This is a genomic window from Bacillus sp. FCW2, assembly GCF_021228595.1.
Taxonomy (GTDB): domain Bacteria; phylum Bacillota; class Bacilli; order Bacillales; family Bacillaceae; genus Bacillus; species Bacillus velezensis.
The window spans coordinates 566868-624538 of sequence record NZ_CP089436.1 but is presented as its reverse complement, the minus strand read 5'-3'; the positions used below and the strand labels follow the sequence as shown (position 1 = coordinate 624538).

General features: G+C 43.9%; 32 protein-coding genes and 2 pseudogenes (1 of these 34 only partly in view). 9 read left to right on the top strand and 25 right to left on the bottom strand.

All coding sequences use genetic code 11. The features are described from left to right. Window positions 1–1128: 1128 nt before the first annotated feature. The 3 genes and pseudogenes from K3G25_RS03145 to K3G25_RS03135 all read right to left on the bottom strand — a co-directional run. Complete coding sequence (locus K3G25_RS03145; RefSeq protein ID WP_014305653.1) at window positions 1129–1548, bottom strand: hypothetical protein; 420 nt, start codon at window positions 1546–1548, stop codon at window positions 1129–1131. Window positions 1549–1566: 18 nt separating this feature from the next. Next, a complete protein-coding gene (locus K3G25_RS03140; protein WP_232489584.1) occupies window positions 1567–2070 on the bottom strand; it encodes a hypothetical protein in 504 nt (167 codons plus the stop codon). 717 nt (window positions 2071–2787) lie between these two features. Further along, window positions 2788–3075 (bottom strand): annotated as a pseudogene (locus K3G25_RS03135) (glutaminase); the annotation flags it as partial. A 103-nt stretch (window positions 3076–3178) separates the two neighbouring features. On the opposite strand from K3G25_RS03135, the gene K3G25_RS03130 reads away from it, so the two are divergent. After that, window positions 3179–3655 (top strand): hypothetical protein, encoded by a 477-nt coding sequence (locus K3G25_RS03130; RefSeq protein WP_007409680.1) that lies wholly within the window; start codon window positions 3179–3181, stop codon window positions 3653–3655. Here K3G25_RS03130 and K3G25_RS03125 read toward each other — a convergent pair. Further along, window positions 3650–4978: a PhoH family protein gene (locus tag K3G25_RS03125; RefSeq protein ID WP_014417660.1), complete on the bottom strand. Its 1329-nt coding sequence runs from the start codon at window positions 4976–4978 to the stop codon at window positions 3650–3652. The genes K3G25_RS03130 and K3G25_RS03125 overlap by 6 nt on opposite strands. A gap of 154 nt (window positions 4979–5132) precedes the next feature. Here K3G25_RS03125 and K3G25_RS03120 point away from each other — a divergent pair, with 154 nt between their 5' ends. Together K3G25_RS03120 and K3G25_RS03115 are read left to right on the top strand one after the other, a co-directional pair. After that, the gene (locus tag K3G25_RS03120; RefSeq protein WP_012117484.1) at window positions 5133–5756 is read left to right on the top strand and encodes a YhcN/YlaJ family sporulation lipoprotein; all 624 of its coding nucleotides are present in this window, start codon (window positions 5133–5135) and stop codon (window positions 5754–5756) included. Window positions 5757–5858: 102 nt separating this feature from the next. Further along, window positions 5859–6068: a YlaI family protein gene (locus K3G25_RS03115; RefSeq protein ID WP_007409677.1), complete on the top strand. Its 210-nt coding sequence runs from the start codon at window positions 5859–5861 to the stop codon at window positions 6066–6068. A gap of 41 nt (window positions 6069–6109) precedes the next feature. Here the strand turns inward: K3G25_RS03115 and K3G25_RS03110 are convergent, their stop codons facing one another. Further along, a complete protein-coding gene (locus K3G25_RS03110) occupies window positions 6110–6430 on the bottom strand; it encodes a YlaH-like family protein (protein ID WP_022553389.1) in 321 nt (106 codons plus the stop codon). Between the two features lie 56 nt (window positions 6431–6486). After that, window positions 6487–8325, bottom strand: a complete 1839-nt coding sequence (gene typA, locus K3G25_RS03105; RefSeq protein WP_014417657.1) for a translational GTPase TypA — start codon at window positions 8323–8325, stop codon at window positions 6487–6489. 111 nt (window positions 8326–8436) lie between these two features. Between typA and K3G25_RS03100 the strand changes: the two genes are divergently transcribed. Together K3G25_RS03100 and K3G25_RS03095 are read left to right on the top strand one after the other, a co-directional pair. After that, window positions 8437–8625: a YlaF family protein gene (locus K3G25_RS03100; protein ID WP_003154504.1), complete on the top strand. Its 189-nt coding sequence runs from the start codon at window positions 8437–8439 to the stop codon at window positions 8623–8625. Between the two features lie 311 nt (window positions 8626–8936). Continuing rightward, the gene (locus K3G25_RS03095; protein WP_029973701.1) at window positions 8937–9554 is read left to right on the top strand and encodes a hypothetical protein; all 618 of its coding nucleotides are present in this window, start codon (window positions 8937–8939) and stop codon (window positions 9552–9554) included. A 38-nt stretch (window positions 9555–9592) separates the two neighbouring features. Here K3G25_RS03095 and K3G25_RS03090 read toward each other — a convergent pair whose 3' ends face one another. Both K3G25_RS03090 and K3G25_RS03085 read right to left on the bottom strand, forming a co-directional pair. Beyond that, on the bottom strand, window positions 9593–9886 hold the full coding sequence (locus K3G25_RS03090; RefSeq protein ID WP_029973700.1) for a zf-HC2 domain-containing protein: 294 nt from the start codon (window positions 9884–9886) through the stop codon (window positions 9593–9595). Further along, window positions 9883–10017 (bottom strand): annotated as a pseudogene (locus tag K3G25_RS03085) (RNA polymerase sigma factor); the annotation flags it as partial. The gene K3G25_RS03090 and the pseudogene K3G25_RS03085, both read right to left, overlap by 4 nt. Before the next feature lie 366 nt (window positions 10018–10383). On the opposite strand from K3G25_RS03085, the gene K3G25_RS03080 reads away from it, so the two are divergent. Beyond that, on the top strand, window positions 10384–11949 hold the full coding sequence (locus K3G25_RS03080; RefSeq protein ID WP_017417711.1) for a M4 family metallopeptidase: 1566 nt from the start codon (window positions 10384–10386) through the stop codon (window positions 11947–11949). A gap of 50 nt (window positions 11950–11999) precedes the next feature. Here K3G25_RS03080 and K3G25_RS03075 read toward each other — a convergent pair whose 3' ends face one another. The 3 genes from K3G25_RS03075 to K3G25_RS03065 form a co-directional block, all read right to left on the bottom strand. After that, window positions 12000–12452, bottom strand: coding sequence for a GNAT family N-acetyltransferase (locus K3G25_RS03075; RefSeq protein ID WP_014417654.1), 453 nt, complete (start codon window positions 12450–12452; stop codon window positions 12000–12002). Continuing rightward, entirely contained in the window at window positions 12439–13236 is a 798-nt protein-coding gene (gene suhB / locus K3G25_RS03070) for an inositol-1-monophosphatase (protein ID WP_017417710.1), read from the bottom strand. Before suhB ends, K3G25_RS03075 begins: the two co-directional genes overlap by 14 nt. Before the next feature lie 133 nt (window positions 13237–13369). After that, window positions 13370–13558, bottom strand: coding sequence for a hypothetical protein (locus tag K3G25_RS03065; RefSeq protein WP_003154513.1), 189 nt, complete (start codon window positions 13556–13558; stop codon window positions 13370–13372). Between the two features lie 236 nt (window positions 13559–13794). Between K3G25_RS03065 and K3G25_RS03060 the strand changes: the two genes are divergently transcribed. After that, complete coding sequence (locus K3G25_RS03060) at window positions 13795–14427, top strand: DUF1054 domain-containing protein (protein WP_007409668.1); 633 nt, start codon at window positions 13795–13797, stop codon at window positions 14425–14427. A 34-nt stretch (window positions 14428–14461) separates the two neighbouring features. On the opposite strand, the gene K3G25_RS03055 is transcribed toward K3G25_RS03060, so the two are convergent. After that, window positions 14462–14728: a UPF0223 family protein gene (locus K3G25_RS03055; protein ID WP_007409667.1), complete on the bottom strand. Its 267-nt coding sequence runs from the start codon at window positions 14726–14728 to the stop codon at window positions 14462–14464. 179 nt (window positions 14729–14907) lie between these two features. Here K3G25_RS03055 and K3G25_RS03050 point away from each other — a divergent pair, with 179 nt between their 5' ends. After that, window positions 14908–16380 (top strand): aminotransferase class I/II-fold pyridoxal phosphate-dependent enzyme, encoded by a 1473-nt coding sequence (locus K3G25_RS03050; RefSeq protein ID WP_232489583.1) that lies wholly within the window; start codon window positions 14908–14910, stop codon window positions 16378–16380. A 47-nt stretch (window positions 16381–16427) separates the two neighbouring features. Here K3G25_RS03050 and K3G25_RS03045 read toward each other — a convergent pair whose 3' ends face one another. Both K3G25_RS03045 and K3G25_RS03040 read right to left on the bottom strand, forming a co-directional pair. Continuing rightward, entirely contained in the window at window positions 16428–16547 is a 120-nt protein-coding gene (locus K3G25_RS03045) for a GapA-binding peptide SR1P (protein WP_003154518.1), read from the bottom strand. A 113-nt stretch (window positions 16548–16660) separates the two neighbouring features. After that, on the bottom strand, window positions 16661–17461 hold the full coding sequence (locus tag K3G25_RS03040) for a polysaccharide deacetylase family protein (RefSeq protein ID WP_129092120.1): 801 nt from the start codon (window positions 17459–17461) through the stop codon (window positions 16661–16663). Between the two features lie 248 nt (window positions 17462–17709). Between K3G25_RS03040 and K3G25_RS03035 the strand changes: the two genes are divergently transcribed. Continuing rightward, a complete protein-coding gene (locus tag K3G25_RS03035; RefSeq protein ID WP_007409664.1) occupies window positions 17710–18084 on the top strand; it encodes a hypothetical protein in 375 nt (124 codons plus the stop codon). Between the two features lie 47 nt (window positions 18085–18131). On the opposite strand, the gene lpdA is transcribed toward K3G25_RS03035, so the two are convergent. The 11 genes from lpdA to K3G25_RS02980 form a co-directional block, all read right to left on the bottom strand. Next, the gene (gene lpdA, locus K3G25_RS03030; RefSeq protein WP_007409663.1) at window positions 18132–19544 is read right to left on the bottom strand and encodes a dihydrolipoyl dehydrogenase; all 1413 of its coding nucleotides are present in this window, start codon (window positions 19542–19544) and stop codon (window positions 18132–18134) included. A gap of 4 nt (window positions 19545–19548) precedes the next feature. Then, entirely contained in the window at window positions 19549–20877 is a 1329-nt protein-coding gene (gene pdhC / locus K3G25_RS03025; protein WP_014417649.1) for a pyruvate dehydrogenase complex dihydrolipoyllysine-residue acetyltransferase, read from the bottom strand. Window positions 20878–21000: 123 nt separating this feature from the next. Then, a complete protein-coding gene (gene pdhB / locus K3G25_RS03020; protein ID WP_003154528.1) occupies window positions 21001–21978 on the bottom strand; it encodes a pyruvate dehydrogenase complex E1 component subunit beta in 978 nt (325 codons plus the stop codon). Between the two features lie 3 nt (window positions 21979–21981). After that, window positions 21982–23097 (bottom strand): pyruvate dehydrogenase (acetyl-transferring) E1 component subunit alpha, encoded by a 1116-nt coding sequence (pdhA, locus tag K3G25_RS03015; RefSeq protein ID WP_007611171.1) that lies wholly within the window; start codon window positions 23095–23097, stop codon window positions 21982–21984. Window positions 23098–23565: 468 nt separating this feature from the next. Beyond that, window positions 23566–24657 carry a serine hydrolase domain-containing protein gene (locus tag K3G25_RS03010; RefSeq protein WP_014417648.1) on the bottom strand — a complete coding sequence of 364 codons (1092 nt, stop codon included), beginning with the start codon at window positions 24655–24657 and terminating at the stop codon, window positions 23566–23568. Window positions 24658–24689: 32 nt separating this feature from the next. Then, entirely contained in the window at window positions 24690–28538 is a 3849-nt protein-coding gene (locus K3G25_RS03005) for an alpha/beta fold hydrolase (protein WP_232489582.1), read from the bottom strand. A gap of 50 nt (window positions 28539–28588) precedes the next feature. After that, on the bottom strand, window positions 28589–35971 hold the full coding sequence (locus tag K3G25_RS03000) for an SDR family NAD(P)-dependent oxidoreductase (RefSeq protein ID WP_232489732.1): 7383 nt from the start codon (window positions 35969–35971) through the stop codon (window positions 28589–28591). Continuing rightward, window positions 35971–41682 (bottom strand): type I polyketide synthase, encoded by a 5712-nt coding sequence (locus K3G25_RS02995; protein WP_104678969.1) that lies wholly within the window; start codon window positions 41680–41682, stop codon window positions 35971–35973. The genes K3G25_RS03000 and K3G25_RS02995 overlap by 1 nt, the downstream gene beginning before the upstream one ends. A 23-nt stretch (window positions 41683–41705) precedes the next feature. Then, a complete protein-coding gene (locus K3G25_RS02990) occupies window positions 41706–48710 on the bottom strand; it encodes an SDR family NAD(P)-dependent oxidoreductase (RefSeq protein WP_232489581.1) in 7005 nt (2334 codons plus the stop codon). Then, complete coding sequence (locus K3G25_RS02985; RefSeq protein ID WP_232489580.1) at window positions 48703–57414, bottom strand: type I polyketide synthase; 8712 nt, start codon at window positions 57412–57414, stop codon at window positions 48703–48705. Before K3G25_RS02985 ends, K3G25_RS02990 begins: the two co-directional genes overlap by 8 nt. Window positions 57415–57461: 47 nt before the next feature. Further along, window positions 57462–57671, bottom strand: the 3' portion of a protein-coding gene (locus K3G25_RS02980; RefSeq protein ID WP_232489579.1) for a type I polyketide synthase. It continues 4563 nt past the right edge of the window; the window shows 210 of its 4773 coding nt (coding positions 4564–4773); its start codon lies beyond the right edge, outside the window — the gene reads right to left on this strand; the stop codon is at window positions 57462–57464.

The following is a 57671-nucleotide window of genomic DNA, read 5'->3' as shown; positions in this document are numbered from 1 at the left end:
TTCTGTAAGAGTGAGTATGTCGATATCTTCACGGTGTGGAAAGCGGAAGATTAAGCGGAGTTAGATTGAATAGACAGTGAGGACAGGGAGCGGTATCCTTGTCCTTTTTGCTAATAGGCACTATATCGTAAGTGAAACAAAAACAAATAGGTACAATACGTAAAAAGAAGAAAAGTCTAGACTACCTGTATTTATTAACCTATGTTAATATAAACTTATAAGTTTCCTATTTTCTTAGGCTTGCTCACCTATAATATTAATTATGAGGTGATACCATTTGTCTATGTCGATTTATGAATCTTTGATGGTAACAATTAACTTGTGTGCGTTGATGTTAAATTTATTTGTGGTGATCGAAAGCAAAAAATAGACCTCCCTTGAGCTTGAGAACCTGAAGGGTAAGGTCTACGTAGAAAACACATCGAGCAAGCCTATGATGGACAACTTTTAAGAAACCAGGGTGTTGCAGCACCTTGGTTTTTTGTGTTCCACCAACTAGAATCTACTAGAATCTAGTGAAATCTCCTTGTATTGATTATAACATATTGCCAATGAAATGCATTACAAATATATATTCAATATATAATTATTTGAATCATTTATCTAAGTTCTTAATGTTTTTGTTCACGCATCTAAACATTATCTTCTATAACCTTTTCCCTGCTGCTTCTCTGTTTAAATGAATTGCTCATTTTATTGCGATTAGAGCGGCGATAAGAAAACAATACACATTTGTATGCATGATGGCTTAAAACCGCTCCTGTGCCCCAAATCCAGCTAAATACACCCTCTTCAGTGCAAATGTTAAGCTCAATGGTTTTGAGTTGCTTTAACTGACTGCACAATCCACAGTGTCGCAATTGCGACGGCATCCCGTTCCGTTACTCCATCATTGCTCATGGCATATCTGACTGGGCAAAACACCCACCCTGCTTCTAACTGATCGATTCGTGCCCCCAGCTTCTGACGTCGTGAAATGCGACTCCAACCAATGTTTAGCGCTACGTCAATTTGAATCCTCGCCTGCACTAACTATTAGTTCGTTCAGGTGATCGGAACATTATTTCTGTCAGGCCTGGTAAACAGTTAACACACAAAAAAGACCCCCATTTAAAGGGAGTCTAGTTCTTAGTAAATCTCATCTAAAAGTTTCTCACTTAAATCCTTAAATTTCCCTTCATCTTTCAGAGCATTAAGGAGCGCAATCACTTTCTTTTCTTTAATTCCAAGAACTTTAGATAAGATATCACGCACTTCTGCAAAATCAGGAACTTTCTCATTATGCAATTCCTGACTTGAAATGCCTTCAACCTCTTTTCGATATTGTTCTGGTGGCTGAGGACTATTTAGAATACGATCATTTAAGACTGATAAAACATATTCCAATTCTCTTCTTTTCTCACTATAAATATTATGTTGAATTAACCAATTGGAATAAGGGTATCTTGGATCATCCAGTTTTGCATGACTGAGTTTTAGGATTTGCCATTTAAGCTCTTCAATTTCTTGTTCAAGAAGCTCAACTTTTTCTTCTAATGGATTAGTCATTTATAGCCCTCCTGTGAATTATAGAAGTATCCAAAGTACCCCTTCAACAGCTTCAGCTATCACTAACGCATCTCCTGAATCTAATTCTAAATCATTTACGAGATAGTTATAGAGTTTCTTTCTTACAGTATCAACAGCTAAATCAGGTATTTTCGCAATGTAATCAAGCTCGTCCGCAATATCATCGGCATGCTTTCTAAATGCTTTTGCTGCACCTTCATCTAACCAACCAATAATCTTTGAAACTACCCATGAACCACCACGAATTCCTTTAGCTAAGCCTCTTACTGCCGCAGAAACAATTTTACCTTTAATACCTTGAGTAGTGTATTCTCCACTAACCTCTTGATTTTTCACCTTAACACTTTCTTGTAGTGGAGTTGTGTGAGCGTATGTATTAGCAATAGTTACATTTTGCTTCACTGACTCTTCTTTTTTAATTTCTTTTGCGCTCGCAAATGGTGCAAAAAGTGAAACTGAAAGGGCTACTGAGGATAAAGCCAATATACTTTTTTTGAACATACTTCACAATCCTTCTTTCTCTTTATTTTTTTGAAACTATTATCAATATTATCAAAAATTTGTAAAATTAAGGATAGTGTTTTTCTCACCTTTTTGTTCCCCTCATTTATGCCCATGTTCTTTGTCAGGTCGTTGTTACCCAGCCAACGAGGTCTTTAAAGGTTGTTTAAGGGTTATTCTCCACTTCTGGGGAAACAATGGTTCAGGCTTAACTTCCTGTCCGTTCGCAACATCTTGAGAAACATTTCTAAATCCTCGTGCTCCTTCTTGGTTACAGTCACTTTCAATCGCTGCTTTACATAAAATCCACATTGAATATTTAGTACAATAAACAGTTGGAAAAAATAAAAGACATGAATTAATCACGTCTTTTTAATGCTCGATCATAGAATGTTGTTTCACTGATATTTCGAAGATCAAGAAACTCAAGAAAAGAACAAAGGTTTGTGTCATACGCATCGAATACTTTTTCAAATTTTGCTTTACTCGGCATTCTTGTCCCATTTAAGTAAAGATAGACCTCCGACACACTCATTCCTGTTTTTCTGTGGAGATCCATTCCACTAATTTTTTTACCTTCCAATTGATAAATCCATTTGGAGAACCCCTCTTTAATCCTTTTATTAACGCTATGCTTCCATTTTTCCAAATCAAAAGTGAAAACGGTCGGCAATGTGGCCTCAATGCTATTATTTATGTTATGTTCTACACCCTTAACGGGTCGCCGGTCGGCTCCTGACCCACGCAGCTGAACACCTTTTCCTTTCCGTAATCCATCAGTACGAGCGCCAGAGAAAGCACTTTCGAAATGCTCTGCAGCGTAAATGTCCGGTCGGCGTCTCCTGCCGACAGACATGTATTTTCCGCATGATAAATCGTGACCGAAAGGCTGTCTTGTTCAGATTCAGCCAGAGCTGGAATATAGTCTGCCACTTTGCCTTCTTCGGTTCTTTTTTTCGCTTCCTGAACTAATGCGTCCAGCTCTTGGTAATGCCGGCATACCATGTCGATCATCCTCACTTCGCTGCCGTTGTATACATCTAATTTGCGACGCAAAGTGACAATTCATGCGAAAACTTTTATACTTTAAGTAAAGGGGGGCTTCACCATGAGCGTTATTCAAGTAAAAGGCAATGTTACATACCCGATTACAATTGATCCGAGTGTCTGGATTTTCGATGACCGCAAGTTTCCGTTTGAAAAAAATCAGCCCGTTCATCCGGACGGCTCTGCAGAAACCCAGGAGCATACGCTTGATCCGGAACGGGTGATCAGAGAAGGGCGCATTTCGCCGCCGACTTTAAAAAGCGAAAAACGTTATGAAAAAGAAAGACTGATGAACGGCAGCTTCGCCATGAAGCTCGGCGCTGTTTTAGCAAATGCCGAGCCGAAAGAAAGCGCTGTCCTGTGCGCATTTATTTCAAAATCAGAAAGAACCGAAGTGCCGCTCGAAAAGGCGATGGACGCAATCGCGCATTTCAGCGATGCGGGGAAACCCCTTCAAGACGGCGGCCCGGTCCATTTTTACGTGGACGGAGACTTTGAAAAACCAATAACGGGCGTCACAGAAATCGAAGTTTTATAACAAATCGGCGGCAAGCTGTGCAAGGCCGGATCTCTCACCTTTCACAAGCTTCACGCTGCCGGAGACGGTTTGTTCTTTAAACCGTTCTACAACATAAGCAAGTCCGTTGTTTAAACTGTCTAAGTATGGGTGATCTATTTGCTCCGGATCGCCCATCAGGACAATTTTGCTGCCCTCTCCCACCCGAGTCAAAAGCGTTTTGACCTCGTGCCTCGTCAGATTCTGAGCCTCATCAATAATAATAAATTGATCCGGAATGCTTCTTCCCCGAATGTATGTCAGCGCCTCCACCTGAATCGATCCGATTCCTGCCAAAATCGCTTCAAGTTCACCCGGCTTTTTCGCATTGAATAAAAATTCAAGATTATCAAAGATCGGCTGCATCCACGGCTTGAGCTTTTCCTCTTTTTCGCCCGGCAAATATCCGATATCCTTTCCCACCGGGACGATGGGACGCGCGACGATCAGTTTTTTATAAATACCGAGATCCTCCGTCTGCAGAAGCCCTGCCGCGAGAGCAAGCAAGGTTTTTCCCGTTCCCGCTTTTCCGATCAGGGTGACAAGCGGGATATCTTCCCTCAGCAGGAGTTCAAGCGCCATTGTCTGCTGGACGTTCTTCGGCCTGATACCCCATACGTGCTCATCATCGAAAACGAGTCTTTTTACGGTCTCGCCTTTCTTATCTGCCATGCCGACCGCAGACGAAGATCCTCCTAATTCATCTTTCATCAGCACAAATTGATTCGGATAAACCTGATGCTGCTGAAGCTCCTTGACTGAAATTTGTTTGTTTTTATAAAACGAGGCAAACCGCTCTTTATTCATAAATATATCTTTGTACCCGCTATATATTTCATCATGGTCAACGACTCTGTCGTTTAAAAAGTCCTCCGCCAAAAGCCCGATGGCATCCGCCTTTACCCTGACAAGCACATCTTTGCTGACCAGGATGACGAGGCGGCCGTTTTCTTTCGTTTCCTCCTCAAGGCTTAAATTTTTTGCCACCGCCAAAATGCGGTTATCATTCGTTTTTTCGATAAAAATTTCTTGGAGCTGGTGAAATGACCGGTGGTTCAGTTCAATTCTGAGCGTTCCTCCGCTTTCAAGCGGAACTTTCTCGTGCAGCCTTCCTTTCTCCCTGAGCCCGTCTATCAGCTTAGATACGTGCCTCGCATTTCTCCCGACCTCGTCCATATACCGCTTTTTTGAATCGACCTCTTCCAGCACGACGGCGGGGATGACAACTTCGTTTTCTTCAAAGGAAAAAATGGCGTTAGGATCCTGCAAAAGTACATTCGTATCTAACACATAAATTTTACTCAAGTCTCAGCCTCCTGAAATAAGGATCAAAGCCCATCGTGTGCTTCTCTTTCCGCGAAAAACGGGGATGCCTGCTAAAATATATGATTTGGTGAATAAAGATAGAAGGTTAATTCAACAATAAAATAAATGAAAGCATTCAAGGAGGAAATCTGACGTGCGAATTCTTTTCATTATCATACAAGCCTTATTTATCCTTACCGGCTGCACTGCTGTACAGGACGGCCGCGGCCGCAATATTCAGAACGAATCAGCCGATCAGCGCGATGCAAAACCGATCCATGTGAAAAATACAGCTCCTGAGACAGCTGAAAATCCCGGCCGGACAGACATCGCTAAGCATCTCGTCGAGGTAACCGAAAAAATCCCCGGCATTTCAGATGCCACCGCGGTTGTACTCGGAAGATACTCCGTTGTCGGTATCGATGTGGATGACAATTTAGAAAGAAGCAAAGTGGAGAGCATTAAATACACGGTTGCCCAGGCGTTAAAAAACGATCCTTACGGTGCCAATGCCGTTGTCGTGGCTGATCCTGATACGGTTTCCCGTCTGAGAGGCATGGGCAGCGACATTAAGGCCGGCCGCCCTGTTTCAGGCATTTTGGACGAACTTGCCGCCATCGTCGGCCGCGTCATGCCGGAAGTCCCGAATGATGTGACCGACAATGAAAAAGAATCACCGACTCAATCGAATGATGATCAGCTGAACCAAAGAGACCAGAACAAGCTGCAGAACGAACAGAACGATCAATCGGATCATCATATGAAAAACCGCCGGTAAAAAGCAGCGCCCGCTCCAAAGGAAGGGCGCTGCTTTCTTTCCCTTTGGCAGGAGGGGCATCCATGATATAATGCTTGTCATAGTGAAAGAGGTGAAAAATCAATGAGAGTAAAATGTTCCATTTGCGACAAAATCGAACAAATTGATGATGAAACACTAACAGCCAAACGCCTCCGCAATCGTCCGATTCATACATATATGTGCCGGGAATGCCATGACCGAATCAAAGTCAAAACGGAGGCGCGGCTGAATACCGGACACTTTTCCTTTCATCCCGGACAAAAAGCGAAAAAAGATAAACTGAAAAAATAAACCGAATAAAAAATGACCCGCCGGAAGGCAAGGTCATTTTTTTATTGCGGTTTAGCTGACTGGCTTTTTTTGGACTGGTGCAGACGGATTTTGTAAACGATCAAAATCAAGGCGGCGACAACAAGCCCTTCTCCGACCGGCAGAAACACACCGAAAAAAGTCAGCACGGTGCAGCCGAGCACGAGAAAGAGATAAACTGCCACAGCCTTCAACACCGGCAGCCGTTTGGCAAAGCCGAGTTTAAATACAATCACCGAAAGCACGACGATCGTTCCGTATAACAGCCACATTCCCGTCAGCGGATGCTCATCCACTTGGTAAAGAGCCGCAAAGAACGACAGCCGTTCACTTACTTCATTCAAAAAGATCCCCCTCCCCTTTTCCGTTCGGGTTCTACCTTTTCAAATTCTGCAAGTGATTAAGACATTCCTGCTGTTTTTTTCTTTTTCGCCGCTTTTTCACGTTCGTTTTTATTCAGGATTTTCTTTCTTAAACGGATGGATTCCGGCGTTACTTCACAGTATTCATCCTCGTTTAAGTACTCGAGTGATTCTTCAAGCGACATAATGCGCGCTTTCTTAATCGTAGTCGTTTGATCCTTCGTAGCGGAACGGACGTTTGTCTGCTGTTTCATTTTGCTGACATTGACGACAAGGTCATTGTCACGGTTATGTTCACCGACAATCATGCCTTCATATACTTCTGTTCCAGGCTCAACGAAGATGACGCCGCGGTCTTCAATACCTTGAATTCCGTAAGATGTCGCTTTTCCGTTTTCCATGGAAACGAGCACACCCTGACGGCGGCCTCCGACTTGGCCTTTTTGCATCGGCTGATAGCTGTCAAACGTGTGGTTCAGGATACCGAAACCGCGTGTCAGTGACAGAAACTCAGTAGAATAGCCGATGAGTCCGCGTGAAGGTACGGTAAAGATCAGGCGGACCTGGCCGTTTCCGTTATTAATCATATCAAGCATTTCGCCTTTTCTCGCACCCATTGATTCCATAACAGAACCGGTATGCTCTTCAGGCACGTCAATCTGCACGCGCTCAACAGGCTCGCAGCTTACGCCGTCGATTTCCTTAATGATAACTTCAGGCTTAGACACTTGAAGCTCATAGCCTTCACGGCGCATGTTTTCAATTAAAATCGACAGGTGAAGCTCACCGCGTCCTGAAACAACCCATGCGTCAGGTGATGCCGTCGGTTCGACACGGAGACTGACATCTGTTTGAAGCTGCGCGTTCAGACGCTCTTCAATTTTACGGGATGTGACATATTTGCCTTCACGACCTGCAAACGGGCTGTTGTTTACGACAAATGTCATTTGGAGCGTAGGCTCATCAATGCGCAGAACCGGCAGCGGCTCATGGTGTTCAGCCGGACAAACCGTTTCACCGACGTTGATGTCTTCCATGCCCGAAACGGCAACGAGGTCTCCCGCTCTCGCTTCTTCAATTTCCACGCGTTTCAATCCTTGGAAACCGAAGATTTTCGTCACGCGGAATGATTTTACCGTTCCGTCAAGTTTCATCAATGAAACCTGCTGACCCACTTTCATCGTGCCGCGGAAAACGCGTCCGATACCGATACGGCCGACATAATCATTGTAATCAAGCAGCGCCACTTGGAATTGAAGAGGCTCTTCGGCGTTATCAACCGGGGCAGGGACATGTTCAAGAATCGTTTCATACAGTGATTCCATATTTTCGTCCTGCTTTTTCGGATCCAGACTTGCCGTTCCGTTAATCGCAGAAGCGTAGACGACAGGGAACTCAAGCTGTTCTTCGTTTGCGTCAAGCTCGATGAACAAATCAAGCACTTCATCAATGACTTCTTCCGGGCGGGCGAAATCACGGTCGATTTTGTTTACGACAACAACCGGATTTAAGTTCTGCTCAAGGGCTTTTTTCAGTACGAAACGGGTTTGCGGCATGCAGCCTTCATATGCGTCAACGACTAACAGAACGCCGTCAACCATTTTCATAATCCGTTCTACCTCTCCGCCGAAGTCGGCGTGTCCCGGAGTGTCCAAAATATTAATGCGTGTATCTTTATAGTTAATCGCAGTATTTTTCGCAAGAATTGTAATACCGCGTTCACGTTCAAGATCGTTTGAATCCATTGCGCGCTCGGCAATATTTTCGTTGGCACGGAATGTTCCGGCTTGGTGAAGCAATTGGTCTACCAAAGTCGTTTTCCCATGGTCAACGTGGGCAATAATCGCGATGTTGCGAAGATCGTTTCGAAGTTTCACATTTTCATCTCCTAAAAAAATTAGATAACTTTCATATTATACCACACATCCTCTTTAAAAGCGTTACGTTTTTCTGTAAACTGAAAGTATGACGTTAAAGGGGATGGAAATATGAAAAAATTGAATTGGCTCTTATTATTATTTGCATTCGCAGCAGTCTTCAGCATGATGCTGATCGGCGTATCAATCGCTGAGAAAAGCGCATGGGGCATCATCGGAAGCATTGTTCTCGTTATCGCCATGATGGGAAGCGGTTTCACCGTAAAGAAAAAAATGCGCGAACAGGGACTGCTTGATTAAAAGCATGACCCTTTGCAAAATTCCGTAAACATGAAAAGCACAATATCTAATAAAGCCTGAATCAAAGATTCAGGCTTTTTTACATCCTCAAAACAGGCTTTAGATGTAAGGCTTATCTCCCCCACCGCCTAGTCAGGAAGCCGGAAATGACGGCCCCCACTCTAGTTACATCAGCAGATTCCCTCAGAAAATGAAGTCTGAAATAGTCCGGCATCGTTATGCAGAAAATACCATACCTCCTATATCAATTCCATCATTGTCTTTTTATACTTGTGGCTGTAAGCAAATACACATGACAAGGAGAGAACGAAATGAAAACATCTTTTTTGAAGAAAACCGCTGTAACTGCCGCCGCAACCGCCTCAGCCGCCTTGCTTGCATTCAGTCCGCTTGATTCTGCCGGCGCAAAAACGATCCAGGCAAATGAACCGCATATCCTGCAGGCTTCCGCAGAGAAAACACCGGAAGACGCGGCAAAACTCATTGATATCATCAGCCAATCGATTTACGAAAAAGACGGTGTCTATTATTTTGACGGCGAAAAAGCGGTGGAATTGGGATTAGATCAAGAACAAGCCCAGATCATTCAAAAGCTGTGGGACAGTTCAACCGAATTTTTAACCGTTCTTTCCCAATGTATTGAGAAAACGGACGGCGAATATACATTTAATAAAGAAAAAGCGGTGGAGCTCGGCTTTACGGAAAAAGAGGCCCTTATCGTTGATCAGCTGTTCACCGCTTTTTCCCAAAGTCTTCATATCCTTCAATCTGCGCTGATTGAAGAAGACGGTGTGTATACGTTTGATCAGGACCTTGCTGAAAAAGCAGGAGCAGGAAAAAAAGAAGCAAAGCTGTGTGCCGGATTCTTTAATTCACTGCCCCAGGAATTGCTTGAAGGCATTTATACAGCCTTTCATCCGGCTGAGTAAACGGATTAAAACGCCCGGTCATTCAGCCGGGCGTTTTTTTAAATCAGCAGTTTAAGGATCAGCATGATAAAGAAAACAGCGCCGAACAAACAGGCTGCTTTTATCAGCAGCTTCCCGTAATACCGTTCCTTAAACCGCCTTTCTTCTTCTGCATAACAGGCTGGCGCCTTCATCTCAGGGCTGCCGAGGTCAAGCGGCTCCTTCATCATATGATATAAATTCCCGCACTTACCGCATGATTCAAGATGGCGGGAAATAAACCGCTCCGTTTCTGTTTCACAATCGCCTTCAATATATAAAGGGAGTAAATCTCTCACTAAATAGCAAGTCATATCTGTCCGTCCTTCCTTTTTTCCGCCAAGTGCTGTTTCAGCTGCATTCTCGCCCTGTACAGGGTGCTCTTCACCTTCGAAAGACTCCAGTCCAAAACATCAGCAATCTCTTCGTAAGACAGCTCTTGAAATATCTGTCGAAATGCTGAATAAAATGACTGAAAATCTCTGACATCTGAAACAATCCTTTTCGTTTATTAAGGCCTCACCCGTTTAGACAAACGGCTATAAAAAAAGTTTTACAAATCGGAACATTTTTCCCCTATCATTTTTCCCGACTTCATTTGTCATTTTTTTCAGAATAAATCGCATCATTCGACTCATGTCTGATTCAACACGTGCCTCTCGGCTTATCCCCCGATGCTGGCCGCCGGAAGCCTTTCCGGGACGATTCTATCAATTCATCAGCGGAGTCTAGTTTTATATTGCAGAATGAGAGAATGCTGGTTTATTATAACAATATAAGTTTTCATTATTTTCAAAAAGGGGGATTTATTGTGGGTTTAGGTAAGAAATTGTCTGTTGCTGTCGCCGCTTCCTTTATGAGTTTAACCATCAGTCTTCCGGGTGTTCAGGCCGCTGAGAATCCTCAGCTTAAAGAAAACCTGACGAACTTTGTGCCGAAGCATTCTTTGGTGCAATCTGAATTGCCTTCAGTCAGTGACAAAGCAATCAAGCAATACTTGAAACAAAACGGCAAAGTCTTCAAAGGCAACCCTTCTGAGAGACTGAAGCTGATTGACCACACGACCGATGATCTCGGCTACAAGCACTTCCGTTATGTGCCTGTCGTTAACGGTGTGCCTGTGAAAGACTCGCAAGTCATTATTCACGTCGATAAATCCAACAATGTCTATGCGATTAACGGTGAATTAAACAACGATGCTTCTGCCAAAACGGCAAACAGCAAAAAATTATCTGCAAATCAGGCGCTGGATCATGCTTTTAAAGCAATCGGCAAATCACCTGAAGCCGTCTCTAACGGCAACGTTGCAAACAAAAACAAAGCCGAGCTGAAAGCAGCGGCCACAAAAGACGGTAAATACCGCCTCGCCTATGATGTAACCATCCGCTACATCGAACCGGAACCAGCTAACTGGGAAGTAACCGTTGATGCGGAAACAGGGAAAGTCCTGAAAAAGCAAAACAAAGTGGAGCATGCCGCTGCAACCGGAACAGGTACGACTCTTAAAGGAAAAACGGTCTCATTAAATATTTCTTCTGAAAGCGGCAAATATGTAATGCGTGATCTTTCTAAACCTACCGGAACGCAAATTATTACGTACGATCTGCAAAACCGACAATATAACCTGCCGGGCACGCTCGTATCAAGCACTACAAACCAGTTCACAACTTCTTCTCAGCGCGCTGCCGTTGATGCGCATTACAATCTCGGCAAAGTGTACGATTATTTCTATCAGACGTTTAAACGCAACAGCTACGACAATAAAGGCGGCAAAATCGTATCTTCCGTTCATTACGGCAGCAAATACAATAACGCGGCCTGGATCGGCGACCAAATGATTTACGGTGACGGTGACGGCTCATTCTTCTCGCCTCTTTCCGGTTCAATGGACGTAACGGCCCATGAAATGACACACGGTGTTACACAGGAAACAGCCAACCTGAACTATGAAAATCAGCCGGGCGCTTTAAACGAATCCTTCTCTGATGTATTCGGATACTTCAATGATACTGAGGACTGGGATATCGGTGAAGATATTACGGTCAGCCAGCCGGCTCTCCGCAGTTTATCCAATCCGACAAAATACGGACAGCCCGACCATTACAAAAATTATCGAAACCTTCCGAACACTGATGCCGGCGACTACGGCGGCGTGCATACAAACAGCGGAATTCCGAACAAAGCCGCTTACAACACGATTACAAAAATCGGCGTGAAAAAAGCGGAGCAGATTTACTACCGTGCACTGACGGTATATCTCACTCCGTCATCAAGCTTTAAAGATGCAAAAGCAGCTTTGATTCAATCAGCGCGGGACCTTTACGGCTCTCAAGACGCTGCAAGCGTAGAAGCGGCCTGGAATGCGGTCGGCTTGTAACAAGAAAAGAGACCGGATTTCTCCGGTCTCTTTTTTATATCTGAAACATTTCACAATGGCTTCACCATGATCATATATGTTTTTTCCCGATCGTCTTTTTCAAGCTTAAGCTGTTCAAAGCCGCATTGGCTTAAAAACAAAACCCATTCCTGCCTGTCCAGGGGAACGGCTGAAAACATCGCTTTATGCTCCCCTCTCAGCCGGCCCGCAATCTCTTCAATGACCGCGCGTCCGATTCCTTTCTCTTTTGCCTCCGGAGCGACGGCCACGGTTCCGAGCCACGGTTTTCCGTTTGAAGGCGCCCATTCCAAATGAAAACTGACGGCGGCAGGAGCGCCGTCAATCTCCCATACGAGCCACGTTCCATTGTACATGGAGTATGCAAGCATAAACTCCGCCGCATTTTTTGTTCCGAACTCTTCGCTTTTCCACACCGGGTGTGATGCCGCCAGCTGCTCCAGAAACCCGAGATCTTCTTCTTCAAAATCTCTACCTGTCAGCATGTAAATAGTCGTCAAAGATAATTTTATGTATTGCCGGATTGCCCGCAAGCACGCTGTGGTTGTCTAAAAACGTAAACGGTTCGCCGTCTGTGGTCGTGTAAATACCCCCGACTTCGTTCAGCAGCACGCAGCCGGCAGCGTAATCCCACGGCGCGAGCCTCATCGTAATGTATGCGTCAATGCGGCCGGCCGCAACACTGGCCAGCTCAAGTGCCGCCGAACCGTAGGAACGCGTTCCTCTGACCCGTTTTACGAGCGGCGCCAAAATACTCGGGTCAATCCTTCTGTTTTCCGTCACCCATGTGGCATTGATTGCAATAATGGCTTCTTCAATGGAAGCTTCTTTTAAAGGAGCAAGCGGCGTATTGTTCAGATAAGCCCCTTTTCCGCTGAATGCGTGATACAGTTCGTCCTGCATCACATCATAAATTAAGCCGATTTTGCCTTTTCCGTCTTCAAAGATGCCGATGGAAATCGCGAAATGCCGCTTTTGATGGACAAAATTCATCGTTCCGTCAATCGGATCAATGATCCAGACAATTCCGTCAAGGGAGCGGAGTTTATCCCCCTGCCCTTCTTCTCCGAGAATCCGGTGTCCGGGAAAAGTTCCTTGTATACGGTCAATGAAAAAGCGTTCCGTCTCTTTATCAATATTTGTGACTAAATCATTCGGATTTGATTTTGTTTCAATCGTCAAGCTTTCCTGCATGGATTGTCTGATTCTCGTTCCGGCTTCTTTTACCCATTTTTTTGCGATATCATCAATTTCCGTCCAATTTGTCATACCGTGTACCTCTTTTCTATGTATAGCTTATTCTATAGCATACTGATAAAGGCGATGAAAAAGCAAGGAAAATGAAAAAAATGCCTTCTCACGTAAAAACGAACCATTTCCTGCGGTTCGTTTTTACTATTCTTTATCCGTTAAGCCGAATCCATTCTTTTCTGAGACGTTCCAGTTTTCTTTTGCTGAGATCGATTTGATCTTCATTCTCTTTTTGCATGGCCTCATACAGGGTTGCCAATTCATAATCAACCTCTAGTCTCCAGACAGCTACACGGTTATTTTTTTCCTCCCTGAATCCTTCCTTCACCACTTGCCTCATTGTCTTTCGCCCCTTCCAGAGATCATTTGTTAAAAAAGCATCCCATTTTTCCAATTTATTAATGATACTTCTTATATCGTATGGAAACTTATATTCGGCTGTAACAACATTCTTAAATTTGTGTGTTTACCTATTCGTTTTTTACCACCAATCCTCTCGGCTCAAACGTTCTCAATGTTTTTGCGGCCGGCGGCGGCTGTGGTAAAATATGAATACTTACGATAAGGAGGAAAAAGATGACTCAGATGCGTTTTACAAAAGAAGACTTCGATACATTTACAATAGAAGGTTTAGATCCGCGCATGGAGGTGTTAAAAGAACAAGTCCGTCCGAAGCTGACCTTGTTAGGAGAGCATTTCGCACCGACATTGTCAGCATTGACAGGCGATGAAATGTTCCCGCATGTCGCCAAGCACGCGAGAAGATCTGTCAACCCGCCGGCTGACAGCTGGGTTGCCTTTGCCAACAGCAAACGCGGGTATAAGAAACTCCCTCACTTCCAGATCGGTTTATGGGACACCCATATGTTTGTATGGTTTGCCATCATTTATGAATCTCCGATAAAAGAGGAATACGGCAGATTGCTGGAAGCGAAGCAGGAGGACATCACAAAACAGATTCCCGGTCATTTTGTATGGTCGCCGGATCATACGAAGCCAGGTGCGTACAAGCAGTCCGACATGGATCAGGAGCAGCTGAAAACATTATTTGAACGCCTGCAGACAGTGAAAAAAGCAGAGCTTTTGTGCGGCATTCAGCTGCAAAAAGAAGACGTGATCAACATGAACAACAATGAATTCCTGCAAACCATTGAAGACGCTTTTAGGAAGCTTTCCTTTTTATACACACTGACTCAGAAAGTCTCATAACATAAAAAGCGGGCCGATTGCCGGCTCGCTTTGTCTACATTTTGATAATCGCTTGATCTGATTGTTTTGCCTGTTTCACAGTCCGATACGGGGAATAGGTGCTGTCAGCTTCAAATTGGCTGCAGATTTTCTTTTCTTCCGCTTTCCCGGGAACGATTTCTTTAAAGCGGCGGTACGCATTCAGAAGTCTGTCTCGGTCAGCTCCTTTTTCATAGGCGTTTTCCACCTGCTGAAAAAAAGCAATGACATCCACGGCCTCCTCTGTCGTCCAGTCCTCATTCATCGGATATTGATATTCCAAATGTCTTCACTCCTTTATCATCATGCTCAAAATAAGCATCTTCCATAGATCATAAATTGTTCTTTACTTTCTTTCAAGTTCATAATATAATTCATTTGTTTTACGTTTAAAAAACGGGTAATAAAACTGAATGTAATACAAACTAATCCGTAGGTATTATGATAAAGGTGGGAAAACAATTGCCGCAACATGAAACACCCCTGTACAGCGGACTGAAAAAGCACGCGGACAGACAGCCTGTCCAATTCCACATTCCGGGCCATAAAAAAGGCGCGGGAATGGACCCGGAATTCAGACAATTTATCGGAGAAAACGCGTTAAGCATAGATTTAATTAATATCGAACCTCTGGATGATTTACATGCGCCAAAGGGCATCATTAAAGAAGCCCAGGATCTGGCCGCTCGAGCATTCGGCGCAGACCATACCTTCTTTTCCGTACAAGGGACGAGCGGCGCCATTATGACGATGGTCATGGCCGTATGCGGACCCGGAGATAAAATCATCATCCCGAGAAACGTTCATAAATCCATTATGTCGGCCATTGTATTTTCCGGAGCGGTGCCGATTTTTATACACCCGGAAATTGACGATGAGCTCGGAATTTCTCACGGCATTACGCTTGAGTCCGCCGAGCGGGCTTTGACGGAGCACCCTGACGCAAAAGGCCTGCTTGTCATAAATCCGACGTACTTCGGTGTGGCAGCTGACTTGAGCAGCATTGTAAAGCTCGCGCATTCTTTCAATGTGCCTGTGCTTGTCGATGAAGCGCACGGCGTGCATATTCATTTTCATGATAAGCTTCCTCTGTCCGCCATGCAGGCGGGCGCTGATATGGCAGCCACAAGCGTGCACAAATTGGGAGGCTCCCTGACGCAGAGCTCCATTTTAAATGTGAGAGAAGGCCTTGTTTCCAAAGAAAGAGTACAGTCGATTTTAAGCATGCTGACGACAACGTCAACATCCTATCTGCTTCTCGCTTCACTGGATGTCGCAAGAAAACGCCTCGCTACAGAAGGCCGCGATCTTCTTGAAGATACGATTCTGCTGGCGGATCAGACACGGGAACGCCTCAATCAAATTGAAGGCATCCGCTGTGTCGGCGAAGAAATCACAGGGTCTAAAGCTGCCTTCAGTTTTGATCCGACTAAATTAATCATTTCGGTCAAAAACCTCGGCCTGACGGGTCATGACGTTGAAAAATGGCTCCGCGAATCATATAATATCGAAGTCGAGCTGTCCGATTTGTATAATATTTTATGTATTTTCACCCCCGGAGACAGAGCAGGAGATGCCGACCGTCTTGTAAGCGCGCTTACAGACATTTCAAAGCAGGCTTCCGCCAATGACTATGCTCATCAGCAAACCGAAGTTCTGCTTCCTGAAATTCCTCTGTTAGCGATGACGCCAAGAGACGCGTTTTACGCAAATACGGAAGTCATTCCGTTAAAAGAATCCGCGGGACGGATCATCGCAGAGTTTGTCATGGTGTACCCGCCGGGAATTCCGATCTTTATTCCGGGTGAGATCATTACTGAAGAAAATATCAGCTACATTTTTAAAAACTTGGACGCCGGCCTTCCTGTGCAGGGTCCCGAAGATGCAACGCTTGAAATGATCAGAGTCATCAAAGAGCAAAAAGCCATCCAATAAATATAAAGAAGCCCGAAACGAAATCGTTTCGGGCCTTTTTACGCTTTTTACTCTTCTTCAAGATGACACTGGCATTGTCCGCAGCATGTTCCGTATAACGTCGTGACCTTCTCATCCTCAAAGTAATGAATCGCTTCGTTACAGTCTTGGCAAACAATTGTACCCATCTGTCATTCCCCATTTCTCAGAATTTGAAAACGCTTAATTTTTACTTGTTGTTATTATATTATTATGTCACATTTAATATGTCAACTGATAAATTGTATAACACATTTATTTTTTACGGTCTTTTTATAGCCCGAGGGTCAATCACGGTATATCCTTTATGACGCAATCCTTTTACAATGTCCGGCATGGCTTCAGCCGTCCATTTCCGGTCATGCATCAATATGTTGGCCCCGTCCCGCAGATAAGGACTGCTCAATGTGATATCGGTAAGCGCTTTTTTGGATTGATATTTCTGATCCCAATCATACCCGAAGGTCCAGTTCATTTTCACCATACCTTCTTTTTTTATAAGTCTGTCACTGTAGTCCGTATTGCTTCCGAAAGGCGCCCTGAAAAATGCGGGTTTCTCTCCTATTACCTTTTCAACCGCTTTATTGACGCCAATGATTTCTTCCCGTTGTTTTTGTTCGGAAAGATCTTTTAAGTTTTGATGAGTCATTGTATGATTTCCGATCATAAAACCTAACTCATGAATATGCTTAAGCGCTTTCTTATTTTCATCTTTTTTCAAAAAATGTCCGTTTACAAAAAAGATCGCTGACGCATTGAGATCATGCAGTTTGTCCGCAATCTCAGCGGCATGCTGATCAGGCGCGTCATCGATCGTTACCAATGCGATCGGTTTTTTCTCTTTCTGTTCATCCATTTTTTCCACAGAAAAGCTTTTCGGATTGATATAGTAACAGGGCTCCGCCTTCTGTTTTTTCTGTTTTTCCTCTTTTGTATGGTGGTTTTCCCGTTTGGCGTGATTGGCCGCGGCTTGAGAATGGGGTTTGTTTGTTTGCATCTTTTCATTTGATTGGCAGCCGGCGAGTAAGCACATACATATGACGGCTGCAGCGGCTTTATACATGACAATCCCTCCCGATATGGTTTTGCCCCCAGTATAACGAAAAAACAGCGCTCTCACGAAAAACAATGTGCCTTTTTTACACATCGGCTGCGCAAGTTGTCACACGTATTATTTCTTCATTAAAAACGGTTTCAATTATATAACAATTCAGTAACAAGCCTTAGGTTTTTCACCTCTCGTGATACACTTGATATAGTCCTTATAAATGGATGAACCAATATATTATATAAAACAGAGGAGTAAGATAGATGCGCTACCGTACGGTGATTCCCTTTTTTTTGATGCTGTTCGTTCTGTCAAGCTGTTCGGTTTCTACTGTCAGTCCATTCACAAAAAACCGGATCGACAGCATTCATCACACTCAAATCTTGTTTTTTTCCGATGAAAATCATATAGATAAAGAAGTGCCTTATTACGATGCGATCCTTGATTTAGAAAAGAAATATCCCCATCATGTCGATCAAATGAAGGTTTATGACAACAGAAAGGGATGGGAAGAGGAAATCAACACGTTCCCTGCGCTGATGGTGATCAATCATCGGCATGTGGTCATGAAGATTGAGGGATCCGTAAAGAAAAAAGAGGATATCATCAAACCTATGCAGCATGTTCTTGCACAATAAAAACAGCCCCCGCTTTTACAAACGGGGGCTGTTTCTTTGTCACATTATTATTTTACGATATGGATCGGGCTTCCGATTGCTACTTCGGCAGCTTCCATAGTGATTTCGCCCAATGTCGGGTGAGCGTGAATTGTCATTGCGATATCTTCAGCAGTCATTCCGCCTTCGATCGCCAGGCTCAATTCAGAAATCATGTCAGAAGCGCTTGCGCCGGCAATTTGCGCACCGATTACAAGACCGTCTTCTTTACGGGTGATCAGCTTCATGAAGCCGTCAGTTTCGTTAAGAGACAGCGCACGTCCGTTTGCTGCAAACGGGAACTTAGCTGCAACGACTTCAATGCCTTCTTCTTTCGCCTGTGCTTCAGTGTAACCGACAGAAGCCAGTTCAGGCTCAGAGAATACAACCGCCGGAATACCGAGGTAATCGATTTCAGCCGGCTCTCCTGAAATAGCTTCCGCAGCGATTTTACCTTCGTAAGACGCTTTGTGAGCCAATGGAGGTCCGTCAATGATGTCACCGATTGCGTAAATGTTCGGTACGTTTGTGCGGCACTGCTTGTCTGTTTTAATGACACCGCGGTCAGTCATTTCGATACCGACTTGCTCAAGGCCGAGCTCGTCAGTGTTCGGACGGCGTCCGACAGTGATTAATACGTAATCAGCATCAACCGTTTTTTCTTCGCCTTTTACTTCGAATGTAACTGTTACGCCGTCAGGTCTTTCTTCAACGCCTTTAGCCATAGCGCTTGTATGGATTTCAACGTTGCCTTTTTTCTTCAGTCTGCGGGTAACGAGAGAACTCATTTGTTTTTCGAAGCCAGGAAGAATTTCATCTCCGCCTTCTAAAATAACCAATTCAGTTCCGAAGTTCGCATACGCTGTTCCAAGCTCAGTACCGATATATCCGCCGCCGATAACAACGAGCTTTTTCGGAATTTCTTTAAGCGCAAGTGCGCCTGTAGAGTTCAGAACGCGTTCGCTATATTTGAAGTTTGGCAATTCGATAGGGCGAGAACCGGTAGCAATGATTGCGTTTTTAAATGTGTATGTTTGCGCAGAGTTCTCATCCATTACGCGGACAGAGTTGCTGTCTACGAAATAAGCTTCCCCTTTTATAACGTCCACTTTATTTCCTTTTAAAAGACCTGCAACACCGCCGGTAAGCTTATTTACAACAGAAGCTTTCCATTCTTGGACTTTTGTAAAGTCAACCGTTACGTTCTCAGCAGTGATTCCCATGTCATCTGAATGTTTTGCATTCTCGTAACGATGGCCTGCATTGATGAGCGCTTTTGAAGGAATACAGCCGACGTTCAGACAAACGCCTCCAAGAGTTGCTTTTTCAACGACTGTTACTTTTTGTCCAAGCTGAGCAGCGCGGATGGCAGCTACATAGCCGCCAGGTCCCGCACCAATCACAAGAGTATCTGTTTCAATAGGGAAATCTCCTACTACCATAACATTACGCCTCCATTAAAATAAGTTGTGGATCGTTCAGTAAACGCTTGATGTGGTTTAACGCATTTTGTGCAGTTGCTCCGTCAATCATACGGTGGTCAAAGCTGAGAGAAAGAGCTAAGACAGGAGCAGCTACAATTTCACCGTCACGGACGATCGCTTTTTCAGCAATACGGCCGATACCGAGAATCGCAACCTCTGGGTGGTTGATAACCGGTGTGAACCATTGGCCTCCGGCAGAACCGATATTTGTGATCGTGCAAGAAGCGCCTTTCATTTCCGCAGGTGCAAGCTTGCCTTCACGCGCTTTTGTAGCAAGGCTGTTGATTTCATCAGAGATTTCGAAAACGGCTTTACGGTCGGCATTTTTCACTACCGGCACAAGCAGGCCTTTTTCGGTATCCGCTGCAATTCCGATGTTGAAGTAATGTTTTTGGATCACTTCATCTGTTTTATCATCAATAGATGTGTTTAAAACAGGGAATTTTTTCAAAGCGGATGTTAATGCTTTGACGACGTAAGGCAGATAAGTCAGCTTGATGCCTTGATCAGCAGCAACTTGTTTGAACTGTTTGCGGTGAGCAACAAGATTTGTTACGTCAACTTCATCCATAAGAGTTACGTGCGGTGCAGTATGCTTAGAGTTCACCATTGCTTTCGCGATCGCTTTACGGATACCGCTCATTTTTTCGCGTGTTTCAGGGAATTCGCCTTCAGGAGCCTGAGCCGCTGCAGGTTTAGCTGTTTCCTGAGGTGCAGCTGTTTCTTGCGGTGCCGCTTCTTGAGCCGCTCCACCATTTGCAAAGCTGTCGATATCTTCTTTTACAACACGTCCGTTATTGCCTGAACCTGTTACTTTACGGATATCCACGCCTTTTTCACGGGCATATTTGCGTACGGAAGGCATCGCGATCACGCGTTTGTTCGGATCAGCTTCCGCTTGGTCCTGCTGTCCTGCGCCGGTTTCTTTTGCAGGCTCTTTAGGAGTCTCTTCTTTAGCGATATCCTGCCCTGCTTCAGCAGACGACTGAACTTGAGCTTCAGTTTTCGCATCTCCTGAATCATGGCTTCCTTTAAATTGAAGATCTTCGTAACCAGGTGCGTCAAACGTAATAATCGTTTGTCCAACAGTTGCAACTGTTCCCTCTTCAACTTTTAATTCTAATACTTTTCCTTTAACAGGTGAAGGAATTTCTACCACTGCTTTATCATTTTGCACTTCAGCCAGAACATCGTCTTCTTCTACCTCGTCGTTCGGCTTAACAAACCATTTTACGATTTCGCCTTCGTGGATACCTTCCCCGATATCCGGAAGTTTAAATTCAAATGCCACAGTTTTCGACCTCCTAGTTGATTAAGCAAATTTTAGTTATGCATTCGCAAGCATTGAACCTAGTAAACAGACTCCTTCATATAGAGAAAAGGATCTCTCTTTACCGTCTTTTATGATGCCTGATTAAAATTCAAGAACTTTTTTCGCAGTTTCAAGAACGTCTTTATGGTTTGGAAGCCATACGCTCTCAGCAAGCGAGAAAGGAAATACTGTATCAGGCGCCGCAACACGCAGAACCGGAGCTTCCAGGCTCAGAATCGCGCGGTCATTGATTTCAGCTACAACGTTGGCAGCGATGCCGGCTTGTTTTTGAGCTTCTTGCACGACAATTGCGCGGCCTGTTTTTTCAACAGAAGCAATAATCGTATCAATATCAAGCGGACTTACAGTGCGAAGGTCGATAACTTCAGCAGAAACGCCTTCTTTTTCAAGCTCTTCAGCAGCCTTAAGCGACTCATGAACCATCGCGCCGTATGTGATGATAGAAAGGTCAGTACCTTCGCGTTTCACATCAGCTTTGCCAAGCTCGATTGTGTATTCCTCCTCAGGAACTTCCTGACGGAAAGAACGGTAAAGTTTCATATGCTCTAAGAAAACAACCGGATCATTGTCTCTGATAGAGGCAATCAGCAGTCCTTTTGCATCGTAAGGAGTGGAAGGGATAACAACTTTAATACCCGGCTGCTGAGCGATAAGGCCTTCCAAACTGTCAGCGTGAAGTTCAGGTGTATGAACCCCTCCGCCGAATGGAGAACGGATTGTCACCGGAGAAGTCCAGCGTCCGCCGGAACGGTAGCGGAGACGAGCCATTTGTCCTGAGATTGAATCCATTACTTCATATACGAATCCGAAGAATTGGATTTCCATAACAGGACGGTAATCTTGCAGGCCTAAACCGAGAGCGAGACCGCCGATACCGGATTCAGCAAGCGGCGTGTCAAATACGCGGTCCTCACCGAATTCTTTTTGAAGGCCTTCAGTTGCACGGAATACGCCTCCGGCAACGCCTACATCTTCCCCGAAAAGCAGAACGTTTTCATTGTTTTTCAGTTCTGTGCGTAACGCATCAGTGATCGCTTGAATCATTGTCATTTGCGCCATGGCTTACTTCGACTCCTTCGCTTTGTAAATTTCAAGTTGTTCTTTTAAGTTGAACGTCGGCTCTTCAAACATATTCTCAATCAGCTCTGTTACTTTCGGTTTTGATTCGCCGTCAGCCTTTTTGATAGCTTGTTTGATTTCTTCTTTGGCCTGTTCAATCACTTTGTTCTCTTCTTCTTCAGACCATAGTCCTTTGTTTTCCAAGAACTTGCGGAAACGTACGAGCGGGTCTTTTTGCTCCCATTCATTTTCTATTTCTTTCGTACGGTATTTAGTCGGATCGTCACCGGACATTGTATGAGGTCCGTAACGGAATGTAAGAGTTTCGATCAGAGTCGGACCTTCACCGTTAATTGCGCGCTGGCGTGCTTCTGCGGTTGCAGCGTAAACGGCAAGTGCATCCATTCCGTCTACTTGAACACCTGTAATACCGACGGCAACTGCTTTTTGGGCAATTGTCTGTGCGGATGATTGCTTTTCTACAGGAGTTGAAATCGCATAGCGGTTATTCTGAACAACGAAGATCGCTGGCGCTTTAAATGCTCCGGCAAAGTTCATTCCTTCATAGAAGTCACCTTGAGAAGCTCCGCCGTCACCAGTGTAAGTAATAGCTACCGCTTTTTTACCGCGCTTTTTAAGACCTAAAGCTACACCTGCGGTTTGAATAATTTGAGCACCGATAATAATTTGAGGTGATAAAGCATTTACTCCCTCAGGCATCTGATTACCTTTAAAATGGCCTCTTGAGAACAGGAATGCCTGATGTAAAGGAAGCCCGTGCCAAATCAGCTGAGGAACGTCACGATAACCCGGAAGGATAAAGTCGTCCTGTTCAAGCGCGAAGTGTGATGCAATTTGAGAAGCTTCCTGGCCCGCTGTCGGTGCATAGAAACCTAAACGTCCTTGACGGGAAAGAGAAATTGAACGCTGGTCTAAAATGCGGATATACACCATTCTTCTCATTAATTCCTTTAACTGATCATCTGAAAGATCAGGCATTGCGTCTTTATTTACGACTTCTCCTTCAGCATTTAAAATTTGGAACGTTTCAAACTGCTTATGAATAGCATCAAATTGTTTTTTGCTATCAACAATTGAAGTTTTTGTCTTTGCAGCCATTTTTTAAACCACCTCTTCTTTTGATTTAACAGGGTTAGGATACCGTTTAGCCATCCGTATTAAAAACAGTCTTATCATGCTCTGCAATTCTAAAATTAATCATTCAGAAATTCACATAGCGCTTAAGCAGATAATGACGTTTAAACTGTACTAATAAAAAAAGATTTTTTATTAGTACAATATGATCAACAACCATAGTTTACAGTAATTAAACAAAGCCGTCAATCATTTATAACCTCATTTTGAAACCGCTTATAAAACTTAAGATCATATTGCGCCAAACTGTACTATAAAAGACTTTAAACTGTATTATAAAAATGCTCTACTGTACTATAATTAAAAAAAATTACAAAGAGTAAATTAAGTTATTTAACTTAGGGGCGGGCTTTGAAAAGATGCCGCGGGATAAAAACGGGCAGTTAGCAATCGTCCCGCCTGCCGAACAGACGGGACGATGCTTTTGTCTAATTATTCAATACCCGCCCACACGATATTCAGCGGCGTCAGCACGGCATGAGGATGAAACTCGGAAATCGGAGTGAAAAATACATACGTAAAATCTTCGGCTGGATCAGAAAACATGCCGCACCAACCCATTCCAAGATGTGAGAAGGTGCCTTCTGTCATGAAATAATGGTCACCGGCCGGCCACAAATTAACGCCTAAACCAAAGCCGCCTTCCTCTCTGGGCGCTCCGAAGAAGTAAAAAGGAAGACCGGGCTTTATTTGATTTCTCAGCATGGCCTCGACTGTTTTTCTTCCAAGCAGCTTCTTATCTTTCAATCTGCCTTTATTTCTAAACATTTCAGCCAGCTTCCAAATATCCCGCAACGAAGAGTACAGACCGCTTGTCGCTTTATTCGGAAAATACGGGTGATGACTTTTTTCCAGCTGTACGCACTCGTGTTCATTGATCACACAAACTTCTTCTTTTAAAGCATCAGGCACATAAAAATACGTTCTTTCTAATCCGAGCGCTTCAATAATATGCTTTGTTACATACTGTTCGTAGGATACGCCTGTTACTTTTGAAATAATGATGCCAAGTATAACAAAACCGGTTCTGGAATAGTTCCATGCTTCATCCACTCCGTACTCCAAAGGCGTACTGACCAGATAGTTTATCCATTCTTCCTCATTCGTTAAGTCAATGCCTTCAGCCTTTTGAATATCCAGCTCAAAACTTAGTCCCGCCGTATGAGTCAAAAGGTGCAAAATTTTAATTTCTCCGAAACCCGGTTTATCAAACGCAGGCAAAATGAGCTTGACCGGCATTTTCAGATCGAGTAAACCTTTTTCGACGAGCTGCATGACGGCTACAGCGGTAAACACTTTTGTCAAAGAACCGATTTCTCTGATTGTATCAAGCTGAAATGTTTGCTTTTCGTTTTGTCCGCCGGTAAATTCCCCTAACGACTCAGCTGCAAAAACCTCACCTCCTCTTGACATCATATAACTCGCACATTGCAGATCTCCATTGTCTATCATCGTCTGATAATGGCTGTTAAGAGCGTTAATTTGTTTCATATCAAATGCCGGATTGCTTATTGTTTGTTTCATTGTTTTCTCCCCCTGTACTGTATGTATCGTTTTCATCCTTTACTTACCGATTTCTTGATGAATTCTGACACCGCTTTATTAAATTCTTCCGGATGTGTGATGTTCGGAAGATGCCCCGCTCCCTTAATTTTCTTTAATTCTGCATTGCTCAGCAGTTTCTGCAGCCTTTTTGTTTCTTTCTGATCAACTACGCTTTCCTTCTCACCCGTAAGGATAAGCGTTCTTGTATGAATGTCTTTTAAAAAGCCGATCGTAGAATAGCCTTCTTGTTGATGTATCTTCATAAAACGTTCAATAGAAGCATTTAAAAATTGATTACTGTATAAACTTTCATATTCATGCGATTTTCCTATAGCTATAAAATCATTTTTCAGTTTTTCCTCGACACTGCTTTCAGGGTCTTCTTCGTATTCGGTGTAACTTCCGGAAAGAATGAGTGTTTTTACTTTTTCAGGGTATTCATAGGCTATCCTCTGCCCTATCATGCCTCCCCAAGAAGCTGCAGCAATGTGGATCGGCCACGCAACCCCTATCTCGTTCAGCACTTCGATAAAAGTCTGAGCCAGCCCGCTCAGTGTAAAATCGGCGCTCCCCTCACTCAGCCCGTAACCCGGTGTGTGTATGACAATTACATTAAATTGATCTGCCCACTCTTTCATTTGTTCTTTCCACATGTAAGCAGTGGTAGCAAAACCGCAAATCAGTAAAATTGTTTCGCCCTTACCGCTCATCAATATCTCCATATGCCGGGCATTTTCTGTGTTTGCCAGAAAATGAACGGTTTCCGTTTCTTCTGTCTGGTAAAAAGCGATGAGTTTTTTTGCGGCATCGCTTTGATTGTGCTGAAGGGCTCCTTTCTTCAGTCTGCTCCAATAATGCAAATAATCGTCGAGATGACGATTGGAAGCCGTGCCGAGTATCCGGAAAGGACTTTCAGCTTCCGTAACGATTGACGAAGCATCAAAATCGGCTGCAATCGCTGAATCTCTTACCAGAGGCGGTGCTGAACGGGCGGATAACGGCTTGAAATCGTTTTGTATTTTTTCTTTTTCTCCGTATAACACGATCAGCTGGTGGCCTTGGCCGAGAAGCGAGTGTTCAAAAGCTTTGATTCCGGCAGTATTTTCTAATGGGTGAAGTCCGTACTCCCTTTTCATAATATCTTGGATGCCGGGATCAACTGACATGCCTCCGTCTTTCCAGAAAGGCCAATTTACAGCGATGGTTTTTCCTGATCTTCCCCCCGCCTTTCTCATACATTCCCTCCACTCGGCAAAATGCTCCAGAAAACGATTGGCGTAGGCATAATCGGCTTGACCCAGACTTCCGATTTCTGAGGAGATGGAAGAAAACAAAACAAAAAAGTCTAAAGGCATATCTCTGAGCGCTTCATCCAAATGAATCACACCATTGACCTTTGATTGCAGCACCGCTTGAGCTTCCGCGTCTGTTTTGTTCATAATGAGAGAGTCTTTTAACACGCCTGCACTGTAAATGACCCCGTTGATTTCGGAATAATCAGCACGAATTTTTTCCGCTAACTTGATGACCTGCTGCTTATCTGACATGTCAGCCTGGATATAAGAAATGCTTGCCCCGTCATATCGGATGCTGTCTAATTTTTCTTCCATGTCTGCTGTCATTTTCGATCGCCCGGCAATGATAACGCTGGCTCCGTGATTTGCATAAAGAAACGCTGAAATAATCCAGCCGATGCCGCTTAACCCTCCGATGATGAGATACACCCCGTTTTTTGCAAACTTTGCGGCCTTTTGTCCTGTTTGCAGCGAAGCGTCTCTATATGCTGTCACCCACCTTTTTTGATCGCCGTCATATTTCACAGCCTGATGATGTCCGGCACTTAATTCATTGAGAAGCAAAGGTGCTTTTTCAATGGTTTGTCTTGGAGAAATCTCAACCGTTTTACACTTTATATTCGGCTGCTCCGCATTCAGCGTTTTAAAAAAGCCTCCAATCGCGGCGTAAACCGGATTTGTATATTGATCCTTGTCATGTACGTACAGAATGTTGATGTTTTCTTTTGTTTTTTGACGGATCAAAGCTTTACTTAAATAAAGGATTGAATAAAAGCTGTGAGTCAGGTCTAACGCCGCTTCAGTATAAGCTTTTTTTGACAGGTAATGAATGATTGACGCCGGAAACGCTCCGGACTTTTTAAGATCATCTAACAGTCTGGTGTAATGAGCAGACTGCTCCGGGTTAAATTTATAATGCTTTTCATTTACCATTTCATATTCAGCGGCGGCTTCCGCATAAATAACATTTTCACTGCCGGTGTAGTTGCGGATTTCATCACTCAATGAACTGTCGAAATCGAAAATCAAAATATTTTCCTTAGACACTTCTCCGGACTTTAATGGCGACTCAATCCATTCTTTTTGTAAATACAAAGATTCAAGCATCGGCTTTTCAGACGGCTCTTTCGTTTGCGTTTTTTCTTTAAAAGCTGCAGCCGGTGTATTACGCACATCATATTTTTCTTCTAAATAAGCCGCTAAATCATGAATATTGTTATAATCAAAAAGCAATGTCGGATACAATTGTGTATCCAATCTTTCCTCGAGCATTTTCGATATATGCAGCAGCTGTTTTGAGTCAAGACCCAGTTCGTAAAAAGATTGGTGTTTGTCCGCTTTATTTGGCGGTGTGTTTGTAACCTCTCCAATAATGGATGACAGCTCATCTGTTAATGTTTTTTGACTGTCTTGGTGCAAAACTGTATCAGAGATAGAGTCTGTAATGTCAGCTCCGTATTTCTCCTGCAGATATTCCGTCAATTCACCGATTGTGGAGTAATCAAATAATAAAGTCGGGTACAGCTTTGTATCTAACATCAGTTCTAATTTTTTGGACAAGTCTAATAATTGTTTAGAATCCAAGCCCATCTCGTAAAAGGAAATATCATTCTTCACTGTTTCAGCAGGTTTTTCAATCATGCCGGCTATCTCTTGGATCAAATTATTTCTGATCATTTCTTTATTGTTCATTGCGCTGCCGACTTCTTTAGCTTTTTGGGAATGCTCCAGCCTTTGTATTGATTTTTCATTTCTGACTCTTTTCACACCGAATCGCTCATAATAAAAAGCAAGCTCTCCATCAGGCCTGTATACTTCTATGTCCGCATATAAAATGTCTTTAGAAGGCGGCTGCGTTATACTGTTTTTATCAATATACACAAAACAAGACCCAGTTGTTTTATGCAGTGCCCGGAATGTCTCAATATATATAGGGATAAACGCATTTGTTCCTTCATCCGGCAAGTCTGATGTAAGGATTCCCAACAAGCTGAGAGACCCATCCAAAAATGCGGGATGCATGTAAAAGTCATCTGTATATTCTTTTGAAAGTCCGCTTAAACTGACCTCTCCCAGAATATAATTTTCACCTTCAAATACCGTACCTTCCAATTTCATAAAATCTTTATGAATCAGCCCGCCCCTGCGCAAATTACGATAGGCGGATTCAGCATCCGAAATCCGGACGGCTCCTTTCTTTAATTCTTCGATTGAAATTGTCTTTTCGTTTATCGCATTTTTTCTTATAATTTCCGCCTGCAAGTTGACTGACGCTTCACCTTCCGCCTTTTCAGCGACCCATTTCCTGCTTGTTGTTTCAACAAGCCAGCCGTTTTCTTGTTCCGTAAACTGGAAGCTGACTTTTTTATCAAAATGGACTGACGTCGCAACAGGTTCACGGAATAAAACATGTTTGATTTCAAAACTTCGGGGGGATATCCCTTTCTCAGCTAAAAATCGGGTTATTAAATCCAGATACGTTACGCCGGGTATCGTACGCACTTGATGAAGGACATGGTCTGAAACAATATAATCGTCATGTTTGACTAATACGCTGAACCTCATGCAACTCGACAACCTTTCTTCTTTTACAAAGTAAAGAAACAGAGCAGGTGCTACTCTGTTTCATCAATAATTTCAAGAAGCCGTTTTTTATTCTGTTTGATTTGTTTTTTCCGATTTGAATCCGGCCAGTACTCTTTTCTGACAAACTCGGCAGGCGGCAGCGGAGTTCTGACGGAATGATATGAATCATCCAGGCCGCTTACCAAAAGGTGGGCGTTTGTTCCGCCAAAACCGAAAGCGCTGATGCCCGCCCTCCGTTTTCCATCCTTCCAGCTTCTCAGCTCTGTATTCGGATAAAAAGGCGACTTTTCAAATTCAAAGCGGGGATTTGGCGTTTCACAATTCAATGTAGGCGGAATTTCCTTATGCCATATTGATAAAATCACTTTAATGAAACTTGCCGCTCCGGCAGCGCTTAATAAGTGTCCGATATTGGTTTTTACACTTCCTACTCCGCAAAATTGCGTTTTGTTTGTGTCTCTTCGGAATACTTTTGTCAGAGCCTGTAGCTCAATCGGATCTCCAATCATCGTGCCTGTGCCGTGAGTTTCGACGTAGCTGACTGATCCGGGAGTGATATCGGCTTTTTCAAATGCATCTTGAATAACCTGCTCTTGAAGCTTAGGATTCGGGGTCGTAATTCCCATTGTCGCACCGTCGTTATTAATAGCTGATGCTTCAATGATACCGTATATCCGATCTCCGTCCGCTTTCGCTTTCTCGAGCGGTTTTAACAGAACAGCGCCAAAACCCTCTCCGGGTACAAAGCCGTTTGCCCTTTCATCAAAAGTAAAACACTGACCGTCCGGCGAAAGAGCTCCTCCTTCTGTTAACATCAGGTAAGGAATTTCATCCAAAAGCAGATCCGCCCCTCCTGCCAGCGCCATCTCTGAATCACCGTTTTTTATGCTTTGGCAGGCTAAATGAATGCTGACTAATGAAGAAGAACAAGCGGTATCAGAAACCATGCTTGGACCGTGAAAATTAAAGAAATGCGACACGTGTGAAGCAATAAAGTTTTGACTAAGCCCGACGATGTGGCTGCTGCTTTCTTTCGGCAGTTTGTGACCGTAGCCACCCATTCTGGAACCGACAAATACGCCGACTTTTTTTCCCGATAATTCTGTTTCTTCATAACCGGCATCCCGTACAGTCTGTACACTCGTTTCTAAGAAATGTCTTATCAGCGGGTCCGTTTGGATGGCTTTCTCCTCTTCCATGCGGAAATACTCCGGATCGAAGCTGCCGATTCCATTGATAAATCCTCCCCATTTGCTGATGCTTTTTCCCTTTTGCTGCACCGGAGAGTAATTTTCTTCTATATTCCACCGGGAATCAGGTACTTCTTTAATATGATTCTTCCCTTTTTTCAGATTGTCCCAAAATTCCTCTTTATCAGCCGCTCCAGGGAACTTACATCCGATTCCGATAACAGCTATCTTTGCAGAGGAAGCCGTCTGCGGTTCTGTATTTCGGCTCGTCACAGACTGCATATCATGCTGATTGCTGCTTTGAGAATCAGTCTGTTCGATTTGTTTTTTCAACGGCGGCGCCGTCTTACCGATATATTCCGCAAGACCATGAATCGTGTTGTGTTCAAGAAGCACAGTAGGGTCAATTTTTTTCTGAATCATTGCTTCTATACGATGTATAATGCTGACAAGTAGTATAGAATCCACACCGTATTCCTGAAAATCCGTATTTGGGTTAAGCTTTTCAAGGGGAATGCTCAATTCCTCGGCAAATACGGCAGAAAGTTCACTGACAAGCCCTTCTGAATGATCAAAAGTGTCGGGAGTCTCCTGTCTTCGCACTGGAAATGAAGCCTTGCCGGTTTTATTGATATTCAGGAGACTGTCTGCATGAAACACTGTTCCTTTTTTCACGATAGGAATGATATTGGCCGATTTTTTCTCCAGTGCATGATACAAAACCGCCAGTCCTTCCCGTGTGGAAAGAGAGTCCAATCCCAATTCATCATATAAAGGACTCGTCACAGTACCCATTCCGACTTCTTTCCAGCTCGGCCAATTGATGGACGTGAAATACGTTCTCCCCTTTTGAAAATGATAAGCCGCGAAATAGTCCATATATGCGTTTGCAGACGCGTAATCAGTCATTCCTTTCGACAGTTTGGGTGACTGTGCAGCAATTGATGAAAATAGAATAAAGAAATCCAGCGGCCTATTATTAAAAATCCGCTCCAAATTCTGAAGTCCAGTGACTTTCGGGCCGTACACCGTCTTAAATTCACTCATTCTTTTATGAATAAAGGCCGGATTTCCGCCGCTGTGCAGTCCGGCACAGTGTATGACACCGCTTATATCTTTAAATTCAATGCTTACTTGGTGAAAGAATGAACGCAGCCTCTCTTCATTTGTGAGAGAACCGCTGTAATACAGATAGTTGACACCTTTCTCTTCAAAACTTTGAAACAGTTTGATATTGCTGACTGTCTTTTCGTCCTGTCTGCCCTCTTTCAGCAAATGATCCCATTCACTTCGCAAAGGTAATGGACGCGTCCCCGTCAGCACGAGTTTTTTCACTCCCCGTTTCACCAAATCTTCAGCTATTGCTCTGCCAATACCCCCTGTCCCGCCGGTAATCACGATGGCTTTATCCGCAGGAAATGAAACAGGCCCGCCGGTATGGATTCTTTCTTCTTCAAAATACGGAACATATCTGACGCCGCTGCGGTAGCATACTTCATTCTCTCCGGTACATTGCGCCCTTTCATTCTCAAAGATTTGTTTCAGCTCATGCGTTTCTTTCATGCTGTCTATATCTATTGTTTTCACATGAACAAAGCCGTATTCCGCAGAAAGGGCTTTCAGAAAAGCCGCTGATTCCGCCCCCGTCAGCTTTGGTTTTTCCGCTTTAAATACCTGCAAGCCATTGGTGATTTGTAAAATGGATAATGGTGTTTCCTTTTTACTCCGCTTAATTATTTCTTGTATAAATAAGAATTTACCATATGGGATGCCGTTCTGATTGTCACTCTGGTTTCCGACATCTGAGAAATCAAATATATTTTCGACCTGCCGCTCACCGCCCGAGAAGATCTCACGGATAACGTCGTATGCGTGGTTTTCATCTAATAAAGAACACTCAAACATTTGATCAGAGTGTTTTATAAATGAAGAGTGATGTTTTATGACAATCAGATTCTCCTGATCTATATCCGAACAAATGGTGCGGGCAATTGATTCTGTGTCTTGATTTACAAATGCTACTGTCAGTCCGTACTCTTTTGTTTCGGATGGATTTACAAAAGGATTCTCCCTCCATTTTTTTTGCAAATGATGTTGAAAAGAATGCTGAGGGATCTCTGCCTTCTCAGTCCTGGACGGAACCCAATAACGTTCTTTCGCAAACGGATAAGTCGGAATTGAGATCCGTTTACCCGGCTGCTGTAAATGTTGATGAACAGATTTCCAGTCGATATCCGCCCCCCAAACCCATAATTGAGCCAGCTTTTCCTCTTCACCGTTCTCAATAATGGTCTTTACAAACAATTCACCTGCTCTGCCTTCCGTTAACGCCTTCATTTTTTCAGCAAATGCATCTGCTGATTGCTGATTAACATATACGCCTGGAACTTGCTTGTCACCGCGGCAAAACTCAAATAATTTATCTTTCATTTCTTTAAGAGAGGTACCGGTAATCGCCGCTCTGGCCTCCATCGCTTCTCTGCCCGATTGTGTAGTGTATGCCAGATCCCGTAAAACAACGCTTTCCGATTGGCCGGCTTCCATCACTTCATTCGGGAACATGTTTCTTATCGCTCCGGCATATTCCTTCAATAAGTATTCAGTAACCGCTTGAATGGAGGCGCAATCAGTTAATTCATACATCGTGAGTTCAATATGAAACATTTCGTTAATAAAATCCGCCATCCGGCTTAATTCCAAAGGCCCTACGCCAAATTCACTCAGGTGATCAGCAATATTAATTTCTTCCGGATGGATATGAAGCAATTCCGAAACAAACGGTTTGAGTACTTCATACACCTTTTCTTTCATATCAGGCTGTTTATCCTTTACTTCAGTACTTAGTGAACGTTGAATAAAATCTTTCATGTTTTCGGCATACTCAAGAAGACGTTCATTGTCTTTGGCAGATAACAGGACAATATGCGGTTCGTTCTCAACATGTTCTGTTGAGACGTTTGTTTCTTCATATTCTTCTATAATGATATGAACATTCGTTCCTCCCGCTCCGAATGAGCTGATCCCCGCTCTTCTCGGAACAGTTACTGTTTTTCCGTTTTCCTGCAGTTTCGGTTTCTTCCAGTCTTGCAATGACCGCTGTACATAAAAGGGAGATGCTTTAAAATCAATATTTGGATTCAACGTCTCCGCATGTATGGAGGGAAACAGTTTTTTCAGTTTCATTTGCAAAAGAACCTTTGTCAAACCGGCAATTCCCGCTGCGGCCTCAAGATGGCCGATATTTGATTTGACAGAACCGATTGAACAATATTGAGTGTGCTCCGTAAATTCCCGAAACGCTTTTGTTAATCCGGTGATCTCAATCGGGTCTCCCAGAGAAGTTCCCGTTCCGTGAGCTTCAATATAACTAATTGTACGAGGGTCAATACAAGCTTTCTGAAGCGCGTCCTGTATCAGTTCAGACTGACCATTCGGATTAGGAACCGTAAAACCGTTTGTTCTCCCTCCGTGATTGACCGCTGTCGCTTTAATCAGCGCATAAATATGATCTCCGTCCCTTACCGCTTCCGCCGCCGGCTTTAAAAGTACGGATCCCACTCCTTCTCCCGGTACATAACCGTCACCGCCCTCGCCGAATGTACGGCACCGGCCATCACTTGCAAAGAAGCGGCTTTGATTTAATAATGTATATTTATTCGGATGAAGCGTAAGATTGACCCCGCCCGCAACAGCAAGGGTGCTTTCTCCTCTTCGTATACTTTCACAGGCTAAGTGAATGGCGTTAAGAGAGGATGAACACATTGTATCAACCGCCATACTCGGCCCCTTAAAGTTAAAGAAATATGATATTCTGTTTGCTATTGCAGAAAATGGAGACCCGACGGCCAGTTCATTTCCTTTAAGTGATTCTTCAACGCCGAAAAATTGATAGCTTCCATATGTGACGCCTGCAAATACTCCGACCTTTTTGCGGGTCAGATCTGAAGGTTTATAACCCGCATCCTCTATGGTATTGTACACTGTCTCTAAAAAGAGGCGTTCCTGAGGATCAAGAAAAGCCGCTTCTTTCGGTGATATCCGGAAAAATAAAGGATCAAACCGGTCTGGATTTTTCAGAAAACCTCCCCACTTATAGCAGCTTCCCTCCAGCATTTCCTTCCGGTCATCAGGAATTTCGCTTACGCAATCCCGTCCATTCATCAGCACATTCTGGAACTCCCTGATGTTTTCCGCACCCGGGTATCTGCCGCTGACACCGATAATCGCTATATCAGCAGAAAGGGGATCGGCCGAAATGTGCTCTTTTGAATCTTCTCCTTCAGAGCGTACCGGCGCTTTTGTTTCCACTGGTTTTCTTTTTTGCTTTTTTTGATATGAAACAAGTTCAGATGTGCCGGCCGGGTTCAGCAGTTTCATCATTCGTTCGCTGTGATGACTCAGGAAATATTCGGCTAACTGCGATATTGAATGATATTCAAAAAATAATGTTTTCGACAATCTGCCGATACTTTGCTCCAGCTTTTTGGTCAGACGCATGATCATCACTGAATCAATGCCGTATTTCTCCAGATATTGTTTTTCATCTATGAGTGAGGCCGGTAATTTCAATTCCTCTGACATTATATTTTTCAGATAACTGATTATATTTTGTCTTAATTCATCGTTTTGCAAATCGGCATCTTCCTGCTGCTCTGAATGAAAGCTGATTGTGCCGGCACGCTTCAGCACATCCTCAATCTTTTCTTTACGGCCTTTCAGGGCAATCAGCTGTTCAGATGATTGACACAAGCTGTTCTCCAGAGCCTGTATTCCGTCACTGTCATCTAACGGGTCAAGACCGAGTTCCTGTTTCATGTAGGATATTCCTTCATCGTCAATATTCATCCCGCCGGAAGTCCATAGCGGCCAATTGACTGACACTACCCTTTCGGCAGACTCTTTTGCGGTCATAACTGCTGCATACTGATCCAGAAAGGCATTGGCGAAAGCATAGTCACATTGGCCGGCTGACCCGAAGACTGCTGATGTGGATGAAAACAAGACAAGTAATTCAACTTTCATTTTTTTAATTTCTTCCGCCAGCCACAACGTGCCATAAACTTTCGAACCTGTGACTTGATCAATTTCTTCTTTTGTCTTTCTTAAGATAAAAGAGTCACGGAGTACGCCGGCACTGTGAAATACTCCATGTAAGGTGCCGAACTGCTCTTTTGCAAAAGCAAATATCCGTTCAGCATCACTTTGTTTTGAAACATCAGATCGGATATATTCAACTGTTGAACCTGAACTTCTTAAATATTCGATCTTTTTCTCCTGCTCTTCAGTTAAATCAGAGCGCCCCGTTAATATGAGATTCGCTTTCCATTTTTCCGACAGATGTTTTGCCAGAATATAACCGAGACCGCCCAGGCCTCCTGTAATCAGATAATTCCCATGATGTTTCAGCGGCTGAGTTAAATCGAATGAGCCGGCTTTATTATAGCTTTTCGTAAAACGTCTGCCGTTTTCATAGCGCACTTCAAAATGGATATCCCGTTTTTCGTCACACTCTCTCTGATATATGTCCGCTATTGCTGGAAGAGCGGCTCCCGCACCCTCTGATTGCGTGATATTGATAATCTGATAGTGAAAATTGGGGTGTTCTTGGTGAACGGTTTTCACCAATCCGCCGAGCGCATGATGCAGCGGCAGTTGTTCTTTATTCTCTGTTTGAAAAATATGCGTCAGCTTTATTATCTTTTTCCATTTTAGTTCAATCAGCGCCTGTGTAATATACAGAAGAGAAAAAAATCCGTTTTCCAATTGTTTCTGTATATCTCCTTTACTCATGTCAGCCTGAGAATCAGACCACAAGTGAAGAATCTTTTCGGGCAGCTGATAATGATCATGAATGTATCGGAACAGCTTTAGATAATCGTGTTTTTTCACGTGGTTCATACAAATCGTATCATCATGTAAAACAGCAAATTCTTTTCCACGGATGACAAACAAGAGAGTACAGCCCTTAAACAAACCGCTCAATTCTTGTATTTGCCGTTCATTTTCTGCAAAAATCAGGAGCAATCCCGTCAAGGGTACGCTCTTCTTATTCGGAATGAACGATTCTGTCCATTCCGGCTTGTAATAAAAAAGCGGATGGTTCGATGCCCGTGATTTTTGATTCTGAATGGATGTCACACGGGCATAGCCTTCGTCAGCCGACATTTGTCCTGTTTGAATCAGATCAAGAATATCGCTGATTTGTTCACGTTTTCCGTTCATCATTCTTCCCCCATTAATTGTTTCAATACAGCCTTCTGATCAATATCATTGGTTTCCAATTGACGCAGGAGACGAATGAGTTCATCGTCCGTCTGAACAGTGTCTTTTTCATGACCATACCTGAATCTCACATCTCTGCACTCTGCCAGAATGCTTCCGTTTCCATCTGTAAATGTCATATGACACGTTACATCACGGCTGTTCTGCCGGTTCTCTTTTTGAGTATAGACATAAAAATTTTGAGCGAGAGGCTGATAGACATCCGCCGCTCCCATTCCGATCAATTCCGGGAAGGTTTCTCCGCTGACAAAAAACGCACTGGCTTGAATCGCGGACTCAAGCGCTTCAGGAGAGATCGTAAAATTCTCTCTTTTTGCATAAAGCTCATCCGGCAATGAATGAAGCGACAGCATTCCATCACTGTTTTTCGCTGATTCAATGACAAAAGGTGCTTCAGCCGGATGTTCAGTCATTTCTGATTTGACTTCAGCAATATCAAGCGCTTCAGGAAGCATACCGCTTTCAGGCTTAACAATATGCGCATTTCCCCTGGCAAGACGTACTTTATTCTCATTTTTTGTGTTTGCATATATCTCAAATCGCGCAAAGCCGCGCTCAGGCGTCAGCGTAATCATCAGTTCCCGTATATCAGTCATTCCGTTCATGCTTTCGGTCCACAATAAATCAGTCAATGTATGAACTGGTTGTCCAAATGCCTCTGCTGCATTGACGATAGCCATTTCAGCCAAAGATGCATAAGGGAAAAAGGACACGTTTCCTTCAGACAGACTTAGTGCAAACGGATGATTACGGCTGATTTTTTTCGTGAAACTGAACTGATTAAAATCGGACGTGTTACTCCCCAAGAAAGGGTGACCCGGCTTACTCACATCCGCTGAAGCAAGTGCGTCCCCTTTTTCCGCTATCCAATACCGCTGTTTGATCAGCGGTTGTCCCGGAATAGAAATCCTGCGAGCATTCCGATTCACCTCAAAAGTCTCCCAATCTATCTTTCTTCCATTTACCCATTTGGATGCTGCTTCGGCGTAATCTGAACAAACGTGAGGCATTTCATTGTGAACTTCTGATTCGAATGTATGACCGGTATGGCTCAAGCTGCTTTTTTCACCCCTGATATAAGCTGAAAGCTCTTCAGCAATGACCTGCCCGGAATCTGCCACTATCGCCAGCCGTTCTTCCATATGATCGCGTCCCGTCTGAAGTGTATAGGCAATATCCTGAAGACGCAGTTTATGATTGTTATCCTTCGATTCATTTTCTGATAGAAAATCAGCCATAACCTTTGCATATTTTATCAGCCGTTGTTTGTCTTGAGCCGATAAAACAAAGATCACTCGGCCGCTTTGATGATCAAAAGCTTTTGGCGGCTCATACGCTTCCAATATAAGATGCGCGTTTGTCCCTCCTGCCCCAAAAGCGCTTACCCCGGCTCTCAAAGGATGAACAGCATTGCTGTTTTGCGGAATATTCCATTCAGCCGCTTTCCGCTGCACTTGAAAAGGAACCTGATCAAAATCTATAAACGGATTAACAATATCGGAATGCAGAGAAGGAACAAGCTGCTTATTCTTCATTTGGAGAAGCACTTTCGTTACCGCAGCGATTCCTGCCGCAGATTCTAAATGTCCGATATTTGATTTCACCGAACCGATGGCGCAAGGATGGTTCAATTGATAGGAATCTTTCAGTCCTTGAATTTCAATCGGATCGCCTAATGACGTCCCTGTTCCATGCGCTTCAATATAATTGACGGTGTTCGGATCAATGTCAGCTTTACGAAGCGCTTCTGAAATGACCTCCGCCTGCGCATCCGGATTCGGTATGGAATATCCGCTCGTCTTTCCTCCGTGGTTAACGGCGCTTCCCTTAATCACACCGTATATTTGATCTTGATCTTCTATTGCTTTTTTCAATGGTTTTAACAATACGGCTCCGACTCCCTCACCGGGAACATAACCGCTTCCGTCTTTTCCAAAACTCCGGCATCTGCCGTCACTTGATAGAAACTGTCCCATACTGAGGAACTTATATTTATTCGGATGTATTGACAAATTCACTCCGCCGGCTAATGCCATATCGCTCTCTCCGCAATGTATGCTTTGGCATGCGTAATGAATAGAGGTCAGTGATGAAGAGCACATTGTATCCAGAGCCAAACTCGGACCTTTTAAATGAAAATAATAAGACACCCGATTGGCTATTGAAGAATAGACGGAAGCCGGCGAGAAAGCCGCTCCGTTTTCTTCCCCTTCAAATAGTTGATATTGGCCCCACATTGCACCGACAAATACACCGACTTTCATCTTTTCCAGCATGTTTCTCGGGTACCCTGAGTCTTCAAAACAATTTTTGGCCGTTTCTAAAAAGAGCCTTTCCTGGGGATCCATAAGTTCTGCTTCCCTTGGGGAAATATGAAAGAAAAGCGGATCAAATTGATCGGCTCCGCTGATAAAACCTCCCCACTTGCTGTAAGACTTCCCTTTCATATCTCTGTCTTCGCTGAAGAAATCATCCATATTCCAGCGGTCAGGCGGGATTTCTGTAATACAATCTTTTCCGCTCTTTAAATTCTCCCAAAATTGAGATAAGTCTTCAGCCATCGGATACTTCCCGCTTAATCCGATAATGGCAATGTCACCATGCCTTGTATCAGCTTTCTCATTTATTTGGATCTCATGGCTTTCATCCTCTATGAAGGTATCTTGAAGTGCAGATTCTAATTTTTCTTTGTCACCTTCAAACACGATCAGCTGTGATGCGTTCAGAGAGAGTGAATCTTGAAAAGCTTTGATCCCATTGGTTTTACTAAGGGGAACCATACCGATTTTTTGTTTCATCCATTTTTCAGTTTGTTTATCCACTTTCATGCCGCCGTCTTCCCATAGCGGCCAGCCGATGGCTACTGAGACGCCGGAGCGTTCTTTTTTCCGCCTCATTCCTTCACGCCACTCAGCGAAAAGATCAATGAACCGGTTGGCCAATGCGTAATCCGTCTGTCCGATATTCCCGTACATCGAGCTGCTTGATGAAAACATCACAAAGAAGTCCAAAGGTTCGGTTTGCAGCAAGCTGTCCAATAAGACCGTCCCATTTATTTTCGGAGCGATCACTTCCTGAATTTCATCTTTTGATTTTTGAATCAATAAAGCGTCGTGCGTCACACCGGCACTGTGTATCACACCGTTGATTTCTCCGAATTGCCTTTTTATGGTTTTTATGATTCGCTCTGCATCGCGGCTATCTGAAAAATCACCTCTTATATATTGAACCGAAGAACCGCCTGCTTTCATTCGGCTGATTTTGTTCTTTTTGTCTTCCGTAAGTTCAGAACGGCCCGCTAAAATAATATTGGCTTTCGTTTGGGCTGCGATATGTTCTGCAAATATAAGGCCTAAGCCGCCGGCCCCTCCTGTAATCATGTATACTCCGTTTTCTTTAAAGGAGAAACCTGAGTTTTGAGCCGGTTCCGCTTCCCGTAAGGCACGGACCCAGCGCACATTTCTTTCATAATAAAGATCGGTTTCTCCCGGATGCGCTTCCGTAGATTCGACTCTGATGATTTCAGCTGTAAGTTCCGGCAACGATGACTTGTCTGAAACTGATATCCCGATTGTCTTAAGGGCCAGTTTCGGGTTCTCAAGCAAAATAGACTGCCCTGCGCCATGGACTGAAGCATAAAGCGGCTGATCATTTTTATGATCCGCCGGATAAAGGAAAAGCGATACAACCTTTTTTTCCGCCTTGCTGCGCATCAATGCCCGGCTGAAAAAGAATAGCGGGTAAGCCCCCTTAGAAAGCTGTTCACTTATTTTTTCCGGGCCGGCAAATGACCCTTCCGGCCACCCGTAAACCACGGTGTCGGGCATTTGCCCCCTTTTTTTCAGATCAGCTGCAAGCCTGTCAAAGTGAGCTTCCTCCCTGTGATCTATCTCATAAACACCGTCTCCGTGATAGGAGAAACGATTCCCTGATAAAACGAGAATGATCTGTGTATTTTCGAATCCATTTTCAGCATTTTCCCGCATAAAATGAAAAAGCTCTCTGTCATATTGAAACAGCAGGCATGTTCTTTTCTTTTTATTTCCGCAATTCGGGTCCCAAGCGGCAGCCTTTTGTCTCCAATGCGGCGTTAGATAGGTCAGAGCCGTATGATTCTCTCCATGATGAAGAGGGAGGTCTTTGTCAACGGAAGTCTTTTCGCCGCTCTCTGCAAAATAGTTTGCAAGTTTTTGAATCGTCGGATACTCAAACAATAAAGTAGGGTACAGTTCCCTGCCTGTTTTCTCTTCCAATGCCTTTACGGCTTGCATAAGTGTTACGGAATCGAGGCCTTGTTCATAAAAACCTTTTACCACAGAGAGTGTTTCAGGGGCAGTCCCTTTGATATCTGCGATCAGCTGCTGAATGTCTCCTTCTGTTATAAGAGCGGAAAGATTTTCGTTCTTACTTTCTTTCAAGTCAGGCTTTTCAGCCGGTAGATTTCGCGTTAAGAAATAACTGGACATTTTTTGATTTTCTCTAATATACGCGGCGAGTTCCCGGATCGTTTTCTGCTCAAACAGGAGTGTAGGATAGAGCTGTTCCCCTGTTTTGTTTTCAAGTTCTTTGACAATGGCAAGCAAAGAAGCTGAATCCAGGCCCTGTTCATAAAAACCAATGTCTGTCCTTATGTCACGCAGATCTATATTTGAAACCCCGGATATTAATTCTTTAAGGTGTGTCTCGATGCTTTCGCTTCGATTTATGATTGAATCTTTTCTGATCAGGCTGTCTTTTGGCTGAGAAGCCGCTTCAGTTTCCAAACGAGTCTGCTTCAGGTTTTCAATTAAATCTTTTGAGCGAATATGTTTCACAGACAGCCGCGTAAAATAAGCGATCATCTCCCCGTGTGCATCGTACAAACCGTAACTTACTTGGATGACATCCCCTGAATCATGATTTTGGTCTTGCTTCTCTATGTACACATAACACCTGTCTTCCAGGCGCTTCGTCATACGGAAAGATTCAATATGAATGGGAATATACGTTTTCATCCGGCTTGCCGGAGATCCTTGTGTAAAATATTCGGGACATGCCTGATAAAGGATCGATATGATGGTAGACGCATCAAGAAAAGTGGGATGCAATTGAAAATAGCCGGTATATTGATTGGCAATTTGGCTGAGCGTCAACTCTGCAAGTACAGAATGGTCAGACGCATAAACCTTCCCCAAACTCTTCATAAATTCAAAATGCTCTATATCAACCTTTTTTAAATAGTCATAACATATCTCCATATCGGCTTCACGGACGGAGGCATGTTTGATTTCATCAATATTGATTGAACTCATGCTTTCCGGGATTTTCGGCATGAGCCTGCAGTTCATATTCTCATCCCAGCTTTCATCCAGAATGCAGTCATCTTTTACTTTTCTGCTCTTCGCCTGAATTTCCCATCCCTGTTCCAATCCCTGAAAACGGATGCGGATTTCTCTGTCAAAGGTATCCGATGTTGCTACAGGTTCCAAATACAAAATATTCTGACACTCGAGTTCTTCAATAGGCAAACCTTTGCTCAGCGCCATACGGTATATCATATCTAAAAATGTGACACCGGGTATAATCCGGGTGCCATGCACCCGGTGATCCCTGACAATATAGTCCGTATGTTTAATTGTTAATGTGAACTGATAGTTTTGATTACTGGCCACCTGTCTCATTCCTTTTCTTTTCTTTATAATTCTTTGAAATCAAGTAAAGGAATCAGCAATTCTGACTCTTCCTTTTCTGGAGTTTCTCCATTGTCGATCCAGCATTGTTCCTTATTGAATATAACCGGAGAAAGCGGGTGTCTTTTTGTCTCTCCATATCCTAATGTGAGATGGCTGTCGCTCAATATCATATGTGCGTTCGTGCCCCCGAATCCAAAAGAACTGATTCCGGCTCTCAAAACCCCTTTTCTGGGACGCCATTCTTTTAAAGACGTGTTCGGAAAGAATGGCGACTGATCAAATTTAAAACGCGGATTTGGCGTTTTACAATGTAATGTCGGCGGGAGCATCTGATTTTTTATGGATAAGGCAACCTTTATAATACTCGCTATCCCCGCTGCGCTCATTAAATGTCCGAAATTCGTTTTTACGCTGCCTACTCCGCAAAATTGCGTTTCTTCCGTAACCTCCCGGAACACTTCAGTCAGCGCTTTTAATTCAATCGGATCTCCTATCATCGTACCGGTGCCATGCGTCTCGACATAACTGAGAGTATCTGCATCAATTCCGCCTTTTTTCAGGGCTTTTTTTATCACTGCGCTTTGCGCTTTCGGATTAGGTGTTGTCATTCCCATTGTCTGTCCGTCATTATTAACCGCGGATGAGTCAATTACCGCGTAAATTCTGTCACCTTCGGCAAGGGCGTCATCAAGTCTTTTCAAAAGGACTGCGCCGCATCCCTCTCCCGGTACAAATCCATCTGCCTTCTCATCAAATGTATGACATTTTCCTTCAGGTGAAAGCGCCCGAGCCTCACTCAGCATGACGTAAGGCTTTTGATCCAGCAAAATGTCAACTCCGCCCGCAATCGCCATATCTGACTCTTTTGACATCAGGCTTTGACAAGCGAGATGGACGCTGACCAATGAAGAAGAACAAGCCGTGTCTACAACCAGATTCGGTCCTTTCAGATTAAAAAAGTGTGAGATATGCGCGCCTATGAAATTTTGTCCTATACCCACGATCGTATTTTTTGAAGGGGAACCTATTTTGGACATAAACGTCCCGGTCCGCGAACCGATGAAGACGCCGACTTCTTTGTTCGATACTTCTTCTTTTGTATAGCCGCCGTCTCTCAATGTCTGGACGCTGACCTCAAGGCATTTTTTGATTAACGGATCAAGCTCTGATGCCTCACTTTTGTTCATATTAAAAAACGCGGGATCGAAAGACTCAATATCTTGAAGAAATCCGCCCCACTTACTGATACTTTTTCCCTTTTCATAGGTGTCAGAGTAGTATGAAGAAATATCCCATCGCGACGCCGGGACTTCGCGGACACTATTTTGTCCTTTCTTCAAATTTGTCCAGAACGTTTCTGTATCCGGAGCATCCGGAAACTCACAGCCCATTCCGATAATAGCGATTTGGTTCAGACTGGTTTGTTGTATTTGTGATCCGTTGTCCCGTATTTCGGAAGCATTTTGATTTATATGTTGCTCTTTTTTCCGAACCTCAATGTTTTCCGAATCAATTTGAGGACTGATCCCCTCACTTGCAAATAACTCGTTCAAATAGACGCCCAGTTGTGAAAAACTCGGATACTCCAGAAAAGCTGAAGGTTCAATTTTTATTTGAAATACATCTTCCGCTTTTTTGACAAGCTGAACCAGTAAGATTGAATCAACTCCGTAATCCGCAAAAGACGTATCCTGATCTAAATTCCCGTAAGGTATTTTCAGCTCCGCGGAAAAGATCTCCATTAACTTCCTGATAATGGATTCATTGTCTCCCTGACCAGAAATCACTTTTTCCTCAGCATCCGGGTTATTTTTAGCAGCTTGAATTCTTGTCTGAAGCAGCTGCTGCAGCATGAATTTCTCCGGATGTGTCTTTGCCGGTATAAGGCAGGGGTATCCGTTTATCGTCATCATTTCATCCAGCATGGCAATACCTGATTCTGTTGAGTGTGAAAGTAAACCAAGTGCCTGATATGATGGACTTGTCACCTCGCCCATCCCAATGTCCTTCCAGCTCGGCCAGTTAATTGATTGATAATATGTTCTGCCGGCTGCATGCTGATACGCCGCAAAGTAATCCATAAAAGCGTTCGCCGCGGCATAGTCACTTGTTCCGGCGCCTAATAAAGGAAAAGCGCTCGCAACAGATGAAAACAAAATGAAGAAATCAAGTTCGTCATCAATAAAAATGTCATGAAGTACCTGCATCCCTTGAACCTTTGGCTCAAATACTTCTCTTATTTCTTTATCAGATTTATGGATAAAAGCCGGATTCGAATGATTGGCTGCACCAGCGCAATGAATCACCCCGCCGATTTTGCCGAACTTCAGTCTCACCTCTGAAAAGAAGCGTTGTAATGTTTCTTTTTCCGTGAGCGGCCCGGAATACACTTCTACTTGAACTCCCTTTTGATCCAACTCATGCAGCAGTTGTAATTTCGAATAAAGAGGTGACTTTTCATCGGTGTCTTTTAACATGCCGGCTATTTTATCAGATTCCGGAAGGTCGGTTACTCCCATCAACACAAGTTTTTTGACTCCCTTGCCGGCATAATGTCTGGCAAGTTCTGCTCCGATCCCTCTTGTTCCCCCTGTAATAACCAGGGTTTGATCCGTACGGCATACTGGCAGACCGGATAGTTTCCGGTTTATTTCCGCTGCATGTAATTTCTCGACGTATGGAATATAACGTTCACCGTTCCGGTAGCAGATTTCACTATACAGCCCGTCAGCGCAAGCTTCATCTGTGATTATCTGTCTCAATTCCGCCGCAGTCCCGACATGTCCGTCTACATCTATTGTTTTTGATTTTATCTTTTGATACTCCGCACTCAGCATTTTATATAGTCCGGCTGTTTCGGCTCCGGCTAACGACGGCTTGTCATTCAGAAATGTCTGCAGTCCTCTGGTCACATGTAAAACGAAAAGCTGTTTATGTGTCTTTATGATTTCCTGCAGCAGTGTCAGCTTCCCGATTGTGCCGGTGCGTGCCCCGTTTTGATCACTCCGGAAATCTGACAGGTCAATCATGCCGATGATTTCCGGATTTTCTTCTATGACTGCTAGAGCCGTTTTTTTGGCTTCCCCATCCGAATGATCCCAGTTATCTGCGCAAATGACAGCGGATTCAATCATAGGGTCTGAATCAAACAATTCGAATGCAAGCCGCTCACTTTCACTATTAGCCAGGATCATCACCTGTCCTTTCGTAAAAGCGGAAGGCGCAGCCTTTTGTTTTTTCCACGATTTTTTTAATACATCAAATGATAAGTCAGTCGGTGCATGGGGCAGACTCTGCGGTACGCCTGTTTTTTTCTGTTTCTGTGCTGCTTTTGCGGCAGGCACCCAATATCTGTTCCGTTCAAAAGGATATGCAGGAAGAGAGATAAGCTTCGGCAATTCGGAAGTGTACATCTCTTCCCATTGAACATCTCCTCCGTTCACCCAGTGAATGGCCATTTCTCTTGCACTATTAAAGTGAGCGGCTGACATGGCATCCTTTTGACCAGAGCCTCGGCGGGCCTTTCCCCTATATAAACCGTTTAACTTATGATCTGACCGCAAATACATCGTCAGCTTATTGCGAAGGTCGTCAATGCTGCTAACCTCAACAGCGAGCCGCTCTTCCATAGCGTTTCTCCCGGTCTGCGAGGTGTACGCAGCATCAGCTAGTGACGTTTTTGGCTCGAGTTCTTTTATATATGCATCAATCAAGAGTCTGAGCCGTTCTTCATTTTTGGCAGAAAGCAGAATAATTTGCGTCTTGTTGCTCTGTACCGTTTCCATCTTTTCTTCATTCTTATACTCTTCGATGATAATGTGGGCATTAGATCCTCCAGCGCCGAAAGAACTGATGCCTGACCTTCTGGCTTGATTTTGCGGCGTCTCCCAATCGGTCAGTTCAGACTGCACGTAAAACGGTGTTTCCTCAAAATCAATATTAGGATTTAAGTGATCGGAATGAAGGGAAGGAGCAAGCTGTTTATACTTCATTTGCATCAGCACTTTTGTAATAGAAGCAATTCCCGCCGCAGCCTCTAGGTGTCCGATATTTGACTTAACCGAACCAATTGCACAACGATAATCGCTTTTCGAGCTGTGCAAAGCTTTGGTTAATCCTGAAATTTCAATCGGGTCTCCCAAAGATGTCCCGGTGCCATGCGCTTCAATATAACTTATGCTGTCTGCATCAATCCCCGCCTTATCAAGAGTTTCACTGATGACGTTTGCCTGCTCGCCCGGATTTGGCACAGTGTATCCGTTTGTTTTTCCGCCGTGATTTACAGATGTTCCCTTAATCACACCGTAAATCCTGTCCCCGTCAGCCTTTGCGGCAGAAAGCGATTTCAAAAGAACGGCCCCGACTCCTTCTCCCGGCACATATCCGTCTCCTCCCGCTCCAAAGCTTCTGCAGCGCCCATCGCTTGAAACAAAATGATTTTGTGAAAGCAAAGTATATTTATCAGGGTGTAAGGATAAATTCACTCCTCCGGCAATAGCGAGGGTGGATTCTCCCCTTTTTAAACTTTCACATGCAAAATGAACAGCAGAAAGTGAAGAAGAACACATTGTATCAATTGCAAGGCTGGGTCCGTGCAGGTCAAAGAAATATGACACCCGGTTTGCGATAGACGAATAAGAAGACAGGAGCGCCTGACGTTCCTCATCATCTGAAGCACCGGCTGCAAATAACTGATAGTGGCTGTAGGTGACGCCGACAAATACACCTGTCTTATGCCGTTTCAACTTTTTCTTTGTGTAACCCGCATCTTCAAACGTGTGCCACGCTGTCTCTAAAAATAACCGTTCCTGAGGATCAATTAACTCGGCATCACGGGGCGAAATTGAGAAGAACAGCGGATCGAATTTATCAGCGTCTTTTATAAAACCTCCCCATTTGCTGTCATGACGGGCATTGTCACCTGTGTGATAATATTTCCGAAAATCCCAGCGCTCTATCGGTATTTCCGTTATACAATCTTTTCCGGAAGAAATATTTTCCCAAAACTGTTCCACATCCTTCGCCATCGGGTAGCGGCCGGCTATACCGATAATTGCAATATCTTCCTCGGAAGGTGCGGATGGTATGCGGGAAACGGAAAGCTTCTCCCGTTTCGCCGGCGCCGAATGATCAATTCGCTGTTCGGCTGCCGGTAAAAACGCCTTCTTCAACTCATGATGATAGTGTTCAAGAAAATACTCTGACAGCTCTTCAACACTGCTGTATTCAAAGAAAAGAGTCTTAGACACTCTTCCAAAATATTTTTCCAGACGGGAGTTAAGACCTAAAATCGTTAGAGAATCAATTCCGTAACGGTCAAACGTATCCTCGGGTAAAATACTGTCCGCCGGTCTTCCCGTTTCCGCACCGACAATCTCTGTCAAAAGACGGACCGTTTGCTTTTTCAGATCTTTTTCGTTTAATTGCGGCAGATTACTGTTGTTTTCAGGCACAGTCTCTATCTTTTTATGGTCAGTTGAGAGTAATTCACTTATTCTATCTTTGTCTCCGCTGATAACAGCCAGCTGAGAAGCAGAGCGGCTCATACTGTCCTGAAAAGCGGCAAGTCCTGCTTGGGCGGATAAAAGTTCCAGCCCTGCATGTCTTAAAGCTTGCAGCTCTCCCGGCCCGACTGTCATATTACCCGCATCCCATAACGGCCAATTAATAGAAAGTGTTTTCCCGGGACGTCCTTTAATGCTTCGATACTGAGTGAATCCATCCATACATCCGTTAGCGAAGGCGTAGTCGCTTTGACCCGCATTAGGCAGAACGGCCGAAAGGGACGAAAACATAACGAAGAAATCAAGAGGCTCTTCTTCAGCTGCTTTATCCAGCCAAACGGTTCCGAATACTTTAGGCGCTATAACTTCTTCTATGCTTTCTTTCGTTTTTTTTATGATAAATGCATCCTTAACAAGTCCGGCACTGTGCAAAATTCCGTTTAATTCTCCGAATGTCTGCTTAATGTGCTTAATCAAAGCGTCCGTCTCTTTTTCCTTTGAAATATCTGCCGGGACATATAAGGCTTCAGCGCCAAGATTTTCAAGAGCGCTCAATTTTTGCGCCGTTTCACGGGAGGCCGGGGAACGCCCGGTTAATACCAGCTTGACTTCTGCCTGTTTCGCCAGATATTCAGCAAACAGATACCCGAGACCGCCGGCTCCTCCCGTAATTAAATACACACCGTTCTTTTTTACACTGAAACTATGTTTCTCCCCATCTTCTTTTTTTACTCTTTGAAGCTGCCTTTTATAATAATGCCTCGGCTCATAACAGGTAAAGTGGTCCGTCTTACATTGATTGTTCCATTCAAAAGAGATGACATCTGCAATATGCTGCTTTGTAAACGGCTCGTCAAACATTGATTTCAGCTCTGCAGCCTTACATGTGAAATTCGGATTTTCGGCCTGTACGGTCTTAAGAAAACTTTCAACCGCGTTATAAATCGGCTGAACCTCGCCCTCGGTATTTTCATACAGGTACAAAATTTCTGCTTTCGGACAAAGTTTGTTCGCCATTAAGGCCTGAAACATTTGAAACAAGGAATACAGACTTTTATTGAGCTGCTTTCTCATTGCATCTTCCGTATTTTTGAAGAGCCCGGCAGCTAAAAAATGAATAATGTGGCGGGGTCTTATATTTTGAGAACGCAGAACCCCGCATAACGCATCATAATCCTCACCTTTTGTAAAGTTCATTGTAAAACGACCGTTCCGGCAATCTTCGAAACGCTCGCCGGAAGTCACGTAAATGAAAGGTGCCTCATAGCCTTCAAGCTGTCTCTTCATTACGGTATACATGCTGTCGTCTTCGCAAAAAAATAAAATTGGCTCTTTCGTATGCGGGAATTTTTCACTGCCTTTAAATTCATGTCTATCCCATACCATTTCATATAGATGGGTTTTCCCCAAGCTCTTAATGAATTCCAGCCCTTCTTCAGGCGTCAGGCTGCCTTCTTTCACCTTTTTCACGATTTGCTCAATTTGCATCGTTTTTTCATTCATGGAAAAGCAACTCCTCTATCAGCTCTGACGTCTCTTTCGTATTCATCTCACCTGTTTGTGCTTTTTCAAGAAGCGACATGATTTCTCCATCTGCTGTATCTTTATTTGAGTTGTGAAGCTCAGTGTTCGAGAAAGCCTCAGCTTTCTGCGCTTCATCTTTATTTAAATGAATCCAATGTCTGTTCTTGCTGAAAGGATAAAGAGGAAGAGACAGTTTAACCGGTTTGAGTTCCTCCTCATACAAGTCTTCCCAGCTGATTTCACAACCGATCGTCCACAACTGAGCCAGTTTGGCCGGCTTGTTTTGCTGAATCAGTGATTGAACATATGCATGACCTTCGGGGCCGCCGAATAAAGGAGCGTACAGACTATCAAAATCCGTTACATTTCCTTCATAAACACCTTGCAGCCTGCTCCCCTGGATGTAACCGTTTAATTTTTCAAGAAGATCTCCGGTATTCGAGCAAGTGATCGCAAGGCGGCATTCAAATGGTTCCCTTCCGGTTTGCAGCGTATATGCTATTTCTTCAAGACCGAATCCGGACTTTTCTCTAAAATTGCCGTTATGCGGTTTATCAGCTGATCGATTCCGGATGCGGCTGATATAGCGGCACAGCTCGCTCAGTGTCTTTAATTCCTGAAATATGTCAAGTGATATTTCTGTGCCGTACATTTGGTTTATAAAAGAGATTAATTCGGAATAAGCCAACGGATCAAATCCGAATTCCGAAAGAGGTGTCTTTGCATCTATATCTGCGGTATCTAAACGCAGGATACCCGCTGCCGCTTCCCGAACCGCCTCTTGTAAATCACGTTCCTGCACCTCTTGCTGACTGAATTGAACTGATCGTTCTTCATGTAAAAATGTTGTTAACTCTTTGGCTTTAACCATCAGCCTTTCCTTTGTTTTGGCCGATAGAACAATGATTTGTTCCCGCTCGGCAGTTACTGCTTTATCTTGTCCGTATTCAAATTCTTCCACAAGGACATGAGCATTTGCCCCGCCGAATCCGAAGGAACTGACTCCGGCACGGCGCGGAATTTCATTTCCTTTTCGATCTTTTAATCTGGCCCACTTCATCGTTTTATTGACAATATGAAACGGTGTTCCGCTTAATTGAATGTAAGGGTTCAGCTCCTTGACATGAAGTGTGGCAGGCAATGTTTTATACTTCATGGATAGTAATACTTTAATCAGCCCCGGCATTCCAGAGGCGGGCTCTAAATGACCGATATTCGTTTTTACTGAACCGATGCCGCAATATTGGTCATGATTCTTTCCTGGATGCGGCTCAAAAGATCCAAACGCTTTTTTCAAGCCTTCAATCTCAATCGGATCTCCCAGTTCTGTCCCGGTTCCGTGTGCTTCAATATAAGATATCGTATCAACAGGAATACCGGCATTTTTGTAAACAGACGTTAACAGTTCAGCCTGAGCTTCCGGGTTCGGAGCGGTCAATGAAGCAGATCTTCCTCCGTGATTTTCTCCGGTTCCTCTCAGGACTCCGTAAATATTGTCTCTGTCATTCATTGCCGCCTGCAATGGTTTCAATAACAGAACAGCTGCACCTTCACCGCGGACATAACCGTCGGCAAGTTTATCAAACGTCTTACACCGGCCGTCCCTAGACAAAATACCGAGTTTATCAGTATACATATGTGTGACTGGATCTAAGAGCAGCGAAACCCCGCCTGCTACCGCCAGCTCACTTTCGCCATTTTGAATCGAGCGCACAGCTCTGTGGATTGCTGCAAGACTGCTTGAGCAGGCTGTATCAATGGACTCACTCGGACCTCTGAAATTAAAATAGTGGGATACACGATTGCTGATGAGCGCCTGGCTGTTTCCGGTTCCCGCAAACGCGTGCGCCCCGTCCGAATGCCTCATCAGCAGCTGGCGGTAATCATTAAATTGAATGCCCGTAAACACCCCGATATTTTTGCCAGACAGCTTTGAAGCTTTGTAACCCGCATCTTCTATCGCTTTCCAGGTTTCCTGCAAATAAATTCTGTGCTGAGGATCCATGAGTTCTGCTTCCCGCGGATTAATATTGAAAAACGCCTCATCGAATTTATCGGCATCTGTGATAAAGCCGCCCCATTTCGAATGTACTTCGCTGCTTCCTTTGCCTTCGGCGTATTTTTTCCAATCCCAGCGATCCGGGGGAATTTCCTGAATCAAATCTTTTTCATTGATTAAATTGATCCAAAACTCATCTGCATTTTTTGATCCCGGAAAAACACAACTCATCCCGATAATGGCAACTGGCTGCTTCTCTGGATGATGGTCAGCCTGTCTTGTTGTCTTTTTTTCAAACGGAAAACTTCGCGGCGGCTTCACGGTTTTCCCGGCGGTTTTCCCAGCGTGCACTACTTTCCTTTTTTCAGAAATGTTTTTTTCTGCATCTGTATTCCCTTTTGCAACAGTACGCAGTTCACTGTTTAGAAATTCTGAAAGAGACTTAATATGGCTGTAAGTAAAGAAAACGGCAGGTGTCAGCTTAAGCTTGTATTTTTTATTCAGCCGGACAGCTAATGTTTTCAAACTGATAGAATCAAAGCCGAGATTGCCGAAATTCTCTGCCGTATCCAGCTGTTCAATGTTAATTTTCAATAATTCCGATACCATTTGCTTCAGTTCTTTCAGGACATTGTCTGTATAAGCCGGTGCTGTATAAGAAATTTCCTCTTGACGAACCGGAAGCGTATTTACTTTTTGATACGGCAGATCTTTTTTTGCTGGTGTTGTTCCGGCATCCCCGGTAACAACCGAAATTTGCGGACAGTCACTTGCCAAAATCGTCTCAAAAGCCGCTATCCCTTCTTCCGTTTCCAAATAATCAAACCCGGATGCGGAAAGATATGCTTCTTCAGCTTCTTTGTTTAAATGCATTCCGCCTTTACGCCACAACGGCCAGTTAATCGAAATGCTCTTGCCTTGTCTCTCTTGCCGGCGGCTCTGTTCGGATCTCCAATTTATATATTGATCTTGAAAATAATTGCCCAACGCATAATTAACCTGTCCAAAATCTCCGAAGACCGAAGAAATAGAAGAAAATACGATAAAGAAATCAAGCGGCTCATCTTTCGTTAATTCATCTAAGCATATCGTTCCTTCAATTTTAGCAGTCATGCCTTCTGAAAAATCAGTCAGATTCATCTCTGTAAATAACCGATCATCGGCATGACCAGCTGAATGAATAACACCTTGAATGGAGCCCCAAGTCCGTTTCGTTTCTTCTATGACCCGTCCCATCGTCTTTTGATCTGCGGCATCAGCTTGATAATATACCGCATCTCCTCCAAGCGCCTGCAGCCGGTCAATGTTATGTCGTTTATCAGCTGTTAACGGTGACCTTCCCGTCAATACTAATTTTGCTTGATACTGAGAGGCTAAATATTTTGCGAAAATCAGGCCCAGACCGCCCAAACCGCCCGTTATGAGGTAAATCCCTTCCTGTTTCAGCTGATGAGAGTGCTCTGTATGATTGAATACATACTCCTTTAATGTCTTAACATACCTCTTGTCATTTATATATTTAACTTCTTCCGCCTGCCGTTCCACGCCTGAAACCATTTCGTTAAGACAAAATTCAGCCATTTTTTCAATTGATATACGTTCTGAAAAACCGATTGACTTCACATTCTCTGCGGATGGCACCAACATATTTGCCGTTTTTAAACAGCCTGCAAGAGCGCCCGTATACGGATCATTCACGCCTTCTTTAAAAGAGTGAACAAGAAGCAGAGAATGAAGATAAAGAGAGGCGTCACTGCGGGCGCTCAGCGCTTTTAATAAATAAAAAATTGATTCCAGGCCGCTGAGAAGGCGGTCACCCGCGTAAAATGTTTCTCCCGTGTGCAAGATGACATCCGGAGAAAACCCCTTTTTCTCCAATTCTTCGAATAAACGAATATAATCTGACGTCACTTCCGGGTTTACACAGAATGTCAGCAGATTTTGATCGGTCTGCCGCTGATCCGGCGTGACGAGAATGACACGGCTGTCTGATTGATTTTTCAGAGCTCCAGCCAATGCTTCATCTTTTGCAAAGACCAGAATTGTTTTTGGCTCCCTATCTTTCATTTCAATCAGAGGGTTTTTTTGATCCCACTTATGCTCATAAAAACGTACATTTTTATTAGGCTTTTCGCCAAAAACCAGCCCGCTCAGTTCCATCAAAATCCCGCCGGCATTGTCTAATACATACACATCATAAGCCGAATCGCTTTCTTCAGTTTGTTCTGCATATACATAAACGGGTTCAGTCTCATGATCAAAAATCGTACATTCTTTAATGTTTTCCGGGAGCTCGCCGGCATTTTCCCCCGCAAGGTATATGACGGCTTGATATACGCTCTCAATAACTTCCGGTTTGATTATGCACCCTTTCGGCCCGGCCTTTGCTTTTATCTTTAAAAGTACCTGTCCGTTCCTGCTGACGCAGTGCTCTGCGGCTTTCAGACTGTCACTGCAGCTGTATCCGAATTCGGCAAGCCGCTGATAAAACGCTTCGTACGGTATGCGGTCTGCGCGCTGAGACAGGAACGGCTCAAGATGAATATTTCCGTTCTCGTACGCCCCGCCTTCTAATTCGAGCCGCCCTGAGGAATAAATGGATGAGTCGCTCTGTTTTTCTATAGAATACGATGCACCCTGATTATCCGGGGTTAATACAATCCGGATCTGCTCATTGCTTCCGCTTTGTAACATCGGTTCTCTAAAGGAGAGCTCTGTTAATTTAATAATCGGATTCCCTGAAGCCATCGCTCCGGCAGCTCTCGCCATTTCAATCTGGCTGAGAAACGGAAACATTTCCTTGTCTTGATACTTTGTTTTTATATACAAACCGGTATCGCTTACATTGATAAGAAACTTCTGTGCTTTAAAATCAGATATATTGCATGAAATGTAAGGATGCAGATCGTTATTACCGTTCATCCGGCGGCTTCCCGTATTTTGCGCATCTATTCTGCACAGCTCTTTGGCAAATGGATATCCGGGTGCTGATACCCGTCTCAGAGTAGCACCTTTATAAAGTGACGGCCAATCTACCCCGTTTCCGGCAACCCAGTATTCAGCAATCTTCACAAGATCCCTGTTTGCGGCTGCTTCTTCAATCTCAGCTTTGTTCATCCTTTTTGCTTCTGTTGTGTCTTTGCCGCTTGTAAAAATATGATCCATCGCGTTTCCGAGGGTATAGTCTGTCAGTCCTTTAAGCAATTCATCTCTTGTGGAGGCGATAACAGCCAATCTGTGCGGCATTTCTTCTCTGCCGGTTTGTAAAGTAAATGCTGTATTTCTAAGTGTTTCTAATGGATAATCTCTGGCTGCTATATGTTCTTTTGCGCGTTTTGCATATTCTTCCAGCCTGTCGGCATTTTTTGCAGAAAAAACAAATAAAAGCTGTTCAGGTTCTTCAGCCGCGAGAGGAGAGATAGCTTCATCCGCAAATTCTTCTAAAATAACATGGGCATTAGCTCCTCCTGCCCCGAAAGAACTGATTCCGGCACGCCTGGGAACGGATGACTCCCATTTTTCGGCACTGTCCGGTACATAAAAAGGTGTTTTTTGAAACGGTATATTTTCATTCAATTCAGCAGAATGAGTCAGTGACGGAACAATTGTTTTATGTTTCATTTGAAGAATAACTTTCGTAATGCCCGCTATGCCTGCAGCAGCCTCAAGATGTCCGATATTTGATTTAATCGACCCGATCGCGCATGTCTTCTTATCGCGTTCGGCACCTGAAAATGCTTTGGTCAGACCGGTGATTTCAATCGGATCTCCTAACGCGGTGCCTGTTCCGTGAGCCTCTATATAGCTGATGCTGTTTGGATCAATAAATCCTTTTTTTAAGGCTCTCGTAATGACCTCACTTTGAGCTTTGGGATTCGGCACGGTATATCCATTCGTCTTAGCACCGTGGTTGATGGCTGTTGCCTTAATAACTGAATAAATCTGATCACCGTCGGCAATAGCCTTTTTTACGGGTTTCAGCAGCACGGCACCTGTCCCTTCTCCCGGCACATAGCCGTCTCCTCCTGAACCGAAGCTTCTGCACCGGCCATCACTGGATAAAAATCCGCCTTGGGTCAGGAGTTCATATTTATGAGGATGAATGGATAAATTGACGCCTCCTGCAATTGCAATTTCACATTCATTCCTGATTAAACTTTCACAGGCAAAATGAACAGCCGTTAATGATGAGGAACACATCGTGTCCAAAGCAATACTTGGCCCGCTGAAATTAAAGAAGTACGATACCCGGTTGGCGATTGATGCATATGAGGAAGAAACGGCCGCTTCGTGACCAACGCTGTACAGCTGATATTGGCCGTACATAACCCCTGCAAAAACACCGACGTTTTTTCTTTCAAGCGTTTTCTTTACGTACCCCGCATCTTCTATGGTGTGCCAAACCGTCTCTAAAAACAGTCTCTCCTGCGGATCAATTAATTCAGCTTCGGCAGGAGAAATATTAAAGAACAACGGATCAAAATGATACACATCGTCAATAAATCCCCCCCATTTGCTTTGGTTTTTTACTTCATCGCCCGCTGCGGGCTGATAGTGCAGCCCCGAATCCCACCGATCCTTAGGTATCTCAGTTATACAGTCTTTACCGTTCAATAAGTTTTCCCACAGAGTATCAAGATCATTTGCCATCGGGTAACGTCCGCTGATACCGATAATCGCGATATCATTGTCATGATACTTCTCCTGCTGCTGCACCTGATTTTTCATCTGGATTTTCTGTTTCCCGTTAACTTCGGCTGTCTGTTTATTGTCTTTTTTCTTCTGAGATGGGGTGCTGCTCCCGTTTTCTCCTAACCGGAGTTTATGAAGAAGAGTATCCCTGTGCTCCTCAACGAAATACTGTGACAATTCTGCCGCAGTCTGATATTCGAATAACAGCGTTTTTGAGAGCGCGCCGAAATGTTTTTCAAGCTCATTCGTCATATTGATAATCATAACGGAATCAAGTCCGTATTTTTCCAATGCCTCTTCTGCATCTATTTTGTCCGCAGGCATCCTGAATTCTGCAGCAATCATTTTTATAATAAAATCAGATGTTTCAGCTGTCAGTTTCTCTGAATCAAATGATTCGATATTTCTCCCTGTTCCTTCATCTGCCGGAATATTGTCTTTTCGTTCATATAATTGATGAACATGATTGTCAATTTGCTCATCTCCGTAAAATACAGTAAATTGCGAAAAACCGGAGGACAATGCGACTGCAAACGCTTCTTTACCTTCTTCTTTTTCTAAAGGATAAAAACCCGCCTTTTTCATTGTCTCTACCGTGCGCTCATCCACTTGCATGCCGACTTCTTTCCACAGAGGCCAGTTCAGAGAGAGAGAAATCGTATCAGAATCCTGGGCAGAACGCATATTCATGAAATGATCCATATAACTGTTTCCGAACGCGTAATCAGATTGCCCGACATTTCCCAACACTGCGGAAGTAGAGGAGAAGCAAATGAAAAAGTCAGGATTTTCTTTCTCAACAGCATCATTCAGCCACATCGTACCCAATACTTTCGGTCTGATTACCTGATCGAATTCCTCTCGTGACTTGTTAAGAAGGAAAGAGTCACGGATGATTCCCGCGCCCTGAATGACCCCGTTTACTTTTCCATAAGAAGTTTTGGCTTTTTTGACTACATATTCGGCTTCTTCCTTATTGGTAATATCAGCCTGAACATAAACAGCTGAAGAACCGGCATCCTCTAATCGTCTCAGCTGTTTTCTTATATGATCTGAAAGCGGAGATCTCCCCGTTAAAACAAGGCAGCATTTTGTTTGAAAAGCCAAATATTCTGCAAAGGTAAATCCTAATCCGCCCGCGCCTCCCGCGATAATATATACTCCATTTTCTCTCAGCGGCACATCTCCGCTTCGGGAATTTTTTTCGGGTTCATACGTTTTGAGCTGTTTGACATAACGCTGCATGTCTTTATAACGGATCTCTACATCTGAAGGCTGGAAATCACTCAGCTCATTGCGTATGATATCAGCCGCGTGAACGGCTGCTATTGACTGCTCCATTTCAATGCTTTTTGCTGAGATTAACGGATTTTCCAGCTGCAATGTCCGCAAAAATCCGCTTGCCGCCGCGTAAAGAGGCTGTTCTCCGGAAAGATGCGAAAAATATCCATATAACAGCTTGATCGGTTTGCGGCAGTTATTTTTGAAGAGCGCCTGTTGCAGTAAAAACAAAGAATAGACTCCGCTGTCGCATTGTTCACGAATCGCTCTCTCAGTCTTTTCAAACGGCATGTCTGACCATAAATGCACCGCTTCCCGTATATCTGACTTCTCTTCTTCTATAAGCCATCCTAACAGGTTTATGTAATCTCTTTCAGAGCGGGGGTCGATTTCAAATACACCGTCCCCGGTTTTTCGAAACTCTTTCCCCGGCTTAACCAAAATAACCCTTGTATCATGCAATGCAGCAAGTTCATTTCTCACAATTTCATTTTTATCAAATAATAAAAGGCTGCCCTCACGTCGGCCGCCTTTTACATGAATGCTGAGATCTGTCCGCTGCCAGACCGTCTGATAATATATCGCCTGTCCGTTACCCCCTGCGGAATGAGAACCAAGCTGCTGTATCCGCTTTACTCCTTCTTCCAAAGAAATGATGCCGCTTTCTATGTCAGAAAGTACTTTTTTTCTAATATGACGGGCTTCTTTCATAAAAATCTTCATCCCCTTTACAAATGGCACTGCCGCAAAATGATAAACTAATCCTGCATACGCTCCAGCGCATAATCTGCTTCCTCCGCAGTCAGTTCGCCCGCTTTTAATTGTCTGAGGAGCTCTTTTACTCTCTCGTTCTTTCCATTGGAATCCGCTGTTGCACGAGTCTGTGTCTCCGCGGAAAACGTTTCTTTTTTACGAATGGTTACATCCTTCAAACCTGCAAGTCTCTCTCCGTGTTCATTAAGCAGCTG

Excerpts from the sequence above, each read along its gene's own strand:
- K3G25_RS03145 (WP_014305653.1), bottom strand. The coding sequence starts at position 1,548 with ATGACTAATCCATTAGAAGAAAAAGTTGAGCTTCTTGAACAAGAAATT.
- K3G25_RS03140 (WP_232489584.1), bottom strand. The coding sequence starts at position 2,070 with ATGTTCAAAAAAAGTATATTGGCTTTATCCTCAGTAGCCCTTTCAGTT.
- K3G25_RS03130 (WP_007409680.1), top strand. The coding sequence starts at position 3,179 with ATGAGCGTTATTCAAGTAAAAGGCAATGTTACATACCCGATTACAATT.
- K3G25_RS03115 (WP_007409677.1), top strand. The coding sequence starts at position 5,859 with ATGAGAGTAAAATGTTCCATTTGCGACAAAATCGAACAAATTGATGAT.
- K3G25_RS03100 (WP_003154504.1), top strand. The coding sequence starts at position 8,437 with ATGAAAAAATTGAATTGGCTCTTATTATTATTTGCATTCGCAGCAGTC.
- K3G25_RS03095 (WP_029973701.1), top strand. The coding sequence starts at position 8,937 with ATGAAAACATCTTTTTTGAAGAAAACCGCTGTAACTGCCGCCGCAACC.
- K3G25_RS03090 (WP_029973700.1), bottom strand. The coding sequence starts at position 9,886 with ATGACTTGCTATTTAGTGAGAGATTTACTCCCTTTATATATTGAAGGC.
- K3G25_RS03075 (WP_014417654.1), bottom strand. The coding sequence starts at position 12,452 with ATGCTGACAGGTAGAGATTTTGAAGAAGAAGATCTCGGGTTTCTGGAG.
- suhB (WP_017417710.1), bottom strand. The coding sequence starts at position 13,236 with ATGACAAATTGGACGGAAATTGATGATATCGCAAAAAAATGGGTAAAA.
- K3G25_RS03065 (WP_003154513.1), bottom strand. The coding sequence starts at position 13,558 with ATGAGGCAAGTGGTGAAGGAAGGATTCAGGGAGGAAAAAAATAACCGT.
- K3G25_RS03060 (WP_007409668.1), top strand. The coding sequence starts at position 13,795 with ATGACTCAGATGCGTTTTACAAAAGAAGACTTCGATACATTTACAATA.
- K3G25_RS03045 (WP_003154518.1), bottom strand. The coding sequence starts at position 16,547 with ATGGGTACAATTGTTTGCCAAGACTGTAACGAAGCGATTCATTACTTT.
- K3G25_RS03040 (WP_129092120.1), bottom strand. The coding sequence starts at position 17,461 with ATGTATAAAGCCGCTGCAGCCGTCATATGTATGTGCTTACTCGCCGGC.
- K3G25_RS03035 (WP_007409664.1), top strand. The coding sequence starts at position 17,710 with ATGCGCTACCGTACGGTGATTCCCTTTTTTTTGATGCTGTTCGTTCTG.
- lpdA (WP_007409663.1), bottom strand. The coding sequence starts at position 19,544 with ATGGTAGTAGGAGATTTCCCTATTGAAACAGATACTCTTGTGATTGGT.
- pdhB (WP_003154528.1), bottom strand. The coding sequence starts at position 21,978 with ATGGCGCAAATGACAATGATTCAAGCGATCACTGATGCGTTACGCACA.
- pdhA (WP_007611171.1), bottom strand. The coding sequence starts at position 23,097 with ATGGCTGCAAAGACAAAAACTTCAATTGTTGATAGCAAAAAACAATTT.
- K3G25_RS03010 (WP_014417648.1), bottom strand. The coding sequence starts at position 24,657 with ATGAAACAAACAATAAGCAATCCGGCATTTGATATGAAACAAATTAAC.
- K3G25_RS03005 (WP_232489582.1), bottom strand. The coding sequence starts at position 28,538 with ATGAGGTTCAGCGTATTAGTCAAACATGACGATTATATTGTTTCAGAC.
- K3G25_RS03000 (WP_232489732.1), bottom strand. The coding sequence starts at position 35,971 with ATGAACGGAAAACGTGAACAAATCAGCGATATTCTTGATCTGATTCAA.
- K3G25_RS02990 (WP_232489581.1), bottom strand. The coding sequence starts at position 48,710 with ATGAATGAAAAAACGATGCAAATTGAGCAAATCGTGAAAAAGGTGAAA.
- K3G25_RS02985 (WP_232489580.1), bottom strand. The coding sequence starts at position 57,414 with ATGAAAGAAGCCCGTCATATTAGAAAAAAAGTACTTTCTGACATAGAA.